49 protein-coding genes and 1 pseudogene (1 of these 50 running past the window's edge) are annotated in these 57,671 nt (G+C 44.2%); 31 read left to right on the forward strand and 19 right to left on the reverse strand.

Annotated features, from left to right (window positions below):
- The 7 genes from AC3CID_RS15860 to AC3CID_RS15890 all read left to right on the forward strand — a co-directional run bounded on the left by AC3CID_RS15860 (window position 1) and on the right by AC3CID_RS15890 (window position 9,190).
- On the forward strand, window positions 1–1,008 hold the full coding sequence (locus tag AC3CID_RS15860) for a LacI family DNA-binding transcriptional regulator (protein WP_488527656.1): 1,008 nt from the start codon (window positions 1–3) through the stop codon (window positions 1,006–1,008).
- Window positions 1,009–1,026: 18 nt separating this feature from the next.
- Window positions 1,027–2,274 (forward strand): ABC transporter substrate-binding protein, encoded by a 1,248-nt coding sequence (locus AC3CID_RS15865; RefSeq protein ID WP_488527657.1) that lies wholly within the window; start codon window positions 1,027–1,029, stop codon window positions 2,272–2,274.
- A 68-nt stretch (window positions 2,275–2,342) separates the two neighbouring features.
- On the forward strand, window positions 2,343–3,329 hold the full coding sequence (locus AC3CID_RS15870; RefSeq protein ID WP_102551672.1) for a carbohydrate ABC transporter permease: 987 nt from the start codon (window positions 2,343–2,345) through the stop codon (window positions 3,327–3,329).
- A 46-nt stretch (window positions 3,330–3,375) separates the two neighbouring features.
- Window positions 3,376–4,224 carry a carbohydrate ABC transporter permease gene (locus tag AC3CID_RS15875; RefSeq protein WP_017077012.1) on the forward strand — a complete coding sequence of 283 codons (849 nt, stop codon included), beginning with the start codon at window positions 3,376–3,378 and terminating at the stop codon, window positions 4,222–4,224.
- A 17-nt stretch (window positions 4,225–4,241) separates the two neighbouring features.
- Window positions 4,242–5,591 (forward strand): GH1 family beta-glucosidase, encoded by a 1,350-nt coding sequence (locus AC3CID_RS15880; RefSeq protein WP_171310980.1) that lies wholly within the window; start codon window positions 4,242–4,244, stop codon window positions 5,589–5,591.
- Window positions 5,591–6,682 (forward strand): ABC transporter ATP-binding protein, encoded by a 1,092-nt coding sequence (locus AC3CID_RS15885; RefSeq protein WP_171310979.1) that lies wholly within the window; start codon window positions 5,591–5,593, stop codon window positions 6,680–6,682. Before AC3CID_RS15880 ends, AC3CID_RS15885 begins: the two co-directional genes overlap by 1 nt.
- A 93-nt stretch (window positions 6,683–6,775) precedes the next feature.
- Window positions 6,776–9,190: a glycoside hydrolase family 94 protein gene (locus AC3CID_RS15890; RefSeq protein WP_488527658.1), complete on the forward strand. Its 2,415-nt coding sequence runs from the start codon at window positions 6,776–6,778 to the stop codon at window positions 9,188–9,190.
- Window positions 9,191–9,263: 73 nt separating this feature from the next.
- On the opposite strand, the gene AC3CID_RS15895 is transcribed toward AC3CID_RS15890, so the two are convergent.
- Window positions 9,264–10,211 (reverse strand): aldose 1-epimerase, encoded by a 948-nt coding sequence (locus AC3CID_RS15895; RefSeq protein WP_488527659.1) that lies wholly within the window; start codon window positions 10,209–10,211, stop codon window positions 9,264–9,266.
- Between the two features lie 64 nt (window positions 10,212–10,275).
- On the opposite strand from AC3CID_RS15895, the gene AC3CID_RS15900 reads away from it, so the two are divergent.
- Both AC3CID_RS15900 and AC3CID_RS15905 read left to right on the forward strand, forming a co-directional pair.
- Entirely contained in the window at window positions 10,276–13,350 is a 3,075-nt protein-coding gene (locus AC3CID_RS15900; RefSeq protein WP_488527660.1) for a GH116 family glycosyl hydrolase, read from the forward strand.
- 80 nt (window positions 13,351–13,430) lie between these two features.
- A complete protein-coding gene (locus AC3CID_RS15905) occupies window positions 13,431–14,444 on the forward strand; it encodes a LacI family DNA-binding transcriptional regulator (RefSeq protein WP_054541431.1) in 1,014 nt (337 codons plus the stop codon).
- A 374-nt stretch (window positions 14,445–14,818) separates the two neighbouring features.
- On the opposite strand, the gene AC3CID_RS15910 is transcribed toward AC3CID_RS15905, so the two are convergent.
- On the reverse strand, window positions 14,819–15,121 hold the full coding sequence (locus tag AC3CID_RS15910; RefSeq protein ID WP_048660731.1) for a type II toxin-antitoxin system RelE/ParE family toxin: 303 nt from the start codon (window positions 15,119–15,121) through the stop codon (window positions 14,819–14,821).
- Window positions 15,093–15,329 carry a TA system antitoxin ParD family protein gene (locus AC3CID_RS15915; RefSeq protein WP_017100443.1) on the reverse strand — a complete coding sequence of 79 codons (237 nt, stop codon included), beginning with the start codon at window positions 15,327–15,329 and terminating at the stop codon, window positions 15,093–15,095. Before AC3CID_RS15915 ends, AC3CID_RS15910 begins: the two co-directional genes overlap by 29 nt.
- Before the next feature lie 174 nt (window positions 15,330–15,503).
- Between AC3CID_RS15915 and AC3CID_RS15920 the strand changes: the two are divergent.
- A pseudogene (locus AC3CID_RS15920) lies at window positions 15,504–15,617 on the forward strand (IS6 family transposase); the annotation flags it as partial.
- 493 nt (window positions 15,618–16,110) lie between these two features.
- Here the strand turns inward: AC3CID_RS15920 and AC3CID_RS15925 are convergent.
- Window positions 16,111–17,739, reverse strand: coding sequence for an ABC transporter ATP-binding protein (locus AC3CID_RS15925; protein WP_488527661.1), 1,629 nt, complete (start codon window positions 17,737–17,739; stop codon window positions 16,111–16,113).
- 12 nt (window positions 17,740–17,751) lie between these two features.
- Window positions 17,752–18,246 carry a hypothetical protein gene (locus AC3CID_RS15930; protein WP_004732800.1) on the reverse strand — a complete coding sequence of 165 codons (495 nt, stop codon included), beginning with the start codon at window positions 18,244–18,246 and terminating at the stop codon, window positions 17,752–17,754.
- A 240-nt stretch (window positions 18,247–18,486) separates the two neighbouring features.
- Between AC3CID_RS15930 and AC3CID_RS15935 the strand changes: the two genes are divergently transcribed.
- A complete protein-coding gene (locus AC3CID_RS15935; RefSeq protein ID WP_479283847.1) occupies window positions 18,487–20,847 on the forward strand; it encodes a Lon protease family protein in 2,361 nt (786 codons plus the stop codon).
- Window positions 20,848–21,021: 174 nt separating this feature from the next.
- On the opposite strand, the gene AC3CID_RS15940 is transcribed toward AC3CID_RS15935, so the two are convergent.
- A complete protein-coding gene (locus tag AC3CID_RS15940) occupies window positions 21,022–21,768 on the reverse strand; it encodes a flagellar brake protein (RefSeq protein WP_004732802.1) in 747 nt (248 codons plus the stop codon).
- 274 nt (window positions 21,769–22,042) lie between these two features.
- On the opposite strand from AC3CID_RS15940, the gene AC3CID_RS15945 reads away from it, so the two are divergent.
- From AC3CID_RS15945 to AC3CID_RS15955, 3 genes are read left to right on the forward strand one after another with little or no spacing between them, the layout of a single operon-like run.
- The gene (locus tag AC3CID_RS15945; RefSeq protein WP_004732803.1) at window positions 22,043–22,327 is read left to right on the forward strand and encodes a GNAT family N-acetyltransferase; all 285 of its coding nucleotides are present in this window, start codon (window positions 22,043–22,045) and stop codon (window positions 22,325–22,327) included.
- An 11-nt stretch (window positions 22,328–22,338) separates the two neighbouring features.
- Window positions 22,339–23,514 carry a phosphotransferase gene (locus tag AC3CID_RS15950; RefSeq protein WP_488527662.1) on the forward strand — a complete coding sequence of 392 codons (1,176 nt, stop codon included), beginning with the start codon at window positions 22,339–22,341 and terminating at the stop codon, window positions 23,512–23,514.
- Window positions 23,504–24,685 (forward strand): MFS transporter, encoded by a 1,182-nt coding sequence (locus AC3CID_RS15955; RefSeq protein ID WP_114634335.1) that lies wholly within the window; start codon window positions 23,504–23,506, stop codon window positions 24,683–24,685. The genes AC3CID_RS15950 and AC3CID_RS15955 overlap by 11 nt, the downstream gene beginning before the upstream one ends.
- Window positions 24,686–25,637: 952 nt before the next feature.
- On the opposite strand, the gene AC3CID_RS15960 is transcribed toward AC3CID_RS15955, so the two are convergent.
- The 5 genes from AC3CID_RS15960 to AC3CID_RS15980 all read right to left on the reverse strand — a co-directional run bounded on the left by AC3CID_RS15960 (window position 25,638) and on the right by AC3CID_RS15980 (window position 32,729).
- A complete protein-coding gene (locus AC3CID_RS15960) occupies window positions 25,638–27,335 on the reverse strand; it encodes a hypothetical protein (RefSeq protein ID WP_488527663.1) in 1,698 nt (565 codons plus the stop codon).
- 722 nt (window positions 27,336–28,057) lie between these two features.
- A complete protein-coding gene (locus AC3CID_RS15965) occupies window positions 28,058–29,404 on the reverse strand; it encodes an MATE family efflux transporter (protein ID WP_488527664.1) in 1,347 nt (448 codons plus the stop codon).
- 86 nt (window positions 29,405–29,490) lie between these two features.
- On the reverse strand, window positions 29,491–30,336 hold the full coding sequence (locus AC3CID_RS15970) for a helix-turn-helix domain-containing protein (protein WP_488527665.1): 846 nt from the start codon (window positions 30,334–30,336) through the stop codon (window positions 29,491–29,493).
- Window positions 30,337–30,636: 300 nt separating this feature from the next.
- On the reverse strand, window positions 30,637–31,554 hold the full coding sequence (locus AC3CID_RS15975) for a DMT family transporter (RefSeq protein WP_114635749.1): 918 nt from the start codon (window positions 31,552–31,554) through the stop codon (window positions 30,637–30,639).
- 272 nt (window positions 31,555–31,826) lie between these two features.
- The gene (locus tag AC3CID_RS15980) at window positions 31,827–32,729 is read right to left on the reverse strand and encodes a LysR family transcriptional regulator (protein ID WP_488527666.1); all 903 of its coding nucleotides are present in this window, start codon (window positions 32,727–32,729) and stop codon (window positions 31,827–31,829) included.
- A gap of 113 nt (window positions 32,730–32,842) precedes the next feature.
- Here AC3CID_RS15980 and AC3CID_RS15985 point away from each other — a divergent pair, with 113 nt between their 5' ends.
- A complete protein-coding gene (locus tag AC3CID_RS15985; protein ID WP_488528013.1) occupies window positions 32,843–33,151 on the forward strand; it encodes an antibiotic biosynthesis monooxygenase family protein in 309 nt (102 codons plus the stop codon).
- On the forward strand, window positions 33,151–33,546 hold the full coding sequence (locus tag AC3CID_RS15990) for a RidA family protein (RefSeq protein WP_488527667.1): 396 nt from the start codon (window positions 33,151–33,153) through the stop codon (window positions 33,544–33,546). Before AC3CID_RS15985 ends, AC3CID_RS15990 begins: the two co-directional genes overlap by 1 nt.
- Before the next feature lie 109 nt (window positions 33,547–33,655).
- Here AC3CID_RS15990 and AC3CID_RS15995 read toward each other — a convergent pair whose 3' ends face one another.
- The 3 genes from AC3CID_RS15995 to AC3CID_RS16005 form a co-directional block, all read right to left on the reverse strand.
- Window positions 33,656–34,309 carry a hypothetical protein gene (locus tag AC3CID_RS15995; protein WP_488527668.1) on the reverse strand — a complete coding sequence of 218 codons (654 nt, stop codon included), beginning with the start codon at window positions 34,307–34,309 and terminating at the stop codon, window positions 33,656–33,658.
- 434 nt (window positions 34,310–34,743) lie between these two features.
- Window positions 34,744–35,667 carry a LysR family transcriptional regulator gene (locus tag AC3CID_RS16000; protein ID WP_171312254.1) on the reverse strand — a complete coding sequence of 308 codons (924 nt, stop codon included), beginning with the start codon at window positions 35,665–35,667 and terminating at the stop codon, window positions 34,744–34,746.
- 134 nt (window positions 35,668–35,801) lie between these two features.
- Entirely contained in the window at window positions 35,802–36,695 is an 894-nt protein-coding gene (locus tag AC3CID_RS16005; protein ID WP_488527669.1) for a DMT family transporter, read from the reverse strand.
- 124 nt (window positions 36,696–36,819) lie between these two features.
- Here AC3CID_RS16005 and AC3CID_RS16010 point away from each other — a divergent pair, with 124 nt between their 5' ends.
- Both AC3CID_RS16010 and AC3CID_RS16015 read left to right on the forward strand, forming a co-directional pair.
- Complete coding sequence (locus AC3CID_RS16010) at window positions 36,820–37,302, forward strand: MarR family winged helix-turn-helix transcriptional regulator (RefSeq protein ID WP_017054932.1); 483 nt, start codon at window positions 36,820–36,822, stop codon at window positions 37,300–37,302.
- A 275-nt stretch (window positions 37,303–37,577) separates the two neighbouring features.
- Window positions 37,578–37,880 (forward strand): hypothetical protein, encoded by a 303-nt coding sequence (locus tag AC3CID_RS16015; protein ID WP_061021313.1) that lies wholly within the window; start codon window positions 37,578–37,580, stop codon window positions 37,878–37,880.
- A 29-nt stretch (window positions 37,881–37,909) separates the two neighbouring features.
- Here the strand turns inward: AC3CID_RS16015 and AC3CID_RS16020 are convergent, their stop codons facing one another.
- Window positions 37,910–38,815, reverse strand: coding sequence for a LysR family transcriptional regulator (locus tag AC3CID_RS16020; RefSeq protein ID WP_488527670.1), 906 nt, complete (start codon window positions 38,813–38,815; stop codon window positions 37,910–37,912).
- A 206-nt stretch (window positions 38,816–39,021) separates the two neighbouring features.
- Here AC3CID_RS16020 and AC3CID_RS16025 point away from each other — a divergent pair, with 206 nt between their 5' ends.
- Window positions 39,022–39,459, forward strand: a complete 438-nt coding sequence (locus AC3CID_RS16025; protein WP_488527671.1) for a DoxX family protein — start codon at window positions 39,022–39,024, stop codon at window positions 39,457–39,459.
- 122 nt (window positions 39,460–39,581) lie between these two features.
- Here the strand turns inward: AC3CID_RS16025 and AC3CID_RS16030 are convergent, their stop codons facing one another.
- Both AC3CID_RS16030 and aceB read right to left on the reverse strand, forming a co-directional pair.
- Window positions 39,582–40,022: a GlcG/HbpS family heme-binding protein gene (locus AC3CID_RS16030; RefSeq protein ID WP_016795812.1), complete on the reverse strand. Its 441-nt coding sequence runs from the start codon at window positions 40,020–40,022 to the stop codon at window positions 39,582–39,584.
- Window positions 40,023–40,124: 102 nt separating this feature from the next.
- Complete coding sequence (gene aceB, locus AC3CID_RS16035; RefSeq protein WP_488527672.1) at window positions 40,125–41,750, reverse strand: malate synthase A; 1,626 nt, start codon at window positions 41,748–41,750, stop codon at window positions 40,125–40,127.
- A 313-nt stretch (window positions 41,751–42,063) separates the two neighbouring features.
- Between aceB and gcl the strand changes: the two genes are divergently transcribed.
- From gcl to AC3CID_RS16060, 5 genes are all read left to right on the forward strand, one after another.
- A complete protein-coding gene (gene gcl, locus AC3CID_RS16040; protein ID WP_488527673.1) occupies window positions 42,064–43,836 on the forward strand; it encodes a glyoxylate carboligase in 1,773 nt (590 codons plus the stop codon).
- Window positions 43,837–43,953: 117 nt separating this feature from the next.
- The gene (gene hyi, locus AC3CID_RS16045; protein WP_473578766.1) at window positions 43,954–44,730 is read left to right on the forward strand and encodes a hydroxypyruvate isomerase; all 777 of its coding nucleotides are present in this window, start codon (window positions 43,954–43,956) and stop codon (window positions 44,728–44,730) included.
- A 37-nt stretch (window positions 44,731–44,767) separates the two neighbouring features.
- The gene (locus tag AC3CID_RS16050; RefSeq protein ID WP_488527674.1) at window positions 44,768–45,664 is read left to right on the forward strand and encodes a 2-hydroxy-3-oxopropionate reductase; all 897 of its coding nucleotides are present in this window, start codon (window positions 44,768–44,770) and stop codon (window positions 45,662–45,664) included.
- A gap of 260 nt (window positions 45,665–45,924) precedes the next feature.
- Window positions 45,925–47,235, forward strand: coding sequence for a glycerate kinase type-2 family protein (locus AC3CID_RS16055; RefSeq protein ID WP_488527675.1), 1,311 nt, complete (start codon window positions 45,925–45,927; stop codon window positions 47,233–47,235).
- A gap of 192 nt (window positions 47,236–47,427) precedes the next feature.
- A complete protein-coding gene (locus AC3CID_RS16060) occupies window positions 47,428–48,042 on the forward strand; it encodes a TetR family transcriptional regulator C-terminal domain-containing protein (RefSeq protein WP_488527676.1) in 615 nt (204 codons plus the stop codon).
- Window positions 48,043–48,168: 126 nt separating this feature from the next.
- Here the strand turns inward: AC3CID_RS16060 and AC3CID_RS16065 are convergent, their stop codons facing one another.
- Window positions 48,169–49,644: a Na+/H+ antiporter NhaC family protein gene (locus AC3CID_RS16065; RefSeq protein ID WP_371715896.1), complete on the reverse strand. Its 1,476-nt coding sequence runs from the start codon at window positions 49,642–49,644 to the stop codon at window positions 48,169–48,171.
- 17 nt (window positions 49,645–49,661) lie between these two features.
- A complete protein-coding gene (locus tag AC3CID_RS16070) occupies window positions 49,662–51,005 on the reverse strand; it encodes a glutamine synthetase family protein (RefSeq protein WP_371715897.1) in 1,344 nt (447 codons plus the stop codon).
- A gap of 343 nt (window positions 51,006–51,348) precedes the next feature.
- On the opposite strand from AC3CID_RS16070, the gene AC3CID_RS16075 reads away from it, so the two are divergent.
- The 7 genes from AC3CID_RS16075 to AC3CID_RS16105 form a co-directional block, all read left to right on the forward strand.
- Entirely contained in the window at window positions 51,349–52,095 is a 747-nt protein-coding gene (locus AC3CID_RS16075; RefSeq protein ID WP_428784688.1) for a gamma-glutamyl-gamma-aminobutyrate hydrolase family protein, read from the forward strand.
- A 16-nt stretch (window positions 52,096–52,111) separates the two neighbouring features.
- Complete coding sequence (puuR, locus tag AC3CID_RS16080; protein WP_371715899.1) at window positions 52,112–52,669, forward strand: HTH-type transcriptional regulator PuuR; 558 nt, start codon at window positions 52,112–52,114, stop codon at window positions 52,667–52,669.
- A gap of 36 nt (window positions 52,670–52,705) precedes the next feature.
- Window positions 52,706–54,190 carry an aldehyde dehydrogenase gene (locus AC3CID_RS16085; RefSeq protein WP_488527677.1) on the forward strand — a complete coding sequence of 495 codons (1,485 nt, stop codon included), beginning with the start codon at window positions 52,706–52,708 and terminating at the stop codon, window positions 54,188–54,190.
- A 30-nt stretch (window positions 54,191–54,220) separates the two neighbouring features.
- Window positions 54,221–55,498, forward strand: a complete 1,278-nt coding sequence (locus tag AC3CID_RS16090) for an NAD(P)/FAD-dependent oxidoreductase (RefSeq protein ID WP_371715901.1) — start codon at window positions 54,221–54,223, stop codon at window positions 55,496–55,498.
- Window positions 55,499–55,519: 21 nt separating this feature from the next.
- Window positions 55,520–56,386 (forward strand): N-carbamoylputrescine amidase, encoded by an 867-nt coding sequence (aguB, locus tag AC3CID_RS16095; protein WP_488527678.1) that lies wholly within the window; start codon window positions 55,520–55,522, stop codon window positions 56,384–56,386.
- An 11-nt stretch (window positions 56,387–56,397) separates the two neighbouring features.
- Window positions 56,398–57,480, forward strand: a complete 1,083-nt coding sequence (gene aguA / locus AC3CID_RS16100) for an agmatine deiminase (protein WP_488527679.1) — start codon at window positions 56,398–56,400, stop codon at window positions 57,478–57,480.
- A gap of 90 nt (window positions 57,481–57,570) precedes the next feature.
- Window positions 57,571–57,671: the 5' portion of an NAD-dependent succinate-semialdehyde dehydrogenase gene (locus AC3CID_RS16105; protein WP_076675022.1), read on the forward strand. Its footprint extends 1,327 nt past the window's final position; only the first 101 of its 1,428 coding nucleotides appear in the window; the start codon lies at window positions 57,571–57,573; its stop codon lies off the right edge, out of view.

Consider the following 57,671-nt stretch of genomic DNA (forward strand, 5'->3'; position numbering starts at 1 on the left):
GTGGCAACAATTAAACACGTATCAGAACATGCAGGTGTGTCTCAGGCGACAGTGTCTAGGGTTATTAATGGCACTAGCCGAGTCAGTCATGACAAGAAGCTAAAGGTTGAAAAAGCGATCAAAGAATTGGGTTATCGCCCGAACTCTATCGCTCAAGCTTTGGCTTCAAGTCGTACTGGTAGTGTTGGCGTTGTTGTTCCAGAGCTTGGTGGCTCTTTCTATTCAGGCATCTTGCATAGCATAGAAGAAAACCTACGCCGCTTTGGTTACCACGCTGTTGTTGCGGCGGGCTCGAACACCGAACAAGGGCAGCGCGAGTCGGTGGAGTTTCTATTGGGGCGTCGTGTTGATGCTTTGATTCTTCACACTCAACTGCTCAGTGATGACTATTTAATTGAATTGGAAGAACAGGGGACCCCTGTGGTTTTAATTAACCGCTTCATCCCAGAAATGGCGATGAGTTGCATTGATATTGATAACGAAGTCGGGGGGCTACTCGCTACTCAATATCTATTGCAAAAGGGACATACAGATATCGCGTGTATTACCGGGCCTTTAGATAAAGCAGATGCTAGGGGGCGTTTGCAGGGGTATCGAAAGGCCTTGGAAGAAGCGGGTGTGCCATACGATGAAGCATTAGTCTCGGAAGCGGGCTTTACTGAAGAGACGGGCATCAGTGCGATGAAGAAGCTGATAAATCGTAAGTGTCGGTTCACGGCCGTATTTGCTTCAAACGATCACATGGCATTTGGCGCATTCGAAGTCTTACATCAGGAGGGATTGTCTGTTCCGAAGGACGTCTCACTGGTGGGCTTTGATAACACCATCTTCGCGCGTTATCTGACCCCTAGTTTGACCACCATTAACTTCCCCATTGAAGAGATGAGCATTGAAGCAGTGCAGCTCACTCTACAAAAGCTAAAAAAAATAAAACATGACGTGAACTTTAAATTGCTGCCGACGTTGGTCACTAGAAACTCGGTATCGGATTTACCAGTTACCCTATAAAAATATTAAGGATAGAACATGAAATTTAAGACCTTAGCGCTTTCATGCGCGGTTGCTTTAGGATTAGGTACAACAGCTGCGAATGCAGCAGACAAAGAAATTCGTTTCGACGGTTTCCCTGATTTCGATAGCAGCCTAAAGGTATTACTGCCTGATTTCGAAAAGGAAACGGGTATCAAAGTTGATTACCTTATGAACAACCACGGTGACCACCATACGAAACTAACCACTAACCTTGCAACGGGTTCTGGTGCCGGTGATGTGATTGTTGTCGACGTTGAGAAAATTGGTCCATTCGTGGGCTCTGGCGGCCTAGTTAACTTGTCTGAAAACTACGGTGCAGATAAGTACGAAGATCGATTCGCACCTTACGCATGGGCACAAGGCAAAGGCGCTGACGGCGATATGTACGGCATCCCTGTCGACCTTGGTCCAGGTGTTATGTACTACCGTACCGATGTATTTGAAAAAGCGGGCATTGATGTTAATGAAGCAATCAAAGATTGGGATTCATACATCGCTGCTGGTGAAAAACTGAAAGAGCAAAACGTACAACTTATCGCTTCAGCATCAGATGTTGCACAAGCCATTATCTTCACGACGGTTCCTGAGGGTGAAGGCCTTTATTTTGATAAAGATGGTAACCCAGTGGTGACATCAGAGCGTTTTGTTCACGCTTTTGAAGTAGCAAAAGAGATTCGCGACAAAGGCTTAGACGGCCGCATTCTGGCTTGGTCTAACGAATGGTACGAAGGCTTCCGTAACGGTACGTTAGCAACTCAATTATCTGGCGCATGGCTATTGGGTCACCTTCAAAACTGGATGGCTCCAGATACTGCGGGTAAATGGGCAGTCTCTAACCTTCCAGATGGTATCTACGGAAGCTGGGGTGGTTCATTCCTTTCTATTCCAACTCAATCGGACAACCCAGATGAAGCGTGGGCTCTTATTGAATACATGACGACTGATCGTGATGTTCAGCTGGGTGCCTTTGAGACTATCGCGGCCTTCCCTTCTAACGTAACCACGTATGACGATGAGCTTTTCCAAGAGGAGATGGAGTTCCTTGGCGGACAAAAAGCACGTCTTCTTTTTGCTGAAGTTGCGCAAAATATCAAACCAGTATCTCCAGCACAAGGCGATCACGTTGCACGTTCTATAATTTTGGAGAACGCGTTAATGGAAGTGCTTGATGAAGGTAAAGATATCAAGACAGCGTTGAAAGAGGCTGAACGTCTAATCAAGCGTCGCACACGCAGTTTGTAATTTATTTTTACTTTAAGTAAGTGAGGAAGCGTGGATAACGCGCTTCCTTTTTTTAAGAGGTCGTTACTATGAATCATACAGCGAGCACAACGATGGAACCTGCGGATAAAAGTCTTTTTTCTCGTCTAAATTTGAAAGCGCTTACACCGTATGGATTTCTTCTGCCGTTTCTGATCATTTTTTCTGTATTTGGGATCTTCCCGCTGTTGTTCTCCGTTTACCTGTCGTTCCACGAGTGGAACCCGGTAAGAGGCATGGATGCAATGGAGTTCGTTGGTTTTGAGAACTATCATATTGCCTTGACTGACCCGTGGTTATGGCGTTCATTGAAGAATACGTTTTGGTTAGCTATCACGTCAGGTGTGGCTCAGCATTTAGTTGCTATTCCAGTGGCTTACATGTTGGTTTCTATGGGTGATCGCATGCGTCACTGGCTAACATCAGCGTACTTTTTACCGTTTATCACTTCAACGGTCGCAGCGTCACTGATTTTCTTCAACATGTACTCTCCTAACTCAGGAATCATTAACCAAACGCTGATGGCTCTGGCCGATAGCACGCTGTTTGGTTGGGCATTTGCTTGGGTTAACGATTTCCAACCAATCCGTTGGTTAGACGATGCCACTATGGTGAAGCCGTCTATCGCAATCATGGTTTTCTGGAAATACACAGGTTTTAACATTGTTCTGTACACCACAGGTTTGATGACGATTCCGAAAGACATTTTAGAAGCCGCTCGTATGGATGGTGCTAATGCTTTCCGCCGCTTCTGGAATATATCACTGCCTATGATTCGTCCGTTTATCTTCTTCGCTATCACAATGACCATCATCGGTAACTTGCAGATGTTTGAAGAACCGTTCGTTTTAACACGTGGTACGGGTGGTACAGGTCAATCTGGTTTAACCATTTCGATGTACCTCTACAAAGTGGGTTGGGAATGGCTAGAAATGGGCACAGCATCTGCTATCTCATGGTTACTGTTTGCACTCATCGCGACTTGTACATTGGTTCAATTTTTACTCTTCGGTAAGAAAGGCTTAGGGGAACATTAAGATGTCGACATCAATTAAGACAAATACCTCACCACTAAGTGGACTGATGCCAAGCGAACGCAGCATGTATATTCTGACTAAGATCTTGATGGTCATGTTAGGCATTTTACTGGTTGTTTCAGCGCTAATTACAGTCTTTCCATTTGTATGGTCGGCACTGCTATCAACGCGTGACCGTTCTGAAATTTTCGGCACGGGCATTAGCTTTGCGATTGGCGATAGCCTGGCGATTAACTACGCCAAATTGCTTGAAATCATGCCGTTTTGGAAAGCGATGTTTAACTCGATTTACGTGGCTTTCTTAGGCACCACCATCTCGCTGCTGTTTTGTAGCATGGGTGGTTACGCGTTTGCTGTGTTTAAGTTCCGCGGTAAGAACGTGTTGTTCGGCATGCTGGTTGGCTCAATGGCGATTCCGCCTGTGCTTAGCTTGATCCCTTACTTCATGATAGTGAAATTCTTAGGCTTATTGGATAACCACATGGCGGTATGGCTACCGTTCACCACGACACCATTTGGTATCTTCTTGATGCGTCAGCACGTGATTGCATCGATTCCAAAAGAGTTACTTGAAGCGGCGAAATTGGATGGTGCTGGTGAGTTTAGAACGTACTGGAGCGTGGTACTGCCACTTATGAAGCCTGCACTCGCAACATTGGCTATCGTTCAGTTCGTTTTCTTCTGGAACATGTTTATGCAGCCTCTCGTGGTGCTTAACAACCCAGATAATTACGTGATTACACAGGCGCTACGAAGCGTTCAAGGCATTCCAAATACGCCATGGGGCGCTGTGATGCTAGGTACTACAATTTCAATTTTACCACTCGTGATTACTTACTTGTTCGCATCGAAACAGATGATCAGTGGTTTAACGTCCGGCGCAGTCAAAGGTTAGGTTTAAGGGTTATAACAATGAATAAATATCAACTTCCAAGTGATTCAAAGTTACGCAGTAAGGAATTTGTATTCGGTGTCGCGACATCTTCATACCAAATTGAAGGCGGCGTTGAAGAGGGCGGTCGTACACCGTCTATCTGGGACACTTTCTGTAAGACGCCGGGCAAGGTCGATAACGGCGACAATGGTGATGTGGCGTGTGACCACTACCACCTTTGGAAGCAAGACATCGAGATGATACAAGGTTTAGGCGTTGATGCTTACCGTCTCTCTATTGCATGGCCGCGCATCCTGCCGCAAGACGGTGTAGTGAACCAACAAGGCTTAGAGTTTTACGAGCAAATTATTGATGAGTGCCATGCTCGTGGAATGAAGGTGTATGTGACGCTTTATCACTGGGATCTTCCGCAATACCTTGAAGATAAGGGTGGCTGGCTAAACCGAGAAACGTCTTACAAATTCGCAGAATACGCAGAAGTGGTGAGTAAATACTTTGGTGACAACATCGATGTGTACACCACGCTGAATGAACCGTTTGTGTCTGCATTCCTAGGCTACCGCTGGGGCGAACACGCACCAGGTATCAAGGGTGAAAAAGAGGGCTACCTAGCGTCTCACCACCTAATGCTAGCACATGGTTTGGCTATGCCGATTCTTCGCAAGAATGCCCCTCATGCCAAGCATGGTGTGGTATTCAATGCGACGCCAGCTTACCCGTTCACACCACAAGACCAAGCGGCAGCAGACTACTGTGAAGCGGAAAACTACCACTGGTTCATCGACCCAGTATTGAAAGGCGAGTACCCACAGTTAGTGGTTGAACGCCAAGCGATGAACATGCCAATGATCCTTGAAGGTGATTTAGACATCATCAGCGCACCTGTCGATTACATCGGTATCAACTACTACACACGCAATGTCGCTCGCTTCAATGAGAACGGCGATATTGAATCGGTGAAACAAACTGAAGCTGAACACACTTACATTGGCTGGGAGATTAACCCACAAGGTTTAACCGATTTATTGGTAAGACTGGATGCTCGTTACGAAAATATGCCACCTATCTACATTACAGAGAATGGTGCTGCAGGCAACGACGAGCGCGTTAACGGACAAGTGATGGATGACCAACGAGTTCGTTATTTCCAAGGTCACATCGAAGCGGTTCACAACGCCGTTGAAGCGGGTGTGAAAGTCGATGGTTACTTCGCTTGGAGCTTGATGGATAACTTTGAGTGGGCATTCGGCTACTGCCAGCGTTTTGGCATTGTCCATGTTGACTACACCACCCAAGAAAGAACATTGAAACAGAGCGCAATTGCGTACCGAAATATGCTTCTAGAGCGCGCTGAGGAGAACAGATAATGGCTAAAGTAGAATTTAAGAACATCAAGAAATCATTCGGTGATGTTGAGGTTGTAAAAGAGTTTGATTTTACGGTTGAAGACGGCGAGTTCGTGGTTTTCCTTGGCCCATCTGGCTGTGGTAAATCAACAACGCTACGCATGCTTGCTGGCCTTGAAAGCATCAGCTCTGGTGACATCGTAGTTGGCGGTAAGTTGATGAATAAAGTCGACGCGAAAGACCGTGACTTGGCGATGGTATTCCAAAGCTACGCTCTGTACCCACATATGACGGTGTACGAGAACATCGCCTTTGCATTAAAACTGAAAGGCATGCCGAAAGCAGACATCGACGTAGAAGTGCTAAAAGCGGCGAAAATGCTAGAGCTTGACCCGCTACTGAACCGTAAGCCAAAAGAGCTTTCTGGTGGTCAGCGTCAGCGTGTTGCGATGGGCCGAGCGATGGTTCGTACGCCTAAAGTCTTCTTGTTCGATGAGCCACTATCTAACCTAGATGCGAAACTTCGTGGTGTGATGCGTGAAGAGATCAAACACCTGCACCGTGAACTAAAAACGACCACGATTTACGTAACGCACGATCAGATTGAAGCGATGACACTGGCGGATCGTATCGTGATTCTGAAAGACGGTTATGTGGCACAAGTCGGTACGCCAACTGAGGTGTTCCAACGCCCTGCTAACAAGTTTGTCGCGCAATTCATTGGTAACCCGTCAATGAATATGCTGGAAGCGAAACTGACTGAGACTGAAGGTGAGTACTTCGTTGAAATTGGCGATGTTCATATCCCACTTCCTGAGCGCTTTAAGTCTCTGGCATCTAAGAACCTAGCGCTGCATTTTGGTGTTCGTCCAACGGACATTCACCTACGTGCCGAGCAAGTTGACCACGACCGCGTGCTGCCATTCCCTGTGAAAATCAAAGACAAGGAATTACTGGGCGCAAGCATTCTTCTGAAAACAGAAATTGGCGGTCAACCGCTGATGGTTGAAACCCAAGCGGCTGAAGTGGATGTGAAAGAGCTGACACTTTATTTGGATTTGGATGCTTTCCACCTGTTCGACGCACTGAGTGAGAACTCGCTAGCGAGCTAGCGAGTCAATTTAAATCAGCCATTGAGCTGACACCAACCAACTTACGACAAATTGTTTTGGCTCCTCCTGATTTGGGAGGGGCTAGGGATAGTGATGATGAAATTCGGATATTTTGACGATAAAAACAAAGAATACGTAGCAACCACGCCATGTACACCGATTAAATGGTGTAACTATGTTGGCACATTAGATTTCGGTGGCATTGTCGATAGCAACGGTGGTGTGCTGTTGTGTAAGGGCGATCCTGCACTTAACCGTATAACCAAGTACATTGCACAACTGCCAAACTCAGACTTCAAAGGCTCGACCCTATACCTTAAGGTACGTGATGAAGCGGGCAATGTAGAGGTGTTCTCACCGTTCTACACACCCACTCTGAAGCCGCTTGATAAGTTTGAAAACCATACGGGTTTGTCATACACCACCATCATTGCAGAAGCCTTTGGTGTGCGTTGTGAAGCGACCTTCTTTGTGCCAAAAGCTGACCAAGTACTGTTGCAAGACATCAAAGTAACCAACATTTCAGACAAAGCGCTGCATGTTGATGTGGTACCTGTGTATGAATTCACACACTTCGATGCACTTAAGCAACTGTTAAACGCAGACTGGGTTCCACAAACTATGACGCTTAAAGCGCATCAGCAAGAGTCTGGTCATACCGTGCTTGAGCAGTATGCTTTCATGAAGCGTGACTACGCGGTGAACCTTATGACAGCGGATCGCCCTGCGACTTCTTTTGACGGTGATCGCCAGTCGTTTTTAGGCAATTTGGGATACGGTACATGGGCAGCGCCAGAAGCGCTAAACAATGATGAACTGGGTAATACTGAGTGCTTGCGTGGCGATAACATTGGCGCACTGAACCTGCGTCTAGGCTGGTTATCTCCAGAGCAGACCGAACGTACGATTGTACAAATCGCGCAAGAACAGAGCCTAGAAGCAGCATTGCCTCTATTGGCTAAATATCGTGACCATCAAGTGGTCGATTCTGCTTTCGCTGAACTGGCTGAACATTGGGATGGTTACCTACAAGCGGTTCAGGTTGAAACGCCAGATCCAGCGATGAACTCGATGCTTAACGTACATAACCCACGTCAGTGTCACACAACCAAAAACTGGTCTCGTTACTTGTCTCTGTATCAGCTTGGCTATGGCGCGCGTGGCATCGGTTTCCGTGATTCTTCGCAAGATACTTTAGGCGTAATTACTCACATGCCGGAAGAAGCGCGCGAGTTCATTGAGCGTCTGTTGTCTGTTCAGAACACTAACGGTTCTGCGATGCATCAGTTCTTCCCATCAACGATGGAAGCGAACGCGGGTGACTCACGTGAAGAAGAAGATCGCCCGGATTACTACGGCGATGATCATCTGTGGATCATCTACGCGGTCACTCAATATGTGAAAGAAACGGGCAATGCAGACTTCTTGAATAAAGAGATTCCGTTCTATCAAAAAGACAAGGCCGGCAACCCAGTTGAAACGGGAACGGTTTGGAACCACCTGTGCCGCGCGATTGAATTTACTTACACCAATACTGGTGAGCACGGTCTACCGTTATTAGGTTTTGCTGACTGGAATGACACGGTGAACCTGCCAACGGGTGCTGAGTCGATGATGGTGGCAAACATGTACGGCAAAGCATTGCTCGATATGTTGGATTTGTGTGAGCTGCGTGGCGAAGCGCAACTGACGGCTAAGTTTAACGATCAGTACCAACAGATGCAGAGCACGGTCAATGAGTGCGGCTGGGATGGTGAATGGTTTGTTCGTTACTTTGATGAGCAAGGTTTGCCAATCGGTTCTCATAAAAACGAGCAAGGTCAAATCTACACCAATGGTCAAAGCTGGCCTGTGATCTCTGGTTTTGCAACACAAGAGCGTGCAACTCAAGCTCTAGATTCTGTTTACAACAAGCTGAACACCACCAATGGCATCAAGCTTTCAACACCTGGCTACAACGGCTTTGATCCGCAGCTAGGTGGCGTTTCGACGTACCCACCAGGTGCGAAAGAGAATGGCGGCATCTTCCTGCACTCTAACCCTTGGGTGATGATCGCAGAAGCGAAAATGGGCAACGGTGAGCGTGCTTACGAGTACTACCGTCAAATCAACCCAGCTTCTAAGAATGATGACATTGATACCTTCGAATCTGAGCCATACTGCTACCCTCAAAACATTTTGGGCGACGAACATAAACAGTTCGGCCTAGGTCGTAATGCATGGTTGTCTGGTACCTCATCTTGGACATACGTAGCGGGTACGCAGTGGATTCTGGGTGTTCGCCCTGAAGTGGATGGTTTGCTGGTGGACCCTTGTATTCCGGCTGAGTGGCCTGAGTTCAAAGTCCGTCGTCAGTTCCGTGGCGCGACCTACAATATCCATGTTACCAACCCAAATAACGTGTGTAAGGGAGTGGTTGAAATGAAGGTCAACGGTGACCTAATTTCAGGTAATAAAGCGCCAGTGTTTACATCGGGTGAGCACACCATCAAGGTGATTTTAGGTTAACAAAGAGAAGGGCGCTTTATGCGCCCTTTATTGCTTTTTGGTTTCTCTTTAGTGTCGCTTTATTTTGGTTGCATCACTTTGGTTGATAACTAGCTTGGCATTGCCAAGTAAAGGTCTGAGATTGGTTCGGGCTAAGTGTCAATAAGCCTATCTGGTTATTGAACGCATCAGCTGGGCAAGTCATTGGTTCTATTGCAATACTTTGCTCGCTAGTTGGCGTGTACAGCTGAACGAATGGGTAGCTTGCATCTTGTTGGTAGCGAATTGCGGCAGACAAATCTGAGCGCGTAAACGCAAGTTGATTGGTTGTCTTGGAATCAAATTCAAAGCAGTGATTTAAGCTTTGATTGGTGAGTGAATCCTCCAAAGACAAACAGTCAAAAGCCAGTTTTTCACCATTGGGTAGGTCGTTTTCGTGGATGACCTCAGAGCAAGGCGACATAGCGAGTCCACATTGTTCTAGCTCAGTGCCGAGTGAGAAATAAGGGTGCCAAGCATCACCGAATGGGAATGCAGAATCACCAAGATTAGAGACGGTCGTTGAGGAAGTGAGTTTACCCGTGATATCGATAGTGAAGGTGACTTTAAGGTTGAACGCAAACGGGAAAGCAGGATGCAAAGATGACGTTTGATACTGCAACGTCACACTGGCGGATTCTTCAGTGGCTACGCTGTTTGTGATTGAAAAAGGTTGGTTGTAGAGCAGGCCATGTACGGCGTGATCAGACCAAGGAAAGTTAGCTGGGAGTTGATGGTTTTGGTTATCGAAACTGTAACGACCTAAGTTTAAACGGTTTGGAAAAGGGAATAATTTAGCACTGCGGGAAAAGAACGGATGTTGGTTGATCAGTTCATCATAATTCTGATAACCACAAATAAAAGAGAATGGACTGTTATTTACGATATATTTATTAATAATAGAACCAAATCCATTGATTATTTGAAGTTCTATACCATGTTGGTGGTTTATTAATGTGACAGAGTCAATATTTCCAAATTTTTCATTTATAATTTTAAACATGTTGATGTCTCCATTTTTAAAAGATATTAACAAGAAGAAAAAAATATTCAATGGCGGTTTTAAAATGAATAATAAAATTCCATATACGAGCTACTCAGGAAATTCGGAACACTTATGTAAAAAAGGTGATGCAGTTGAATTTATTCAACCTTGGTACACGCCAATTTCTACCACACCAGAAAATACCGGTATGGCGGTGGGCGGAATTGGTAACACATTTACACTGACGCCAAACGGCAAAACACCAAATTTCAGCTTTATTCCGGGAATATTTGTTGATTGTTCAGAGCAAGTTATTAATTTTAATGATTTTTATGCGTCAGTGATGAATGTGCCAACCATCGACACGCTGCAAGTTATTAATGAACAAGAGCTAAGCGTTCACCTGAACTTTTATCCGGCTTTGTTCGATGGAAAAAAGATTGAAAGTAGAAACATGTCGAATGCGATTAGTCTCATTCAAGCAGCATTAAAAAATGGTCGCTTCTACCAAGAAAATAAAGCTAACTTTACAAAATGGAACGTTGAATTTTCAAATAAGACTCAATTGTTAATTGAAGAAGATTCAGCTTCAACAATTTGTCAATTATATGTCTCCTTAGATTTCTTTAATGGTTTATTAACAAATGATACAACGAAGTTATTATCGCTTACCGCGGGTGATAATAATCATATAGATAGTGTTAATGGTAGGGATATAGAATATCAAGCTTTGTATCCATTAGCTGAATATAAATACAGCAGCTTCGAAGATATTAATATAAAGCGTAAGGTAGTATCTCCGATCGTTAAAGAGAACAAACGCCTTTGTTCATTACCGATGCACTGGAATCACTTCGAATTAACCAATAATTCAGCGCAAACTCGAGTTATTACGCTTGCTCAACCGCTACAAAACTTGATTGGTTCAACCTATCAAAAAGGTCGCGATGGCATTCAAGATTCGGCTTGTACCTTATCTCAAAATCCGATCGCTCAGCAGCATGAAGTGGTTAACTTAAAAGGCGAAAGTCACAGCTTTACCGGTGTTCAGCTGTCTAGCCAATCGCCTTATCAGAGCGATATTGAAGGCGAAGTGGTGTTTGGTGTTCAAGCGGATAACCATTTGACGAAATCTGGCAAGGTCTCGATTTCTGCGAAGCCAACGCTTTACACCTCTAAGAGTGCTCAGCAAACAGAGTTCGCACTGAAAACAGGCCGCACAAACACTGAGTTCCAAACCGGTATCTACACAGGGCGTGAAGCTCTGAGCGCATTGGTGGTGGTTCAGGTTGAATTGGAAGCGGGTGAGTCTATTGATCTGCGTTTTGCGCAGGTAATGGCGCACAGCAAAGTCATGCTTAATGGCTGGCATTCAGACAAGGCTTACACGCAGTTTTACCCGCAAGCGACCCCGGCTCTGCCGATGTTAGAAGAGGTATTACCAGAGCTAGAAGCGATTGAGCAACAGATCGTCGAGCAACAAACGGCTTTCCTAAAGCAAGCTCAAAGCAAGATATCGCAGCCAGAATCGGCATTGCGTTATGCGACGATGGCGATGAATTCATTGTCGTTCTTAGCGGAATCAACGGTATGGGATAAAGAAGATAAATTCTTAGTAAAAGAGTGTGTCGACTACCCATTCTTTAACTCTCTGGATGTGTATTTCTACGGCTCATTCTCACTGCTTTATTTGTTGCCTGAGCTTGATGGCTGCGTGATGAAAGAGTTTTCTAAGGCCATTTTGGCGGAAGACTTTACCGAGCGCCGCTACTGGGAATACGAAGCGACGCCCAATGCCGAATTGATTGATGACAAGTACCAAGGCGTGCGTGCAATTCGAGGTGCGGTAATCCACGACTTGGGTAGTCCGTTTGACATCCAGCCCGATGCTTACAGCTGGCACAACGTGAAAGAGTGGAAGGACTTAGCGCCGAAATACATTCTGATGGTGTACCGCCATTACCAAAACACCCAAGATCTCTCTGTGGTTAAAGAGTGCTGGCAAGCGGTAACTGAAAGCATCGATTTCTTATCGAATTTGATCGCTGAAGGTGACGATTTACCACTAACCCGAGGCACAGACGATACCTTTGATAACCTCGCGTCTCACGGCATTTCAATTTACTGTGCGAGCCTTTGGGTTGCTGGCCTACAAGCCGCGAGCGAACTTGCACAATTGATGGGTGAAAGCGAGCGAGCTAGCGGTTACTTAACGCGTTCTAAAAAGGCGTTAGCCACGGTTGAGCAAAGCTTGTGGGATGACAAAGAGGGTTACTACCACTTCTTCGTTACGCCAGTTCAAGCCAAGCATCTAACCGGTGCGGGCTATCAAGCTCTGGAAACCTTGGGCCTGACTTTGACGGGTGATGCGATTGCTGACAAGAACACGCTAAATGCCTATTTAAATGAAACGGATACCTCCATCAACATTAGTAAGGTATCTCAAAGAGTCTCTAAGAAACGCTTGCTGAGTGAGACTGCGCCTCAAGCTTTTACACAAGAATACTTAGATTTAGTGCCAGATTCTGACAACAGTTTTGGTGATGCCTTGTTGGCCGACAGTTACCTAAAGCTCATCGGCTTGGACGGTATTTTCCCGCAAGAGAATATCCAACGCGCATTGGACTATGTTTATAAGCATAACTTCGAAATTAACAGTCCTGAGTTGGGTGTTGCGAATATGACGTTAGCCGATGGCTCACCACATGAAGCATTTCAGGCACAAGATGTGTGGATTGGTGTTCAGTTTAGTGTGGCAACAGCGTTGAATTTAGCGGGTAAATCACAGCAAGCAGAAACATTGATGGATACCGTGTATACCGCACTCTATGACTATTCGAAAATTCCATTTGCAGCGCCAGAAGGATTCAATTGCTCTGTGTCTGTCAATGAGACAGATCTTATAGAAGCATTTAAAGTGTCGAAAAATGATGCGAAAAACTGGCTAAGTGTACTTAAATGTCAAAACTGTGTGCTACCTGACGGTCGTATCAATCCAACATTGACGAAAGATAATGATAATTTTGTTAAAATGTTGAGCGGTGAAATCCCGCTAGAAAAGCTGGCAGGCTTACACAAATGGTTACTGAGTACTGGCTTGAAATATACGGCTGGTCGTTACTTCAGACCGGGGATGATCTTCGCCTATTTGTACTGAAAGAACTAAAAACTAACTGGTGAAATGAAAAAGAGGGGGCGATTACGCTCCCTTTAATCGATTGAATTTAAGGTATCGAGATGCGTACTAAAACAAAAAAAACCACCGTATACGATGTAGCAAGACTGGCTGGCGTTTCTCCCAGCACCGTGTCTCGCTTCCTTAATCGAACCACTTATGTGTCTGACGATAAAAGCCAAAATATTGAGCAAGCGATTAAAGATACTGGCTACAAACCTAATTTTCAAATGCAAGAAAACACCAACCGACGTTCACTCACCATTGGTGTGTTGGTGCAACACCCTGACAGCCCTTATACCAGTCGTATTCTCAATGACATGGAGAAAACACTGATCGCTCAAGGCTATTCGTTAGTGATCGCGACAGGGCATTGGCAGAAAAAGTTGGAAATGCACGCGTTGGAGTATCTCGCAAAAAGTAACGTGGATGGCATGATCATCGTGACAGGAAGCATCACTCAGGAAGAGATTGCCAAGTATGCACAAGACATTCCTATCGTGATGGTTGGCTACGATTTTGTTGAGAATAACGTCCGCTCCATCAACATTGATAACGTGTTGGGCGGCTACATGGCAACCTTACATTTACTGCAACAAGGGCATGTGAATATTGCTCATATTAAGGGGCTTTCAAGTCAACCTGATTCGGGGAATCGCTTTGAAGGCTATAAGAAAGCACTTCAAGAGGCGGGCATAAAAGTGATGCCAAAACTCGTTAAACAGGGTGATTTCAGCAGTGAGTCAGGCTACGAGAAAACCGTTGAATTGATAGAGTCGAAGGTTCACTTCTCCGCCTTATTTGCTGCTAATGACCAAACGGCTTACGGTGCGATTAAGGCATTGCATGATCACGGTTATAAAGTGCCAGAAGATGTGTCTGTGATTGGCTTTGATGACTTGCCTACGTCTAAGTATTTCACGCCAGCCCTGACGACGCTGAGACAGCCGATTGAAGAGATTGGTGAGGTGTGTGCTCAGTCGATTTTGAACTTGTTATCTGGCGAGAGGCATGAAGCTCGATTGCCACCCATTGATTTAATCGTCAGAGAGTCGACCAAATCATTGTATCGTTAATTTCAAGATAAGCATCAAGGTATGCGTCCGTGATGATTCGGATTGACGTAAATGCAGGGCATTGGGCAGGTATCGCTGAGTAAAGCTATCGATCTCACTGCTGATATTTACGCGTTTACATTGTTCAATATGGGGTAGGTAAGCTAAAACACTTCTGCCCCATTATTGGCTAGACCTTTTACTCATTCACATCCTGTTCATGGGTTTTTACCATACTAAAACTTATCCACTCTTCTCATGCTGTTAATCCCCGTGATGTTTCACGGGGGTAGATTCCACCTTTCCTTCAGCGTTAGCTAACCTTAAGTTCTTTTTCGATCAGTTTGTAGGTGTTTGAGGGGCACAAAAAAGCCTCGCGCTTGGCGAGGCTTTGGTTATCTAAATGTTCTGGATGCATCTCGATAAAAGTTTTCATGACTGCCCAACGCCATTAGGGTCAGGACTAACGTCCCGTCTTCATCGTAGTTGTACCCAAGCAAGGTGAGCTGCTTGTTCATCTTAAACTTGTGCACCCTAAGAAAAGACAAATCGCCTTTCTTCATCACGCCAATAAAAGGGTTTTCTATAACCTCTTTTACTGCTTTATCTAGATCTTGTTTCTGGTTTTTGTGTAGCTTTTTTACGGTCTTGGCAAATGTCGTAGTTTGCTCAATCTTTGTTACTTTCGCTAAATTCATAAGAGGTCGTATTCCCGTGCTCTAATTCGGCTTTAGCGATGATTGCCTGCAGTACGAACTCGTAGGTTAAGTCAGGGTTATCCTCCATGATCTTGCCTATTTTCGCCCAATGCTCAATTTGCTTGGGGGTCGTTCGATTTAAAGCTGTTCCAATGGTTGCAGCTCTGTCTACTAGGCTCTCATCAAGTCTAACGCTTGTAGTAGCCATATGTCTTACCTTGGTCGATGGTCATTTGTTTGTTGATGTCAATTGTAGCGCATTGCATCATATGTGGCAACTTGCAGCAAAAGACCTGCTGGTGTGAGGCTTTGGGGTTCTGTCGCAAACTTTGAGTCTTTAAGTTAAGATTTGCTTAATTTCCATTCATGTTACTGACTCTTAATGTTTAAAGGCTGCCACTTTCCTTCTGAAGTTATTCTTGAAATCGTACGTTATTATCTCGCCTATAAACTCAGTTATTGTGAAATCGAAGAGATTCAGAGTGAGCGTGGTGTCGTTGTGTAACCCGCACCATCAACACTGAACGCTAAGTTAAGCGATTTTCCATACTTGGAGTTATTCATTAATTGCTAATTTCGCAGATACGCTAATAAATTTTTGTCCAAAAATGAGTTGAACCAAGCCACTCTTCGGCTGTGATCCGACTATCAGCTAACCCTGTTAAAAGTCCGTCAATTTGAGCAAACCTTCATAATCACTGAGTTGATTTTTCATATACGCCAGAAACGAAAAATGTCGCATCCATGCGACATTTCTCTTTTGGCGGCCAAACCAGTTTTGCTATATCCATTCTAGATTTCAATCCATTCTACTCTTCATATTTGTAGCCGCAGCGTTGTTAACTGCCTAAGTTCACCCTAATCACATAGAGCCCCTATGCTCATAGGGCTGAACTTATTTGTTGCCTAGCTGCAACTCCAACTATCTTGAGTAGCGATACATATTCAGAATGTACTTATAAGACGCTGTTAATGTTGATTAGTTCCCGTTACGCCGCATTTTTTTTCGATTTATTTTCTAAGTCGAATGACGCTGCGATTAACTTCTTGGTGTAGTCATTTTTCGGTGCATTGAAAATCTCTTCTGCAGACCCTTCTTCCATCACTTCACCCTTCTGCATCACCAATACGCGATCTGACAGTGCTTTCACTACCGAGAGGTCGTGGCTGATGAACAGAAAGCCGATATTGTGCTTGGCTTGAATGTCTTTGAGCAGGTCAATCACGGTCAGTTGTACTGAGCGATCGAGTGCCGAAGTCGGTTCATCCAGCAAAATGAAAGAAGGCTCTAGAATCAGTGCGCGAGCAATCGCGATACGTTGTCTTTGCCCGCCTGAGAACTCATGCGGATAACGGTTTATTGAATTCGGCTCTAAGCGAACTTCAATCAATGCTTTGCGCGCTCTTTCTAAACGTTCTTGCTTGGATAGATGAGGTTGATGCACCGTTAAGCCTTCGGTGATGATTTCCCCAACTGTCATGCGTGGTGATAAAGAACCATAAGGATCTTGGAACACCATTTGGACATCTTTCTTGAGCTTGTGACGCTCTTTATCATTTAATAAGCTAACGTCTTGGCCTTTGTAAACAATACGTCCGGTACTTGGCAGCAAGCCAATTAATGCACGTCCAAGGGTCGATTTACCTGACCCTGATTCCCCCACAATGCCTAGCGTTTCGCCTTGTTTAAGATTCAACGAAATGCCTTTTACGGCTTCGAAGTACTGACTTTTACTCTTGATGAAATGTGATTTAACCAAGAACTGAACTCGGATATCGTCAGCAGACAATAGCTCTGGGGCTGACGCCTCAACAGGAACCTTAGCGCCTTTAGGAATCGAGTTAATCAGCATGCGTGTGTAATCGTGTCTTGGATTCTCGAATAAGGCTTGAGTCATCCCTTCTTCAACTAGCTCACCTTTGCACATCACCAGAACACGGTCGGCAAAATGTTTTACTACGCCAAGGTCATGGGTGATGAACAAAATTGCCATGCCCATTTTGTTTTGGATTTCTTTGATAAGAGAAAGTACTTCCGCTTGTACGGTCACATCCAATGCGGTGGTCGGTTCGTCGGCAATCAAAATGTCGGGCTCGTTGATCAAAGCCATCGCAATCATGATGCGCTGCAACTGACCGCCTGAAAACTCGTGCGGGTATTTGTTATATGCTTGCTCTGGCATGGGTAAATACACAAGATTGAAGAGCTCTAGCACACGCTGTTTTGCTTTTGATTTCGATACATTGCGGTGACACATAATGGCTTCTGCCACTTGTGTGCCCACGCGAAGGTATGGGTTGAGAGAGGTCATCGGTTCCTGAAAGATCATGCCGATTCTATCGCCACGAATCGACTGCATTTCTCGTTCAGTCTTGCCAAGTATTGATTGCCCCTCAAATTCTATTTCAGATTGAGCATCAATGATGGCGTTATCAGGGAGCAAACGCATGAGTGCGTTAGAAGAGACTGATTTACCTGAACCTGATTCACCAACAATGGCCAAGGTTTCGCTAGAATTAAGGGTAAAGTTAACCTTTTTTACCGCATCAATGATTCCATCATTGGTTGTGAAGCTAACGGAGAGGTTATTGACTTTAAGAATGGCCCGGTCCGACATGATATATCCTTATCAATTTAAGACATTAGGTGAAGATTTCACTTCTGACGTGGTTTTAAGTTGCCCAAAATGGTGATGAGCACGTTGAATTTGTTCTAGTTCGAGCATCCAATACGAACTGCGTTGAGCACTGCAAAAAGCGATCAAATGATTGAGTAGATCTTCACTCTGTTTTTCCAGCAGTGAATAGGTGCGTTGGATCAGTTCTGTGCTTTCGAGAGAGATAAATTGCATCAGTGCGTAAGACTGATTCAAGGTGTCGAAGGCTTGTTGATGATGGCCTAAACGGTTGAAAATCTCCGATTGAGCGACACTTGCGTCTCGAAGCCCTGCAAGTAGACAGGCAAATTGGCAGGGCTTGATGTCGCTTTGGTATGCAGCATCTTGGATGTGGTGAGGAAGAGACGTTAGAACATCACCATACAGGCGCTGTGCTTCTGGCCAGTGACCTTGTTCCATTAACTGTTCAGCTTTTAGGTAGTGCATCCAGCATCGTTCAATTTCCATATCCACATCCTCAATTTATGATATCTGAAAATGTTAATGATATTTATTATCAAATGCAAATTAAAATCATTCACATGTTAAGTTGGTAAATAAAGTGGCCGGTTATTCTTAAAAATGGCTCAAATTGTGCGTTATTTGCTCAGTTGAACAGCGATGTTGCGTAAGTCACTAAATTTATAGGAAATTACATCTACACTGATTTTATCTACACCCAAGTAATGAAGGACTAAGGAGGCGGCGATGGCGATGCAAAGACTCAATACAGAACAGCTGTATAAGGTAGCGGAACTCGATAAGCTACCATGTAAGTCGACCAAAGAACTGGCTCCAATTGACGAAATCGTCGGGCAAGAACGTGCACAAAAGGCCGTTGAGTTCGCGATGTCAATCAAGGAAAAGGGTTACAACATTTATGCGATAGGGCGAAATGGTTTGGGTAAGCGCACCATGATTTTGCGCTATCTAAACCGACACACTCAAGAGGTCCAAGAGCTTTTTGATTGGTGTTATATCGCGAACTTTGAAGATATTCGTACACCGAAGGTACTCAAGTTGCCACGTGGAGTGGGCAGCAACTTAAAGCAAGACATTGAAAAGCTGATGCGTAAATTGCTTAAAGCCATGCCGCTCGCATTCGACAATGAGATGTACTTTAGCCGTGCAGATAGGCTTAAAAACCAATTGGCCACGAAGCAACAAGCTGCACTCGAAACAATTAGCCAAGAAGCGAAAGACAAGGGCATCAACCTGACGATTACTACTCAGGGTGATTACCAGTTTGTCGCAATGAATGGGGATGATCTTCATACCGAAGAGAGCTTCGATCTGCTTTCGCCGGAAGAGCAAGACCAGTTCGATAAAACCATTGATGGATTGGAAGTGGGTCTACGAACCATTTCTCGCGAACTGACCGAGCTTGAAGAGACGTATACAGAGAAAATTCAAAAGCTTAATGATGATACGGCGCGAGATGTGATCACGCACTTCATCAAGCAGTTGAAGCAAGATTACAGCCAATATGCAGATATCAAAAAGTACCTGACGGCACTGCGTAAAGACATTGTCGACAACGCAGATATTTTCTTGGAAGAGAGCACAGAGCAAGCAGAAGTTGCGACCGCCTCTTTGGATAAGAAAATGCCACGTCGTTACAAGGTTAACGTGATTGTGAGCCAGAAGGAGGAGACGCTGCCGATCGTGGTTGAAGAGAATCCGAATTATCACTCTCTGTTTGGCTATGTCGAGACGGCAACTTTTAAAGGTACCGTATTTACGGACTTCTCATTGATTCGCGCTGGTAGTTTACATAGAGCCAATGGCGGTGTGTTGTTGATGGATGCGGTTAAAGTCCTCGAACAGCCTTATGTTTGGGAAGGCCTGAAGCGCGCGCTACGTTCGCGTCAATTGAGCTTCACTTCATTAGAAAAAGAGGTCACGTTAACGGGAGCGGTATCGCTTGATCCAGAACCCATTCCATTAGACGTTAAGATCATTTTGTTTGGTGATTACCGCACTTATCAGCTATTGCAACATTACGATGCGGAGTTCGGTGAACTGTTCCGTGTCACGGCCGATTTTGAAGATGAGATGAAGCGTACTGCAGATTCTGAAATGCATTATGCACGCTTCATTTCGAGCATCGTACATGACAACAACATGCTGCATTGTGACCGCAAAGCAATTGCTCGCATCATTGAGCACAGTTCTCGTCAGGCGGGTGACCAAGGTAAGTTGTCGCTGCATTCAGCACACATTGCGAATCTGCTTCGTGAGTCAAACTACGTAGCGAGAGGCTCAAAATCGAACTTGATTCGTGCAACGCACGTCGACCAAGCGTTATCTAACCAACAGATGCGTGTTGGACGACTGCAAGACAGTGTGATGGAAACCTTCACTAACGGAACAACGCTAATCCATGTTGATGGTCAGGCGGTTGGGCAAGTGAATGCTCTGTCAGTACTCAGCACAACCGATCATATGTTTGGAGCGCCGAACCGAATCACGGCTACCACAGCTTACGGTGATGGTGAAGTGATTGATATTGAAAGAAACGTAGACCTAGGTGGCAGTATTCACTCGAAAGGGGTGATGATCTTATCGGCTTATCTTTCTTCGGTATTTGGTAAGACAGCTAAAGTCCCGCTCACTACTAACATCACCTTCGAACAATCGTATGGTGGCGTCGATGGTGACAGTGCGAGTATGGCCGAGTTTTGTGCGGTGGTGTCTGCGTTTTCTAAGCAGCCAAACCGCCAAGATATTGCGATTACCGGCTCAATGAACCAGTTCGGTGAGTCTCAACCTATTGGTGGTGTGAACGAGAAAATTGAAGGTTTCTTTGATGTGTGTGAAATCAAAGGACGTTCAAACGAACAAGGGGTGATAATCCCACGCTCGAATGTTCATAACTTAATGCTGCGCGGTGACATCGTGAAAGCGGTTGAAAAAGGCGAGTTCAATATCTGGGCGATTGACCATGTCACAGAGGCGATTGAACTGTTCACGGGCAAAGCCGCAGGTGAGGCAAGTGATGAGGGTAGCTATCCAATTGATACTATCTTTGGTATCGCTCAAGCTAAACTGAACGCACTGCGTAAATAGTTGTATAGCTAGTTTATGCCTAGATAAACAGATAAACAGATAAAAACAGCCAAAACGCAAAAGCCATCGATTCTAGAGTCGATGGCTTTTTTATTGGTTGCGACTTTGCTCGCGAGTGAGTGGTTTGTATTTGGTCAATTCACGAATTAGATGAGCGCAGTGTGTTAAATGATCTTAGCCGTTTCGTAAGCAGAGCTTGGTGCCATCGAACTTTAATTTTGCCAACAAGTGTTTAGCGTTAGCTCGGCCAATATCATCAAATTCCACACCGTATCGAGCGTAGTGCGTCGATTTTTGCAGATTACAGATGATGCCTCTCAATGGAGGAATAAGAGGGCCATTGTAGTTCTCCGGCGTAATCTCGATAGACACTCGATCGGCAATCTGAATTGCACGAGAGGTCGGAGAGGTCACAAAACGACAACCACTTTTCGACAAGTCTCTTATCTCACAGTTTGCTCGTTGGTCGTTGAAGATAATTCTTGAAGCCAAGTTCACTTCATAGCGTGTTTCTTTACGCAGCTGAGTGACTTGCATCGTGCTTGGTGTCGAAAGTACAAGAATAGGGAAGGGTTCACCAATCTTATGGTGAATTTGGCTTCTAAAGTGAATAAGTGCGCCCTCACCTCGCAGAGAGTAGGCTCGAGCGGTCATCCAAAAACCTTCTTGAAAGAAAAAATTCAGATCTTCATTGGATACCTCGGGAACCTCAACCACAATACAGTTATCACTGTGTGTACCGATAAACTTGGTGGTGGCGAGAAACTTCGTGCCAACTGGAGTCGAGACATTTAATGTCAGCTCACTGCCGTGCTCAATCATGGCCAGTGCATCGGTGCTGTTTATCGTAGAAACGGTGCGGTTACGAGGATCTTGAAGTGCCTGATTATGCTCCAAAGGCTTCTTCAGTGGTGCGTTCATTATATATTCTCCATGCGCCAACATGCGTCTGTTAGTTATATTGGTAACTTGCTAACAAGGGGTTATTACGTGCTAGATTGAGTAGGCGTACTCACATAGATTTATAGAGTGCCTTTTATCATTGCTGTTTTTATATTAAGCCGATGGCACTGAATTAACTACTTTGTTTGTAAGTACTTAGTTTTATTTATATGCACTTGCGTTAGTCTATTACAAGGAACTCATACTTCAAACTTTTATTGTTTGTCGTATCAATTATTTGCAGGAGTTGAGAATGCAGGCAGTAAAATGGGATCAAGAAGTGAACCAGATCACAGTTGAGCTAGAACCCAACCAGTTCGCGGTCGTTAAGTATCAAAAGGACGGAGATGTACTACATATCACTTCGACACGAATCCCTGATGAACTACAAGGCAAGGGCTTTGGCAAGGTGATGATGGAGTCGGTCTTGCCTGAAATTGAACAAGCAGGCTTTAAAATTGTGCCAGTTTGTAGCTATGTCGTTCACTACATGAATAGGCAGCCACAGTGGTCACATCTTCTATCTGATAAAGCATAGCAACGAGTAATATGTCTCAATCAATATCGTCAAATAATCGGGCTCAACCTGAAGCGAGTTCAAGTCAAAATCAGCCTGATCTTTATCAACAAGAGTTTTATCAAAATGAGCTTTATCAAAAAATAGCGACCTCGTTGGGTTGTCATGAAGGGTTTGATGTCCAAGTGATTCAACGCCTGTGGGGCGGATATGGCGAGTTAGTTCGCTTGGTCTTTTCTCAAGAAGGCCATGCTGAACTGAAAAGTGTGATTGTTAAACATGTCGCGTTACCAGATAAAGCAGAACACCCAAAGGGTTGGAATACCAAACTCTCTCACCAACGAAAGGTGCACTCTTACCAAGTGGAAACGGCTTGGTATCAATCGTTCACTCAACAGTGGGATGAGCGTTGCCCTGTACCTGTAGGGTTGCAATGTGAGTTACAAGAGAACGAGTGGCTGATTGTGATGCAAGACTTAGCGGAGATCGGCTTTCCGTTAACTTCTCAGTTTGATGTGCTTGCTGTTTCTGACGATCTGGCAACCAAAGATACTCAACCTGAACTGGCGTGTGGTTACACTCTAGAAGAGCAAAAACAACGTGATGCCTGCCTAAAGTGGCTTGCTAATTTTCATGCGAAGCATATCCATATCGCCCAAGAAAAGTCTGCATCATTATGGAAAATAGGTACTTACTGGCATTTAGAAACACGCCCTGATGAGTTTAATGCCTTGGCTGATTTACCATTGAAGAATCAAGCCAAGCACATCGACCGTTTACTTAAAGAGTGCCCATATCAAACCTTAGTCCATGGCGATGCCAAGCTCGCCAATTTTTGTTGTGATTCGGAAAGCGAACGCGCGGCTGCGGTCGATTTCCAATATGTGGGTCATGGTTGTGCGATGAAAGATGTCGCCTTGTTCATGAGTAGTGCGGTGAGGCCGCAAGATTGTGCAGAGCTTGAATCACAGATGTTAGAGACTTACTTCCGATACTTGGAAGAGGCATTGACGTACTATCAGCCACAGCTTTCGTTCGATGATGTTGAAGCCTCATGGAGACCAATGTTCTATGTGGCGTGGACTGATTTTCAACGTTTCGTAAAAGGTTGGAGTCCAGAACACTGGAAGATCAATCCGTATACTGAGCAATTGACCTTACGAGTGCTCACTCAATTAGACGAACAGGAGTCCGTCAATGTTCGATAGAACCGCGAGCTGGAAAACGCCGCAAAACTTTTTATTACTGATTTCGATCGTTGTCCCTATCGCGTTTTCGAGCTGGATGGCTCTGTTGAATAACTTCGTGATTGAGAAAGCGAACTTTGATGGTGCTGATATTGGCTTGTTGCAAAGCGTTCGTGAGATTCCTGGTTTCTTAGCGTTTACCGTGGTGTTTGTTTTGGCATTCATTCGTGAGCAACGCTTTATGTTGATATCGCTGGCGATGCTGACCGTAGGCACGGCGATTACCGGTTTATTTCCTACACTCACAGGCTTGTTACTAACTACGATTTTGATGTCGACGGGCTTTCACTATTTTGAAACGCTCAAGCAATCTTTATCTTTGCAGTGGCTGAATAAAGAAGAAGCACCAGAGATGCTGGGTAAAATGATCTCTGTGGGCGCGCTCGCGTCATTGATCACGTACGGATCTATCTGGGTGATGTTGGAACAGCTTAAGCTGGATTTCGCTTGGGTGTACGGCATTACTGGAGGCATTGGTTTTATTCTGGTTTTAGTGATGACCTTTGGCTTCCCTGAGTTTCAAACCAAGACTCAGCAAAATAAAAAGTTGGTATTGAGAAAGCGTTACTGGCTCTACTACGCGCTAACGTTTATGAGCGGCGCAAGAAGACAAATCTTCACGGTATTCGCAGGCTTCTTGATGGTAGAGAAGTTCGGTTACTCGGCTGCTGATATAACGCTACTGTTCTTAATCAACTATCTGTTTAATTTCTTGTTTGCCAAACGTATTGGTCGATTTATTGGTGTAGTCGGTGAGCGTAAAGCGCTGATCTTCGAGTATGTCGGTTTGATTGGTGTGTTCGTTGGGTATGCTTTAGTACAAACTGCGGAGTGGGCAGCCGCGCTGTATGTTGTCGATCATCTGTTCTTTGCGTTGGCATTGGCGATTAAAACCTACTTCCAGAAAATTGCAGATCCTGCTGATATGGCATCAACCGCTGGTGTCTCTTTCACCATCAACCATATCGCCGCGGTTGTTATTCCAGTCGCGTTTGGTGTGATTTGGTTGTCTTCCCCTGCGACAGTTTTTTACATTGGTGCAGCAATGGCAGTGGTTTCTCTGGCGTTGTCTTTAAACATCCCTAAGAAGCCTGAAGAGGGCAATGAAGTTCGAATGTTTAGCTGGCGCTAATGTTCATTTCGATCTGGTGAGATAAATAAAAAGCTCCAATAGTGATATTGGAGTTTTTTGTATGTGCTATCAAGAAGCGTCACGCTCTAAACGTATGAGTTTGAATACTCGGATTTACGAACAGTAGGGTAAGGTGTTTTATATCTCATCAACGCGAGATAAAATAAGCGTTTACGCTTTAAGCGCTCATGCTTAAAGGAATGTGTATAGCAGCCTAATGGACAAGTCTCGTATGTTGGGTTCGAATCACGATGATTTATAATTGAATATAATGTGATAGGTCGAGCGTAGGCTCGACCTTGCGACTAAGTTAATACACGTAAACGGTTTATTTAATAACCGAGAAAAAGAGTGCAGCTATTGATAGTACTGTGGGAATTATCATCCCGAAGATCAGAAATTTCATTTTCATCCAATATAGGCTTCTCTCATATTGGTGAGTTCTTTCCATCAGAAATAATATACGATCCATCTTTATATCTTCACCACCAAAAACAAGTGATAGTTCACTTTCATAACCTGATCTCATTTCAATGTTCCTACTTTTTAGTGACTAATATTATTTTAAATAAAACTTTATAATAACTTACATTGGCTCTGACTAGTTATAGAGTGGTTGATGCCATCAATAATTGATATGGGTATAAGTAAAGTCATCGAGTTTATTACCAGTGAAATAAGCCCCTAATGTAAACTAATCAATAAATAAAAACATAATACAAAGTTAAATATCATTGTCCTACTCACAGGGTTAAGTTCAAGACTGATTCGATATGAATTTCAATGTTTACATTAAAGTCATGCTCATTAGGTGATTGCCACTAGATAATGAAATCATAAAATCCTAGATGTGAATATCTACGTTATTGATCCCATTAATTACTTTTCTCAAGTGCGGGTTGTAATTTGGTTCCCCATACCCTTTCAGCTGATGTACAGTTACTCTACTAATTTAGAAAATGTACACGGCTCCAGCATTTTTCCAGGAATTATCACTCCAATCGAGAAGAGGATCCGAAGGATGTCCAGGTGCTCCAATAGCAAGCTCATCAGCGCCGGGTTTAAACATCATTGACTTCCCGAACTCCTCGTTTACACCACTGACACTATCACCAGTAAAAACGCCTTCCCATGCGTAGTCTCGATCACCATAGTTAGTTAAGTGGTAAACATAAACCGCACCGTCTGTATCACCACCAATTTCTAAGGTATCAGGGCTGTGATGAAAACCAAACCCTCGCCATGGGGCCTGTGGGGCGGATACCGCTAGATAACCGTTGTCACTAAGCGCGATATCAGAACCAAAATTTTGACCTTTAAATGCCTTTACTGGATCTATTGAATCGACGTTTGACCAAAAACCTTTCTGTGAGTCGTATTTATAACTAAAGACTTTATCAACCCCGGGAGCTCCAACGAGAATAAGGTTTGCGTCTTTATTTATAGTGACTGATGACCCGAAACCACTGTTTTCAATTGGGATGGGCATTTTCAATACGGTTTCTAAACACCATATATCGGTGTAATGGTTTGGATAGGGGTTAAGACGGTATACATAGACAGTACCACCGTGCTTGACTTCGCTACCTGTATCTTTTCGTAATGAATCCATAGGAGAACCAACGACTATAACGTTGTCTTTTGCAATAGCGACACTAGCCCCGAATTTTGCATCGATAGCTAGATCATCTGGATGCTTTAGTTTTAGTTCACTAGGGTGACGTACTGTTTTAATGCCCGATTCAGGAGCCGATGGAAAGTTGAGATCTTTATTGAGGAAGAGTGAGACTTCTCCTGCCATATTTTTATTTTTGTGCCCCATGACGATGATACCACCATTATCACCTGAGCTAGCTAAAGCTTGGCCATAAGAATCAGTAATAGAACCACTTGAATCGCTGTAATTTTCGAACCAATGTTCTAGGTATCCATTATTATAGTGACTATTTGTTTTGCCAAAAATAACGAGCGCTTTGTTTTCGTCCGAAGCAGAATACGTCGATGTTGCAAGCATCATGTCTTCGAAAGTGTTCCCTATGGCCACTAAGCTATTCGTTGATTTTCGTGCTTTAGTGTTATAGCTCGTTCTATTCGCTATTTCTTCATCATAATTATAATTGCCATTTTCCTGCGCAGTATAAATACCAACTATATGATTTGATTCTTCACCTGAATTGACGATTAAATGATCATTTTTCCAGGTTAGTGCATCGCCAAAGCGAACGTTGCTCGAATCGGAATGCTTAAGGTTAGTTTTAACCCGAATGACAGTTTGTTCTAGATTTTTTAATTGAAATTGTGGAGATTGAACAAGACAATAATCATTATTTTTGCAGGCTAGCAGTTCATAATCAGAAGCTGCGGCATCAAAATCGACGAGGTCGATCTTTAGCTTATATGAAGTACCAGTGATTGATGGTTCAATTACTTCGCTAATTAAGCCATGAGCCGAGGGTCTATAACGTATCAACTTATAATGTTTAATTCCTTCAATTTTATTCCATTCTAAAAGTATGCTTTTAGCTTGAATTGACTGAGATACGGTCAGAGAAGAGTTGTCTTGGTGAGTGTCTGATGATGGAGATGAATCACTTCCACATGCAGATAAGTTTAATGCGGTGAATATAAGAAAAATGTACTTTTTGGTCATTGTGACCCTCCATAGGTAGAAAATTAATCCGAAGTGCTGATGAGTACCTGAAACTCTGTCTATTGATTAGTTGAGCCATAGAATAATTACTAATTCTCTTTAAATCTAAATTTAAATTATCAACATTACTTTTCAATAAACGTGATATCTAGCACTTTACAAAGACCTTAATTTTCTAATTCGTCAACCTACGAGACAATTAGCGACACTATCTTTAATACACGTAACTTAGGAAAATGGAGTGAACAGAGTTTGTATGTGGGGTTTTCTAAAATGATAATCATAATTTTTTAAGCACTTTATCAGAATATTTATATTTAAATATGTGTCATATTAAGTATGAAATCTAATAAGCCTTTCTGTATGTTGATTACTTAATGTCTAAATTAATGTTCAGTTGTTGATGTGTTATGGGTGAATGTATACAAAATATCATTGAATCTCCCCTGGCTAAGTGGTTATTTGTCTTGGGTTTCTAAAATATACGTTGGGATGTATAAAATAAGTAAAGCCCTCATGGAAGATTGTTTTGAGGGTTTTACCGTTCATTTTTATTTGACTATTAAAGTCTTCATTTTCCATGGTGTAAATTTTTGAGCAGCTCATTTGTTGGTTCTAATGAAACAAGAGCTTGATGATAGAATAATGATGAGGAAGCTCTACTCATGAGTAAACCTGCTACGGATGGTCAAAGAAGTGTCACGCTCTAAACGGATTACTTCCTATGCCACCTGTTTTTCTAATGAGCCTGAAAAACGCTTCTTATAGCTGCGTAACATGCTTAAGCTGAATATGGCTGTTAAGGTTTCAGCAAACAGGATACTCGCCCAAATACCTTGTTCTGGGAATAGCTTTGGCAAAATCATGATACCCAATGCGACGAACACAAAACCTCGCCCTAGAGATATCAGTGTTGCTTGCTTAGGTTTGGCCGTTGCCTGAAACAGGTTGGCGATCACTAAGTTTATGCCCATCAGTGGCACAGCAAAGAAGAAGAACGTCAATGCGGTTGATGACAGTCCAATCAAATCGCTTGAATCACCCAAATAGAGGGCTGCGATTTGTGGAGCAAACAGGTACACCAGAACCATAAACACCAAGCCGCTACCAATTGCACTTTTTAAACCTAAGCGAAAAATCGCTTCGATTCGGTTTGGTTGGTTGGCTCCATGATTAAAGCTGATGATTGGCTGGCAGGCTTGAGCGATTCCGACCATCACAAACAGGGCGAATACCCCGATGTTTGCCGTTAAGCCATAGGCGATAATATGATTCTCACCAAACTGATGCAGCAACACGTAGTTGAACAATAAGATGGTCATCGCTGCGGTTACTTCAATGAAGAATGTCGGCGTACCTATTTTTAGGATGCTTGGCAGTTTGCCCAAACCAATCCCTTTTAAGCTCATTTCCAAGGTGCCTTGTTTACGCACGAAATGGCTTAATAAAATACAAGCGATAACACCTTGAGCAATTGCTGTACCGTAGGCCGCGCCTTTCATGCCCCAGCCAAATTCTAAGACGAAGAAGTAGTCCAAAACTAGGTTAACCACAGCACCTATCGACATCGCATAAGTCGCCAGTTTTGGGTTGGTATCGTTACGAACAAAGCACGACATGACCCAAGCTAACGAGTACAACACAAAGAATGGCAGCATCACAGACAGGTAATCGTGAGTCAGTTCAGCCATGTAACCAGAAGCACCCATTAACGCAATCATGTCGTCTAGAAAGTACAGAGCAATGCTGACTGAAATGGTGCTAAGCACAGCGGTACTGAGCATTGATTGGCTAAAGAGGGTTTGACCCGACGTTGTATTTCCTTTGCCGACTTCGATAGACATAAGTGCTGCGCCACCAATGCCCACCATCATGGCAATGGCGGTGAATATTGAAAAAGCAGGGATGGTCAAAGCGATAGCACCAAGCCCATCAGGGCCAACACCGCGTCCGACGAACCAAGCATCTCCCATGATAAAAAGAGACTTGATCACCATGCCCGTTAGTGCGGGCCAAAGGTATTGATAAAAGGATTTTGAGATCGGATCGGTTTTGAGATTAATGCCCATTCCAGAAAGCTCCCAACAAATTGGATGAAATAAAGAGGGAGCATTATCCGAACTTAATTGAATTCTAAAAAGGGATTATCTGCGTATTATGTTGCACTATCTGCACATCGAGTTCGAAACTCTGCGGGTGACTCGTTCATTTGGCCGCGATAAAAACGACTGAAATAGGCAGGGTCTTCGAAGCCGAGTTCAAAAGCGATGGTTTTAATTGTCTTGGTTGAAAAGATCAATTCTCGGTTCGCTTCTAAGATGGTTCGGTCGTGGATTTGTTGCGTGACCGTTTTACCTCGTTCTGCTTTGACGATTTCGTTGATGCGCTTGTTAGTGATCGACAGCGCTTGCGCATAAAACTCGCAATGTTTGTGCGTGGCGTAATGTTGCTCAATCAAATCAGCAACCTTGTTTACTCGGCTGTCGCGCACTTCACCTTTCAATGAGGATTGGGTGGCAAAGCGTAATATGTAGCGCAAAAAGCTATTCATGAGTGATTCTACCAAATCCCAGTCGCTATCCACTCGCTCACATTCTTCTTTGATCATGGTGAAAATAGGCAGTAGGTAGCGGTTGCCTTCCTCACTGCAATCCAAATAGGGAGGGCGACTTTGATGCATGGCAAAAACAGTGTCGACCAATTGTGTGTTGCGATGATTGGTTTTGACAAAACCTGGGGTAAATACCAGTAAACGAGCATTTTCTCCCACCAACTCTGAGCGGTGCACCTGACCGGGAGCAATGGTAAAAATACGGCCGACTTTGTTGTCATAGTCAATGAAATCAATACTCTGACTGCCTAGGTTATCCACGCACCATACCAACTCCCAATATTCATGTCTGTGTGGTTCAAGAAATGCGTCGTCATCGTTTTTAGACAGCTCGGTGGCACGGCAAGGCTGACCTTTGATGAGTCGAACGTGTTTAATGGGTGCTCTCATGACGTTCCTTTTCTGAATACTGATGTTGTGTAGGCTAAGACAATGGTCGACGATTCTAGTTGTTTCTAATGTAGTTGATAGTAACTTTTAAGTCATTCGTTTGGCATGCTATTAACTATTAACTATTAACTATTAACTATTAACTATTAACTATTAATTATGAGTCGTTACACAGTGATTGCGGTGAGACCAGTTGGAGTGTATGCGGAGGGGGGGGGGGGAGGTAGGAGCTTCGATTCGAGTAACTCAATAAAACCCTAGAAGCTCATTGCGAGCTTCTAGGGTGAATTAACATGGAGCTTAGTTGCTGCTTGCCGTTTTTAGCGTAGAGCGAAGCTTGAAAATTCCCTTTGGCGCCTTGGTGAGCAAGATGCCGCAAAGCAAGGGAATCATCATAAACAATGATTGTTCAGACAGTACTTCACCATTGACGTAGCAAGAGATCAGTAGAGCGACTACAGGGAAAATCAGGAAGCAGATAGAAGCTTGGAAAGGTGACGAAACCTGTCCCAGCTTGAAGTAAGCAACAATGCCGCCAACACTCGCTACAAAGCCTAGGTAAATCACGGCTGAAATCGAATCCCAAGTGAACGATTCAACATTGACGTTTTCACCGATAGCCGAGACAGCGAATAAGAATAGAGAAGCAATAAAGCTCGGTAATGCGTTGTAAGTCAGCACTTCAATGCCCTTGCAGTGTTTCTGAACCAACACATACATAACAGCGTGAATGGCGACAGCAAGTCCTAGGCAAATGGTACCCATTAGGTAATCATCGCCACCCATCTGCATTTCGTTGCCAAGGATTAAACATAGGCTCACAACAGCCGTGATCAAACCGAATATTTGGTGCTTTGCCAGTCGTAGGCCTAGGAATAAGCCAGACATTAGCATGACAGCAACCGGCATGTTCGCGAAGATGATCGACGCTAAACCAGAAGAGATATATTGCTCGCCGTAGATCATCAAAGTAAACGGAATCGCGAAGTACATCAGTGCCACAATAAGTAACCACTGACGCTTACCTTTTGGGAACAGGAGTGGTTGATTAAAGACTTTCGCTAAAACGACTAGCAGAGGTGCTGCAAGGAAAAAGCGCAGTGCAGTGGCAAAAATAGGTGGGATAGAATGCAATGCCACTTCCATAGCGAACCAAGTGGTTCCCCAAATTAAGCAAACAGAGACAAAAAGCAAGATAGTTAGAGACTTCGAATTCATGGTGACTACTCATTAATAATTATTTTAAATCATAGGCTTGTGGCGCCTTAATGACGTGGCACAGTATAGATAAGTAGTCGGAGAAATTTTTTGTCTTTTTGTCTCTGATTTTGCTTTTTTATAGAAATAAAATCTCCAATATTACAATTAAAAGTAAATTATTTCTTCAATGTTTATATTTTACAAAGTCATCATTCTTTGTGGGGTCAAATTAAATATTAGAAAATGGGCCTTCTAATATTTAATTCTCTTCGTTTGATTGTGTGAGTCACTTATGAATAAGATTCAGCGTGTCGTTTTAGGTCGTCAATAAAAGCCCGAATCCTGGCTGGCATTTGCAATCCATAGTTATGCACGATATAGAAAGGGGCTTTAAGCATCTGCCCTTCCGGCAAAAGGCTCACTAATGTACCTTTGAGTAGTTCTTCTTCAATAGCTTGTTTTGGTAAGCAAGCAATGCCTAATCCAGATAAAGCCATCATTTTTATGGTAGGAACACTGTCACCTGTACGATTGGCCTTGAATTGGTAGGTGTTCACTTTCCCTTTGCTCACTTCAAAACTTCTTTGGCTGTTAATACCTTCCCACTGATTGGCAATATAATCATATTCGGAAAGATCATTTGAGGTGACGGGTAACTGTAATTGTGTGTTCGCAAGATAGTCTGGGTGGCAGCACAGTACCTGTTGAAGGTCACCAAGCTTTATTGCTCGAGATGTTGAATCTGGTAGGTCGCCTACTGTGACCGATAGATCTATGTATTTATCGATGAGATTGAGGCGCATATCGCTGGCTAATAATTGAGGTTCGATACGGGGATGGGCTTTCATGAACTCACACATCGCCGGTCCAATAAGATTTGTCATCAATGTGTGTGGCGAGGTGATGGTGATGGTGCCTGCAAAATCAGAACAGGACTCGCGTGCTTCTTCCTCAACAAGTGTCATTAATTTTCGCATTTCCAAACATCGTTGATACAAGCGCTGACCAGCATCAGTTAGAGATTGTCGACGTGTTGTTCGAGTGAGTAGTTTTACATCAAGGTATTGCTCAAGTCCTTGTAAATGGTGACTAACGACAGATTTTGATAGTTCTAGCTTATCAGCCGCTTTGGTTATAGAGCCAGACTCTACGATTTGGGCGAATACTTGCATACGATGTAATTCGTTTTTCATTGTTATTATTGTCTCACTAAATCGAACGATATTTGAAATCCTACTGTATTTATCTATTTTTACAAACAAGTAAGCTTCTCCTCGTACCTTAACAAAATAAGAAAACGGAGAGAATAATGACTATTTTAGTGCAATTTACCTTGAGCCATACTGAAGATAAAACGGCAGAGATCGTTGAATTTTTTAACGAAGTATTGCCAGATACTCGAACTTTCAACGGTAACCTTTCTGCGGAACTTTACCAAAAAGATCTGTCTGAAAACGCCTTGGTTCTATGCGAAGAATGGGAAAGTAACGCTCACTTCAATGAATACATTGCTTGGCGCAAAGATATTGGCGATTTTGACCGTTTAGGCGCGATGCTTACGGATATGCCAATTATCACCGTCATGTCAAAAATCGTCACGACCTCTAAGGCGTAATGATGAATAAGATATGGAGCCCTTCTTCAGTACCCGCTCCGGCCGCTAATTATCACCAGTGTGCGTTGATTCCTGCTGGCTCGACGCGGTTACATATAGCCGGGCAACTAGGGATTGATAGCCAAGGTATGGTTGCTGAGAGTGCGGAAGAACAAATTGTATTAGCTTGGAAAAATTTGAGAGGCGTGCTTCAGGCCAATCAAATGGATGTGGAAGATCTTATCAGTGTAAGGCTGTACTTAGTTGATCGAAATGATATGCCTGAGTATCAAGCTGCAAAGCAACGCTTGCCTTTCGATGTTGGTGGTCTCCCAACGACATTACTGTTTGTACAAGGACTCTTTGACGAGCGATGGAAAGTCGAAATTGAAGCTGAGGCCGCGAAAGTGATTTAAGGCCATTGCTGTATTCCCAATCTCATTGAGATGGAATCTTAATGGCGTAAAAAACCCCTTTATTGAATCAGACTATAAAGGGGTGAGAGCTACCACACGAAACGGTAAATTAAAAACGAAGGTTGAAACCGATCTCGACGCTGCCATCTGAACGAAATACATCTCCGGGGCTAACGCGTTTTTGGCCGAATGTGTATTTCACATAAGGTTCCACCCATTTGGGTTTGAGGGTAAAAGTAACATCTTGGCTGTTGTAATAGCCTTTTGATCCTGTTAATTGGCGGTCATGACTAAATGAATAGGAAAAGTTCATAAATTCTGTGGGAGAGTAACTTGTCCCAATAGTGTTTTTCCATTCTCTATCTGTCATATCTATGAGGGATAAAGAAACATCGCGCCATTCATGCGATGTGTTCGCAAACACCATAATATTGTTCGTTATGGCGGTGCCACCAAATAAGCCTATATCGTAGATATCGATAAGGTCTGCTCGGCCATAACTTACGAAGGCTTCAGTGTAAAAGTTACCCAACATTAAGCCGTAACCAGTGCCAATTTCCAAGTAGCCCTCAGAATCTATTTCTGCGCTAATATTGAGCTCTTCAGTCGCTTGAATTACCCCAGATACTGTCCCTATCCAATTATCACCAGCCTTAGCTGTTTGAAAGCTCAAGCTTGGCTCATGATAACTTAATGTTTGTAATTGATGGTCGTTTGCATATACGGCAAGGGGCATCAATAAAGTGATCAATAGTCGTTTCATCGTGTTCTCTACTCTCAAATAAAAAGGAGCCGCTAATAAGCGGCTCCTTTGCTTTTATATTTATTATTTTGACTAGCGCGGTCTTTGACGGCTTGTTTTATTTTCTGACGTTGTTTTTGTTAAAGAGATTTTGTTTTTACGACTTTGATCCGACCCTAAACCTGAGATAAATTAACTACGCTCTGCGTCCCTTTTTCATCTTACCTGGCATATTTATATCAATGGTGTTAGCTGATTCTATGTCAGTAATTAGTCGTTCATTTAATTTTCGGCTAGATAGCCTTCTGAATATTAAGATGCTTCAATCGCTAGTTATGTGGCGCTCCTAGCCAATGAGAGGAGTTTATGGACTAAACAGAAACGCCTCTAATCTCTTAATAGAATAGAGGCCTTAACGATGAGTTATTAATGAAACAGAGTAAAGAGGGTGATAACTACTGGTTATTATTGAGTTGTGATTCAAGTATTTTCCTCAACCACAGCGTCATTGGGCTATTTCGGTTTTTATGATGATAGTACGCACAAACCGTTGGTTCGTAATAGCTACTATCAAATAGCAACTTAATGGCTCTTAATGAGGTTTCTTGTTCAATATCTAGGAATTTAGATGCTGGGAATAACATGTCTGAGTTTTTGACGACATCAATAACTGCAGATGGTAATTCTGAACGGAAACCAATGTTTGCTTTCAATCCTTTTACTTTGAGTATTTTCTCCGCTTGTGACTGGTGTGAATTCCAATCAACCGCAATGACTGAAGCTAATTCAAAATTTACCCCGTCTTTAATTTCTAAAAATTCTTTTTCGTATGGGTGATCTTTCCTGACATACCCTTTGAAAGTATCTTGTGCAATAGGCTTTTGCAGTAGTTCTTTAGGGGCATGGTTAATCTCGTAGTTCAACCCTATGTAAACTTCATCATTAATAATGTCGGTCATGGTTGTGCCTGACCAATTCAATAGCTGAATTTGTACTAGTGGTGCTTCAGAACGAATGGCTTTAAAGAGCTTACTTGAAAGAGACGACAGCAAATATGGGGATAACGCGACTTTGACCACTCCTTGTAGTTCAGCGGGATTAAAATCATTGCTGTTATTAATAGCGAAAGAAAGTTCATCAAGTATTGGTGAAATACTCTCTGCGAGGATATTGGCATGCTCAGTTGCACGTAATCCGTGGTGCGTTTTTACAAATAGCTCATCGTCGAAATGATCGCGCAATCTTTGTAGAGCTTTACTGATCGCCGGTTGAGATACGAACAAACGTTCGGATGCTTTGCGCATATTCCGCTCTTGATGCAGGATCATAAAAGTTCGCAGTAGATTTAAATCTAAGCTAGAAAACAAGTCTTTTGCCATATTGAGCACCTTATTATTAGTTATTTAACTATAAGGTTGGGTCGGTATGAGAACAAATACATATTTTATATAGGTGTGATGCCTGTAAAGAAAAACCCGCACTTGGCGGGTTTATAAGTAACAATCTAAATCTTTTACTGCGTAACGGGTTTGACCGTTTTGGTTTGCCTTACTGCCAGAATAAGCTGTGGTAGTAGTGACATCACGATCATGCCTGTCATCAGTGAATACTGTACTGGAGTGAAGGATTCACCCATCAACACCATCCCCGTAACGATGCCAGCCACTGGGTTAGCGATGCCACCGAAGGTGAAATCAACCACAGACATACGTTGCAGCAGCCACACATACATGCCGTAACCAAGTGCTGTGTTCAGACCAATCACCCACAATAGACCCATTGCATTACGAGTATCAAAATGAGTGACAGCATTAACATAAGGTTGCGGGTCGATGAACGCATGAATGCCAGACGCGACAGACAAAATCGCACCGCCTAGAATCAGCTGCCACGTTAATATCTTCCACCAGTGCATGCGATTACCCAGTGATTTTGTAATGCTGCTGCCGATGACAATACACATGATTGCGGCGAACATGGCTCCTAAACCGATTGGGTTCAAAGCGATTTGACTTGGGTTAAACAATATCCACGCTAAGGTGATCAAGCCAATACCAGACAGGGCTTGAATCAAATGTGGGCGTTGCTTTTTCACTACCCAGTGAAAGATCATCGCGAACACCGGTACAGAGATCATACCCACGCCAGAAATCGCTGAAGGCAGCGTTAGCGCCATTACAAAGATCAGGCCAAAGAAGGTCGCAATATTGATAAGGCCCAATGTGAAAATGATCTGCCACTCGCCTTTTTTAGGCAATGTCGGCTTTACTGCTAGCAATAACAAACCAGCAGGTAACGCACGCAAAGCACCGAGTAATAATGGTGGCCACTCCTGTAGCGTAAATTGCGTCACTGCATAGGTTGTTCCCCAAAAGAACGCGGGGATCATTGCTAATAATATGTTCATTTAAAATATCTTTACGTTAAGATAACTATTGTGTGAACTGTATACTGAGAACTAGTGGTTGTAAAGTATCTTTATGTTAAACTAGTTTGAAGTAATCAAGACTAATAACGGAGCGAGATTGCAAATGGATGCTATCGACCGCGTAGTAGAGCAATGGGCAAAGGAAAAGCCTGAGCTAGAAACTGAGCCTATGGCAATGATGGGCCGAATTATGCGTATTGCCAAGTATATGGAGACTCAAGTTGCCGAGCTTCATAAAAAATACGACATGAAACTCGGTGAGTTTGATGTGCTAGCCACCTTGCGACGTTCTGGAAAGCCTTACCGACTGACTCCCTCAGAGCTGATAGGTTCGATGATGCTGACATCAGGTGCGATGACCAATCGCCTTGATAAACTGGAAGCCAAAGGGCTGATCAGCCGTGAGCATAGTAAAGAAGACAGACGCAGTGTGAGTGTTCAGCTAACCAAAGATGGTCTGATTCTGATTGACCAAATGATGACTGAGCATGTTGAAATGCAGAAAAAGCTGGTTAAATCTCTGTCCGCGAGCCAGAAGAAGAACACCAACCAATTGCTAAAAACATGGTTGAGTGCCTACGAGTAATCGACTGGTTGAATCGGGTTGCTGAGCGTAGTGAATTGAACGAGCTTAATTTGATATGAAAACCGAAGTGATGAGCTTCGGTTTTTTTGTGTCTGTAATGTGGTGTCGTGCTATTTAGTCTCAGTTAATTTGGGAACGGCACTGAGCCAGAAAACCGAACAAGTTCCATCGATGTAATTCAATATTTTAGGACATCCTATTTAAGACTTCCCGTTATCAATAGATGCCACCCATCAGTATATTTCTCGTATTCCCACAATACAGAGATTACTGAAATGAAACTTAAAATAGCCCTTAGCGCAGCACTACTAGTGACGTCATTTGCATCTCATGCAGAATTGAAAATGTCGATCAACGAACAAACCAATGGCGTCGTCGTCACGGTTTATCAAGATGGAGAACGCGTTCCTAACGCTCAGGTCACCACCAATATTCGCGGACAACAAGTGACAGAAACATCAGACAGAGGGCAAGCATTTTTCTACAAGGGAAATATCCCGAGGGTGTACCGATTTGAAGCAACCACACTTCAAGGAGAGAGTGTCCAACAAAGTCGATTCATCGGACGAGATAAATAGACTTTTCGGAGTGTCTAGCTAGGAGCAAGCTAGTGAGTTTGAGCCGACGCTCTCCAGCACTTTTCTAACTTTTTCAAAGCGAGTGTTTTGGCTTTTCCCATGTTGCCTATTTGCCACGCGAGCACGATATCAACGGTTCTTGCGTGGCCTATTTCCACTAAACTTCCAGCTTCTAACTCGGCGGTTATAAGCTGTTTAGGCAGAGTACCGATACCAAGGTTACGTTGAATTGCCGTTAACTTACTGCTCATTGAACTGACCGTACTGGTTTTTTGGTTCAGTAAGATGTTTTTGGTGATTTTAGGCGCAGACTTAGCGGTATCGGCCACTGCGATGATCGTGTGTTCACGTCGTGTGGATTCACTGAGCGGATTTGGTTCGTTTAAAATGGGTGCATTTCTCGCGGCTACCCAGATCATTTCTACACGGCCGATAGTTTTACTGTTCACGGTATTCGGTAGTTCGATATTGGGCATCGATGAGATAAGAATATCCGCTTTTCCTGAGATTAATGCTTCCCAGCCCCCCGACAAAATATCCTCTTGGACATACAGTTGCGTGCTGCATTCTGTTGCCATGTCGGCGATTAACGACAACGCAATGTCTTGTCCGATAATGCCGTCATAGGAAACAAACAGTTCGCTTTCCCAACCACTTGAGAAACGTTGTATTTGGTTTATGAGTTCATCTGACCCAGTTAACAACTGTCGGCCATTTTCCACTAACATTTGTCCAACCTGGGTAAACACGGCTCTGTGTCCTGAACGATCTAAGATCAAGATGCCGAGTTCGTCTTCCAATTTTTGAATCTGATAACTCAATGCAGAAACGGATCGATTGAGATGCGCAGAGGCTGACGAGTAAGTCCCTTCACGTTGTAGAACATCCAATATTTGTAAGGTGTCGAGCGGCAGTGTTTTCTTCAGAGTCTTCATAAAATCAATAAAAATGGGGCAAGTGTTTCAATAAGTTTAAGGCAATGGTAACAGTATTGAGGCTTTTGAATCTTCGGATTTAGTCAGTAATTTGTATGCGAGTATGTCTACTAAAATTTCAAACAAGTTGTTCTATTTTTCTCGTTATCATCTTAATGCTAAGTCGAATAACCTATAGGTAATGAAACTTATTAAGGCTTAGAACTATGAACACCAGATTGCACGACACACTGACTTTTTTCGCTCGTATTTTATTGGCTTACTTGTTTATTCAAGCGGGTTGGGGAAAGCTATTTAGCTATGAAGGAACGGTGGGATACATGGCATCTCAAGGAGTTAGTGCTCACTTGTTGCCTTTGGTTATCTTGCTTGAACTCGGTGGCGGGCTTGCAATTTTAGCTGGATTTATGACTCGCTTTACAGCGTTCTCGATTGCATTTTTCTCTTTAGTCTCTGGTGTTATGTTTCACTTCGACCCAAGTTCATCGGGGCAAATGATTCACTTCTACAAAAACGTCTCTGTTGCTGGTGGGTATTTTGCGTTAGCGGTACTTGGCGCGGGATCGTTTAGTGTTGATTACTGGTTGTCTAATAAGTTTAAGCAAGACGCCAAATGGACGCGCTTAATGGTTCTTGTTCGTTAGTGGTTTTTGTCTAATCGCAGTTTATTCGTTAGTGTTGTTGGCGCAACTTATGAATAAAAACCGAAGCTCAGGCTTCGGTTTTTTGTTTCTGTTTAAGAACTTCAGTAAAGTGAATTGGCTAGTTAAGCTTGCAGCATCTCGTCGCTAAACAGTTCAGCACAGCCAATGCCATTGATGGCGCAGCTTTCGTCGATATCTGATATATCGCCGCTCACCCCGATAGCGCCCAGTACCGTTTTATCTTTGTCTCGAATCAGTAGCCCCCCTGGTACTGGCACCATGTTTCCGTGTGCCAGCACGTTTACGGCGGAGATGAATGCTGGTCGGTTGTCAGCATCTTGGGCGAGTTTTCTAGAGGAACAGCCCAGTGCGAGAGCTCCCCACGCTTTAGCAATCGCGATGTCTGGTCGCATCATGCTAGAACCGTCTTGACGTTGCAGGGAAATCAGCTTGCCACCACTGTCTAAGACGGCGACCGTCAAAGGTTCTGTGTGGATCTTACTTCCTGCTTTTAAGGTTCCATCGATGATGGTTAACGCTTGTTGTAGAGTCAAACTTCCCATGTTATCTCCTAGTTTTTCAAGGGGCCGTGTACCAAGCTCAGCCAGCCAATCATTACTCTAGTTTGTGAATATCATTGACTGATTCAGCTCGGTACAAGAGTCCTAACTGGACTCTTGTAACAGCCCATAGCTGGGTAAAGTTAGGAAGGCAGCGAACTCATCGGCTGTAGAAAGTTGATAGAAAAGATCAGCTGTCTCTTCAAATCGACCTGCTGCATAGCGCGAGTCTCCGACTTCATGTTTTATGGTGTCTAGCTCTTGGTAAAGCCAAGAGTGGAATAGTGATTTGGTAAAGGTTTGGCCATCATCGAGTGTTACCCCGTGGTGGATCCATTGCCAGATATTGGCTCTCGAGATCTCAGCGGTCGCGGCATCTTCCATAAGGCCGTAGATAGGTACACAGCCATAGCCTTGAATCCAAGCTTCGATGTAATACAGTGCGATGCGTATATTCTTACGAACGCCCGCTTCGTCACGACTGCCTTCACAAGGTTTTAGTAACGAGTCTGCATTGATCACATGCTCTGGGCTTTGGAAATCCATTTGGTTTACTTTGCCATCTAAGTGCTTATCAAAGATCGACATTGCCAAATCAACCAGTGCAGGGTGCGCGACCCATGTGCCGTCGTGTCCGTTCTGAGATTCTCTTTGCTTATCTTCGATAACCTTGGCGGTTACACGCGCCATTTCTTGCGGATTTTTCGCTGGAATAAAGGCCGACATACCACCCATCGCCAGTGCACCGCGAGCATGACAAGTACGCACTAACAGTTGGCTGTAGGCATTTAGGAACTCTTGATCCATACCGATCCCGTGACGGTCTGGCAGGATGCGGTCTTTATGGTTTTTCAGTGTTTTGATGTAGCTAAAGATGTAATCCCAACGGCCACAGTTCATTGCCACGATATGATCACGCATGGCGTACAAGATCTCTTCCATTTGGAATACGGCTGGAAGTGTCTCAATCAAAACCGTCGCACGAATGGTGCCTTTGGGTACGTGGAAATAGTTTTCGGTGAAGCTGAAAATATCGTCCCACCACTGTGCTTCTTCCATGCTTTCTAGCTTTGGAATGTAGTAGTAAACGCCTAAGCCTTGTTGTGCACGTGATTGATAGTTGTGGAAAAAGTACAAGGCGAAGTCCATCAAGCAACCGCCGATAGGCTGATTGTTGAATTGGATGGATTGCTCAGGAAGGTGGATCCCTCGTGGGCGTGCGATCAGCAGTGCAGGATCGTCGTTTAATTGGTAACGCTTCTGCTTCTTCTCATCGAAATAACTAATGGTGCCAAGGTTGGCATCTCTTAGGTTGATTTGCCCTTCGACCATATTGGCCCAAGTTGGGGAAGACGCATCTTCAAAGCAACACATGAAGACTTTAGCGCCTGAGTTTAGCGCGTTGATCACCATCTTTCTTTCGATAGGCCCTGTGATCTCTACGCGGCGATCGAGTAGCTCTGGTGGCGGTGTCGCCACTTTCCACTCTTTATTCTGGCGAATGGAAATGGTGTCTTTTCTGAAATTGGGTAACTCACCGTTGTCATATTGAGCTTGTTTTATGTCACGGTCATTTAGCAGGGTATGACGGCGATCTCCAAACTTATTAACAAGGGCTTCTAAGAACTTTAATGCATCTTTAGACAAGATCTCTTTGTACTCGGAGTTGTCCATCTTCCCAAGTACCTGCATACACTGTACTTCTTCTCTCTCTTTTACGTCATTCATCACTGTTGTCTCCTTTGAACAATACGATGTCACTTTGTATACAAAATGCTCTTTTTAAGGATATTTATATTGCATAAATTGTAAACAAGCAAAGGGTATTTAACATTTATTTATCATTTGATTTTTTTGTCATTTATTTTTACGTAAAGATATTTTATGTAAAGCAATGAATTGTAAGCTTTTCAAGGTTGGTGCTTACTCAAAGTGGCCGTGTGATGTAACAAGATTGTTTCATTTTGGGGTTGATAAATAGCGAGGATGGTTCATAGTACACAAAAGTTAGTTTAATTGTATACAATCTGAACTGGAGGTTCGAATGGCAGTTATGAAAGCGATTGAAGCAGCGGTTGAAGTGCTTAAACGTGAAGGTGTAGACATCGCATTTGGTGTTCCCGGCGCAGCAATAAACCCTATGTATGCGGCTATGAAAAAGCTCGGAGGAATCGACCACGTCTTAGCTCGACATGTAGAGGGTGCATCGCATATGGCCGAAGGGTACACGCGTACCAATCAAGACAATATAGGTGTGTGTATTGGTACTTCTGGTCCTGCGGGAACGGACATGATCACGGGCCTTTATTCTGCGACTGCAGATTCGATTCCAATTCTATGCATCACAGGTCAGGCGCCGCGTGCTCGCCTTCATAAAGAAGACTTCCAAGCGGTCGATATTGAATCCATTGCTAAGCCAGTGACTAAGTGGGCGACTACGGTGCTGGAACCTGCACAAGTGCCACGCGCATTCCAAAAAGCCTTTCATTTAATGCGTTCGGGTCGTCCGGGGCCAATCCTGATTGATCTACCGATTGATGTTCAGCTGGCTGAGATTGAGTTTGATATCGATACTTATGAGCCACTAGAACCTTATAAGCCAAAAGCGACGCGCGCGCAGGTTGAGAAAGCATTAACCATGATGTCTCAATCGGAAAAACCGCTGATTGTATCGGGTGGTGGCGTGATTAACGCTGGCGCATCTGAATTGTTGCAACAGTTTGCCGAGATCACTGGTGTTCCTGTTATCCCAACTTTGATGGGCTGGGGCTCTATTCCAGATGATCATGACTTAATGGCAGGCATGGTGGGCCTACAAACCTCTCACCGTTACGGTAACGAAACCATGCTCAACTCTGACTTTGTGTTTGGTGTCGGTAACCGCTGGGCTAACCGTCATACCGGTTCTGTGGATGTTTACACCGAAGGCCGCAAGTTCGTACACGTCGACATTGAACCGACGCAAATTGGCCGCGTGTTCTGCCCAGATTTAGGCATAGTCTCTGATGCCAAGGCAGCGCTAGAGCTAATGGTTGAAGTGGCACAAGAGTGGCGTGACGCTGGCAAGCTGCCGAACCGAAATGCTTGGGCAAGTGAGTGTCAGGAACGCAAATCGACCATGCTGCGTAAAACCAATTTCGATGAAGCGCCAATGAAACCGATGCGTGTTTATGAAGAGATGAATAAGGCATTTGGTCGTGACACTTGTTATGTGAGCACCATTGGTTTGTCGCAAATTGCTGCCGCTCAGTTCCTGCATGTTTATAAGCCGCGTAACTGGATCAACTGTGGTCAGGCTGGCCCATTGGGGTGGACAACACCAGCCGCATTGGGTGTACGAGCAGCTGATCCTGATCGCGATATTGTCGCTATCTCTGGAGACTATGATTTCCAATTCATGATCGAAGAGCTGGCCGTTGGCGCGCAATTTAACTTGCCATACATTCATGTGTTGGTGAACAACTCGTACTTAGGTTTGATTCGCCAAGCACAGCGCCAATTTGATATCGATTATTGTGTACAACTGGCGTTTGATAACCAGAATGCGCCGGAGCTTGAAGGCTACGGTGTTGACCATGTAGCCGTTGTTGAAGGCTTAGGTTGTAAGGCGATTCGAGTTCGTGAGCCAGACCAAATTGCGGCGGCGTTTGAGCAAGCCAAAGAGCTGATGAACAAGCATAAAGTACCGGTTGTTGTTGAGCTGATTCTTGAACGAGTGACCAACATTGCGATGGGCGTAGAGATCAACGCCATCAATGAATTTGAACCGCTTGCCGAAAGCCGTGGCGATGCCCCAACAGCGCTAGCGTACAAGTAATCATTAAGTCATGTGTATCCGTAGAGCTGAGGTTTAGCTCTACGGAAAGTCTCCAATAGAGCGAGGCTTTACTACAAATAACCCAGATTTTTACATATAAAGAATAAGGACAGAGTCATGGCAAAATTTGCAGCAAACTTGTCGATGTTATTCACGGAAGTTGATTTTATGGATCGCTTTGAAGCTGCCGCAGAAGCGGGCTTTCAAGGTGTGGAGTATCTTTTCCCTTACGCCTTTGATGCTCAGGCAATCAAAGCAAAGCTCGACGCTAATGACCTAGAGCAAGTGCTGTTTAACTTGCCAGCGGGTGATTGGGACGCTGGCGACCGTGGTATTGCGGTAGATCCAGCGCGAGTTGAAGAGTTTCAAGCGGGTGTGCCTAAAGCGATTGCTTACGCGAAGGCTCTTGGCTGTACACAAGTGAATTGTTTAGCCGGGATTGTTCCGCAAGGTGTGACCCAACAAGACGCGCAATCGGCGTTTGTGATTAACCTGCATTACGCGGCAAACGCGCTAGCAGCAGAAGGTATCAGCTTAGTGATAGAAGCGATCAACACCCGCGATATTCCGGGCTTCTTCTTGAACACCACAGAGCAAGCTAAAGCGATCATCAAAGAGGTAGGGAGCGATAACCTTTCTATCCAATACGATATTTATCACATGCAAATTATGGAAGGCGATCTTACGCCGACCATGCAACAAAACATTGGCCAAATCGCACACGTGCAACTGGCAGATAACCCAGGCCGACACGAACCGGGTACTGGCGAAATCAATTACCCATTCGTGCTCAATTATCTTGATGAGCTTGGCTATCAAGGCTGGGTTGGCTGCGAATACAAGCCAAAAACAACAACGAGAGAAGGCCTTGGTTGGCTGCACCAGTACCGTTAATTGCGTCTGGTAACCCTCAAACGTTAAGGAGAACAACATGTCTAAAATTGCATTTATCGGAACTGGCATCATGGGTAAACCTATGGCGAGTAACCTTCAAAAAGCAGGTCACGATTTGATTCTGTCGGATCACTTTAATGCAGTACCTGCCGATCTTGTGGCAGCGGGCGCAACGGTCTGTCATTCACCAGCGGAAGCGGCTGAAGCTGCGGATATCATTATCTTGATGGTGCCGAATACACCTCAAGTAGAAGACGTCCTGTTTGGTGACAACGGCGTCGAGAAAGGTCTAACAGCGGGCGGAGCAACTGGGAAACTGGTTATCGATATGAGCTCCATCTCGCCTATCGCCACCAAAGCAATTGCAGCGCGAATTAATGAAGGCGGCGCGTCATACCTTGATGCTCCGGTATCCGGCGGCGAAGTAGGCGCTATCAATGCTGCGCTGACTATCATGGTTGGCGGTGAGCAAGACGCCTTTGATAAAGCACGACCTCTGTTCGAAATCATGGGTAAGAACATCACGCTGGTGGGTGATAACGGTGCAGGCCAAACGTGTAAAGTGGCTAACCAGATCATTGTGGCGTTGAATATTGAAGCGGTGTCTGAGGCGTTAGTGTTTGCTTCGAAAGCCGGTGCCGATCCTGCGCGCGTACGTCAGGCTCTATTGGGTGGATTTGCTAACTCTAAGATCTTGGAAGTACACGGCGAACGCATGGTTGAAGGCACATTCGACCCTGGTTTTAGAATCTCACTTCACCAGAAAGACCTCAACTTAGCGCTAACTGGCGCACAAGAGCTAGGGGTTGCACTGCCGAACACGGCCAACGCACAAGAGTTGTTTGGTGAGTGTGCCGAAATGGGTGGCGAAGGTTGGGACCACTCTGCGCTTATCCAAGCGATTGAGAAACGTTCTGACCACTCGATTCGCTAACCTCTTTTAAATGATGAATACGGGCTAGCATCGCATGTAATGTCGAATCGTGAATCTACTTTGCGCCTCGACAGCACCTCAATGAGTTAGCCCACCAGTTTCAAACAGTTTGTTTATAAATCGCGTAGTTTCGTCTCCTTTTATACGCGTTCCTGATACGAGGCAGAGGTTGAAGTTGTTCCTTTCCAACTTGATCTTAGCAGGCACCCTTTGGCCTTGTATCGGGGTTCTTTTTTTCTCCGTCAACTAAGGAGTGGCTGATGGACATTGATGCTAAGCAGTTTCTGCAAACCCTTTTCTCAAGTGCTGTTAATCAGGCGCTACCTAAAAATCACATCGAACCTTTTCTTCCTCAAGACATTTTTTATCGCTCTGCTAACCAAGCTGGGCGAACTGTCGTTATAGGAGCAGGAAAAGCAGCCGCGTCGATGGCTGCTGAGCTTGAAGCGGTTTGGCAAGCAAAGCAACAGCAAGATCTCGCACTGCGTGACCTTGAAGGTCTCGTCGTGACCCGCTACGAACACACCGCACCTTGCGAACACATTGAGGTGATCGAAGCGGCGCACCCCGTCCCGGATGCGATGGGCTTAGAAGTGAGCCAACGTATGCTGGAATTAGTGAGTGGCCTGAGTGCTGACGACACCGTTATTTGTCTACTGTCTGGCGGCGGTTCTGCTTTGCTAAGCCTGCCCGGTGGCGACATTAGCTTGGCTGAGAAGCAACAAATCAATAAGGCGCTGCTCAAGTCGGGCGCAGCCATTGATGAGATGAACTGTGTGCGTAAACACTTATCGTCTATCAAAGGTGGGCGACTAGCGAAAGCTGCGTATCCAGCAAGAGTAGTCTCTTTAGCGATTTCAGATGTGCCGAGTGATGACATTAGTGTGATTGCCTCTGGCCCAACCGTACCCGACACCACTACGCGTTTTGATGCGATGGCAATTTTAGAGCGTTACCAAATAGAAACACCACGCTCGGCATTTGAATGGTTAAATAATCCAGAGTCAGAAACCGTTAAGCCAGATGACGTCTGTTGGAAAAACGCAGAGCACCATATTATTGCCACGCCGATGTCGGCATTGGAAGCAGCCGCGGCAGAGGCCGAAGGTTTAGGTATTCCTGCTTATGTGCTGAGTGACTGCATTGAGGGGGAAGCTCGAGATGTAGCGAAGGTTCATGCTGCGTTGGCCAAGCAAGTGGCCAATCACAAGCACCCATTCGAGACGCCTTGCGTGATACTTTCCGGTGGCGAAACTACGGTAACCGTTAAAGGCAATGGTCGTGGTGGGCGTAATTGTGAGTTCCTTTTAAGCTTGTATAACGAGTTAAAAGGGCAGGAAAACATATTCGCTCTGGCGGCTGATACTGATGGCATTGATGGTGTTGAAGATAATGCAGGTGCGTGGATCACGCCTCAAACATGGCAACAAGGTTCGAGCCTGTCGCTTAAAGCGCAAGACTATCTCGATGCCAACAACAGCTACGACTTCTTTAAGCAAGTCGGTGTGCTGTTGACCACAGGGCCGACGCTAACCAACGTGAATGACTTCCGCGCAATATTGATTCTTTAACCTGAACAGTTCGAATAGACTGAAAAACCTTAAAGTTCGAAAACGCATACTATTGAATGGTCGCTTTTCTCCACATAAGAGCGACCATTTTATTGCTATCAATGTTGTGACCTCGAGTTCTGAGATTATCTTCTGGACTAATGAAGCACGTTGATTACTATGGCTTTAGTAATGAGCTGTAAAGGATGCAATATGTCTAGGATCAGACAAAAGAATCAAGATTTAATCATCGAAGTCGCGTGTGAACAATTCGCTACTCATGGATATGCCGCAACAAAAATGGCTGATATCGCGAAAGCGGCCGACATCCCTAAACCTAATGTATTCTATTATTTCAGCTCCAAAGATAAGCTCTACAACGCTGTGCTTGAAACCGTCACTCAGCCCTTGCTAGAAGCATCTCGTCCGATTGAAGAGCTCAGCGACCCTGTTGAAGCATTGTCTCAATATATTCAAACCAAGCTGATCATTTCTCGCGATCATCCGCACGCCTCTAAGGTATTTGCTAACGAAGTGATGTCTGGCGCTAAAGTATTGCCGAAAGATATTGGTGACGAACTGTATAAGCAATCCCAGATGATCCTTGATAAGTTCTCAACTTGGTCAGCACAAGGCTTAATGGATGACGTTCCTGTACACCACCTGATGTTTACCATTTGGGCGGCCACTCAAACTTACGCCGATTTTGGCTGGCAGATTTGTAGCGTGATGCAGAAAGAGCAGCTCGATGATAAAGACTATGAAGATGCCGCTGAATTCATCACCCAGCTAGTGATTAAAGGGTGTGGGGTTAAAGGAAGCAATTGAAAAACGGCGAATAGATTAGGTAATTAGTGACTCTACATAATCTTAATGCGTTCAGTAAAGTAAATGCCTTATCTAATGATAAGGCATTTTTTATGCTTAATGACTTTGATTTCTATTAACCGGAATTTATCCTACGACTAAGAAAAAGAGAGCGGTGGCGATAATACCAATCAGTGCATAAGGAAACTGTGTAGTGGCGTGCTGCATCGAAGTACAACCAGAACCTTGAGCTGACAATACCGTAGAATCACTGAAGAAACATGAGTGACTGCCTGCAGCTGATGCAGAAAGCAGAGCCGCTATAGTTAAATGTAGAGGCACGCCTAGTTGTTCACCCAGAGGTAACACGATTGGCATAGCAACTGCAAAAGTTCCCCAAGAGGATGCTGTTGCGAACACCAATGCACCCGTGATGATAAAGATAATTGCAGGGAAGTATGACGCCGATAAATAAGGGCTTACTGTTTCGATAACATACTGTGTGACCCCTAGAGAATCATTAACTGACTTAAGCATAAAACCACCAATCACAGTCGCCAGTGGTAGTAGCATTACCTTTATTCCGTCGTATACAGCTTCGAACATATCGTTCATCGAGATTAGGCGTTGGATACCATAAAAACAGATAGTGAAGATAATCGCGACAAATACACCAGCCAACAGGTCAATCCCAAAGTACCAGCTCGCACCAACCAGTACCACCATCGGCAATAAGAAGTTGATTAATCCCATCGTTGGGTTAGTGTGCGCTGTAATATCTGCGCCGAAGTCTATGTCAGTTGCACCGTCAGGACGTACTTGACCTTTCTTCGCTCGTTCTTCTGCTTGCTTCATTGCGCCTAAGTCTGGCAGCTTTTCTAAAGCAACAAGAAGAACGATTATCAATGTCACCCAGCCATAAGCCATATAGGGAATCGCTTCAATATAGGCTTTTATACCCTCGCCAGCTTCAGCAACACCATTAGCTTCAAGCAATGAGCTAAAGAAAATAGCCCATGTTGAGATCGGCACCAGAATACATATCGGTGCAGCGGTAGAGTCAACTAGATAAGAGAGCTTTTCGCGAGAGATATTGTATCCATCAGTGATCTTCTTCATTGATGAAGAGATCGCTATCGCATTCAGATAGTCATCAATAAAGATCATGATTCCGAGGAAAAAGGTCATTAACATAGATTGTTTACGGCTCTTAACCTTTGTCACCAGCATATCTGAAAAACTTAAGATGCTTCCGCCTTTTTCGAGAATCGCAATTAACCCTCCCATCAGGCCACAAACTAGAACGATCCATGCAATGGTTTCGTTCATCATTACATCCATCGATATGCCAACAATCTGTTCAACGGCTTCTGCCGGGTTCAGGAGTAGAACGCCTGCGATAGTCCCACTAAAGAGGGCTTCAACTGTGCGGTGAGTAGTTAAAGCGAACACCAGAACAAGTGCGGTAGGAAGGAGGCTCATCCATCCGTAGGCCTCGCCTTGTTGGTGGCTTAATCCAATAGCTGTGAAGAAAATGAAGGTCGCCACCACTAATAGAGAGACCATTATGTGTTGAGTGTTGATTTTCAGCGGCGCGTCCAACGCCTTGGTTTGCGTAGTCATACTTATATTTCCTTTATTTATGCTGAGTGCAACATCCAGTCGATTTCTAATGGGGTGATTTCGCGTTCAAACTCTGCAAGTTCACTCCGTTTACAAGCTAAATATAAATCGACAAACTCTTTAGATATGTACGGGGCCAGCTCACTACGTTCTAGCTGGTCAAGTGCTTCTGACATACGCAGTGGTAGGTCAATTGCATCATTACTGAGAGAGTTTGGACATTGGTCTTTGGTATAGTTTTCACTCGCTAATACTGCGGAAAGTACTACGGCAGCGAGAATATAAGGGTTTACGTCGGCTCCAGCGATACGGTGTTCAATTCGACGATTCTTACTGTCGCTAATAGGAACTCGTAGAGCGACACCACGGTGATTTTCGCCCCAGTCAGCTTTCGTTGGTACGTAAGCGCCTGGAACAAAGCGGCGGTAGGAATTAACATTAGGACAAATCAACGCCATGGAGTCAGATGTTTGAGCGAGCATAGCTGCCATGGTTTGATAAAAGAGATCGCTTGGCTGGTCGTTTTGTGCACTAAAGTGGTTATTGTCTTTGGAGTCCACCAAGCTGAGGTGAATATGCATACCGTTACCAGCTTGCTCGCTAAATGGTTTAGCCATGAAGGTAGCATCGAAATCATGCTGATTAGCGATTTGGCGAATAAGGCGTTTGACGATTATGATTTCATCGCAAACTCGTAATACATCTTTAGAGTGGTTGAAGTTTATTTCAAATTGCCCTGGTGCGGATTCTGACAGTGCACCTGAAGTATTTAATCCTTGTTCTTGAGCTATCTTGTTAAGATCGGCTAGAAAGTCGGCGTAATCATCCAATCCATCTAAGTCATAGACCTCGGTATCTTTTTCTCGTGATTTCTTGTTTGGATTAATAGCCGTCTGTAGAGCTCCCATCTCACCCCGCTTCCTATCTATTAAGTAAAACTCTAGTTCTAAGGCAACGCAGGGGTATTGGTCTTTTGCGTGTAATTTTTCGAGTATTTCACTGACAATATTGCGAATAAATAAAGGGTTTGGGTTATGGGCTGAGTCATCCATCATGCTCAACATTATCTGACCCACTTGTTCTTTGGCGGTTGGCATTAATGTGTCCGCAATAGGGAAACACATGTTGTCTGGTTCCCCCAACTCTTCACCTAGCCCTGCAGTTTCAACCACGTTGCCTTTGGTATCTAAGGTAATTGTCGAGAGAGGAAGAGCCACTCCTTTATGCAGTTTGTGTAACGCACTTACGGGGATACGCTTTCCTCTAGGTGTGGCATTGATGTCGGTGAAAATCAGATCAACAAACTCGATATTGGGCCATTTTTGTCGAAAATTTTTAACTTCCTGTAGATACGATTCCATTGTGTTCTCCAACTAGCCTCTATTAGGCAAATTAAAAACAACAAAAAAGAAACAAAACAATTGTAGCAATTAGACTAAAGTCTAGAGTTTAAAGGTTATTTCCTTTTAATACATATGCTTATATTGATAGTTTTTAAGTTTGTCATTTTATTGAAAGATATTTTTGTTAACTATTTTGTAACAGTTGATTGTGTTTTGCTCAATATAATGCCCATAAATAGTCTTTTTTTTGACCGAAAAAGCGAGTTTGGTCACGATTTGGTCATAATATCGAACATCTGTGTTGATAATTTTGTACATGGTTTGTAGTGTGGGTGTTAAATAAATCGAACACGGAAGTAACATGTCTAGAACAAGCAAACCCATTATTGGAATTGTTAGTTGCGCTAAAGAATTGGGTGGCTATCAAATTCAGGCAGTGAATAACTTTTACCTCACGGCTGTGAAAGACTTTGGTGGATTGCCATTGATATTGGCTCCGGATATGGCAAGTGAAGATGTTGAGCGCTTTCTTAACATTTGTGACGGTTTTTTATTTCCGGGGAGCCATTCAAATGTGGCACCACACCATTACAACGGCACTCACGAAGAGTCGAAGAAAGATGAAGCTCGAGATGAGCTTTCCTTTACTTTGATTCGTCAAGCGATAGACAAAGACATTCCGTGTTTTGGTGTGTGCCGTGGATTTCAAGAAATGAATGTTGCTCTAGGTGGTTCACTGAACCCGGCGGTTCATGATTCAGGCTTCAACGACCATCGAGAGAATGAGGTAGAAGACTTTGAAGAAAAGTACGCTCCATCACACGCGGTATTGGTGCAAAAACAAAGTTTGTTTGAAAAATGGCTGACTGAAAATCATTGGGAAAACACCATCTTTTTTGAAGTTAATACCCTTCATAACCAAGGGGTTGACCAATTAGCTCCTCAATTGACTGTGGAAGCTAAAGCACCGGATGGTTTAGTGGAGGCGTTTAGTCTTCCAGGGCAAAAATTCTTTGTTGGCGTGCAGTGGCACCCAGAATGGAAAGCAAAAACGAATCATTTCTCTCAAATTTTGTTCAAAGAATTTATGATGGCGGCTTCTCTATAAGTTAGGAGCCACCTACATGGACAACCAAGAGATTGGTAAGAATATTGTTCGCTTAAGAAAAGAACATGGATTGTCACAACGAGAATTAGCCGAACGAGCAGGTATTACACATAGTGCGATCTCTTCGATTGAGAATGCGAAGGTAAGCCCTTCTGTGAGTTCATTGCAGAAAATAGTGAACGTTTTTTCTTTATCTCTATCGGAGTTTTTCACATTTGAACAACCCAAAAGCGATGAAGTAAAGGTTGTCGTTGCACCTGAAGAGTTGATTGAAATGGGCAGCGAGTCGGTTTCAATGAAATTGGTAACCAACGGTAACAAAGAACAGGTCATTGGATTTTTGATTGAAGAGTATGCCCCCCACGGCACAACGGGTACGGCAGAAATTAAACATGAAGGCGAAGAGATTGGCACTATTCTAGAAGGCGAAATCACTCTGGAATACAAAGAGCAATCCTTTGTCCTTAAACAAGGTGAATCGTACATTATTGATACGACGCAGCCACACAAGTTTACAAATCACACAGACAAGGCTTGTCGAATGATAAGCGCGCATACGCCAACCACATTCTAAGTGGGCCTTGCCTTGTTGTGATAACAAGGAGAGCGTATGAAAACCCAAGAACAATGGATTGAACTTAAAAACAATCTAAACATCGAAAATCGTGCCTTTATTAATGGCGAATATAGCGCAGCTATTAGTGGAAAAACCCTAGATGTTGTTAACCCGGCTACCGACGAGATATTGACCCAAATAGCTCGTTGCCAAGAAGAAGATGTTGAGCTTGCGGTAACATGTGCTCGTCAAGTTTTCCTTTCTGGTGAATGGAGCAATAGTGCTCCGTCATATCGCAAAGCGGTACTCAGCCAATTTGCAGCGTTGATTGACCAACATCGTGAAGAACTTGCGTTGCTGGAAACTTTAGATACGGGTAAACCAATCAGCCACAGCGTTTCAACCGATATCCCTGGTGCTGCAAGCGCACTGCGTTGGTATGCAGAAGCTATCGATAAAGTGTATGGGGAAGTCGCGCCAACGGAACAAGATGTACACGCCTTTGTTTCTCATCAAGCTATCGGTGTTGTTGCAGCGGTAGTTCCATGGAACTTTCCATTATGGTTAGCTTGCTGGAAACTTGGCCCTGCATTAGCAACAGGTAATAGCGTTATTCTTAAACCCTCTGAAAAATCTTCTCTCACTGCTATTTATATTGGTCAACTCGCCAATCAAGCCGGCTTACCACGTGGCGTTTTTCAAGTTGTTACAGGCTTTGGCCATGAAGCCGGCGATGCTTTAGCGAAACACCATGAGGTCGACTGTATTGCATTTACGGGTTCTACTCGTATTGCTGGTCAATTAATGGTTCGTTCTGGTGAAACCAATCTTAAGCGTGTGTTTGCTGAGGCTGGTGGTAAGAATGCCAATATCGTATTTGAAGACTGCGAAGACCTCGATCGTGCAGCCGCGGAAACCGCTGGTGGTTGCTTCTATAACCAAGGTGAAGTCTGTGTCGCTGCAACCCGTTTATTGGTGCACGAGAGCATCAAAGATCGCTTTGTTGATAAAGTCATTTCTGCGGCTCAATCCTTTATGCCGAAAGATCCAATGGACACCTCATCTTCGATGGGAGCGCTCATCGATCAAGGTCACAAATCAAAAGTGCTTGAATATATAGAGCTTGGCCAAGCGGAAGGTGCAGTTCTTCGTTGTGGTGGTGATGTTGAAGGCAAAGGTGCATTTGTTGAGCCGACCATTCTTGACAACGTTGACAATAAAATGCGTGTCGCCCAGGAAGAGATCTTTGGTCCTGTACTTTGTGTTATTTCATTTAAAGATGAAGCGGAAGCAGTAGCAATCGCCAATGACTCAAAATACGGTTTAGGTGCGGCGCTTTGGAGCGATAACATTAACCGCGTACACCGTGTAGCGAAACAGCTTCAAGCAGGTTCTGTTTGGGTGAACAACTACAACGAAGGGGATATGACCGTCCCTTTTGGTGGGTTCAAAATGAGTGGTAATGGCCGTGATAAGTCACTGCACGCCATCGAAAAATTTACCGAAACCAAAACCACTTGGATTCGCCTTCAACCTTAGCCTGCTGATGAATAATAAAGGAATAGCAATATGAATAAGCATACGGACTCGTTTTATGCGAACTCTATACCGAACATGCCAGAGTTCCCACAACTGCAAGGAAACATTGAGTGTGATGTGTGTGTGGTAGGGGCTGGATTTTCAGGATTGTCAACAGCTCTTCATCTCGCAGAAAAAGGCTTTAAGGTTGTAGTGCTTGAGAGTGCCAAAGTTGGTTTTGGCGCAACAGGCCGTAATGGTGGACAGATCGTCAATAGCTACAGCCGAGATGTTGATGTGATAGAAAGCCGTTACAGCCAACCTCAAGCTAAAGCTTTGTGTGACATGATTTTCGAAGGCGGAGATGTCATTCGTGGTCTTATCGACAAATACGATATTGAGTGTGACCACAAACGCGGTGGACTATTTACTGCACTGAACAAAAAGCAGTTAAATGGTTTAGAGCACCATAAGAAAAACTGGGAGCGATATGGCAACGACCAGCTCACTATGTTGGATGCTGGTCAAGTTGAAGAGGCGGTCGGTACTCAAGCGTACACTGGTGGCCTACTTGATATGCGTGGCGGCCATATCCACCCGCTGAAATTAGCTTTGGGTGAAGCGGCAGCATTCGTTTCTCTTGGTGGTCAAATCTTCGAGCAATCAGCAGTAACTTCTATTGAAAAAGGTATTAGCCCTGTAGCAAGAACGGCGAATGGCAGTGTAAAGAGTAAATACTTGGTGCTAGCTGGTAACGCCTACCTAGGTGGATTGGCTCCGAATATTAGTAACAAAGCGATCCCATGTGGGACTCAAGTCGTGGCGACAGAGCCGCTTACCGATGAGCAATTGAAACAGGTTCTACCGAGCGACTATTGCGTCGAAGATTGCAATTACTTACTCGACTATTTCCGACTGAGTGCAGATAAACGATTGTTGTTTGGTGGCGGAGTAGTTTATGGAGCTCGTGACCCTCAAGATATTGAATCTCTAATTCGTCCTAAGCTAGAAGGTATTTTCCCTCAGCTTAAAGGTATCAAGATTGATTACACATGGACTGGTAACTTCTTACTTACCTATTCACGTATGCCACAGTTTGGCGCATTTGACGACAATATTTATTATTTGCAAGGCTACAGTGGTCATGGAGTTACCTGTACTCACTTGGCTGGCAAACTATTGGCAGAAGCCTTAACAGGGCATGCCGAACGATTTGATGCCTTCGCACAACTCAAGCACTACGCCTTCCCTGGTGGACGTCACTTCCAAATACCATTCACGGCAGTTGGCGCAGCGTATTACAACCTAAGAGACAAACTAGCTATCTAACCGGACGATAAGGAACATCCAATGAGTAGAGTAGTAAAATTTGCGGCCCTGCAACTGACCAAAAGCTGGGATCTGGAAGATAACCTAAATAAAGCTAAGCGAGCGATTCGTGAAGCTGCGAGTAACGGTGCCAATGTGGTTTTACCGCAGGAATTGTTCGCTGCCCCTTATTTTTGTAAGAAGCAAGAAGCTAAGTATTTTGAGTTGGCTGAGGAAGTAGACAACTGTCTGTTGATAACAGAGATGAGTGCATTGGCAAAAGAACTCGGGGTTGTGATTCCAGTTAGTTATTTTGAAAAAGCGGGCAATACCTTCTTTAACTCATTAGTGATGATTGATGCCGATGGCACTGTGCTAGATAACTATCGCAAATCACACATCCCGGATGGTACGGGTTACAGCGAAAAATACTATTTTAGCCCTGGAGATACTGGCTTCAAAGTATGGCAAACCCAGCTTGGTAAGTTCGGTGCTGGTATTTGCTGGGATCAATGGTTTCCGGAGCTTGCTCGTAGCTTAGCGTTACACGGTGCAGAAGCCATTTTTTACCCAACCGCTATTGGCAGCGAACCACAAGATCCAACTTTAGATTCTCGTGATCACTGGCAACGCACTATGCAAGGCCATTCAGCCGCAAATTTGGTTCCTGTGATTGCGTCTAATCGCGTAGGCACAGAATGTGATGATGGCATTGAAACCACATTCTACGGTTCTTCTTTTATTACTGATCATACTGGTGGCAAGTTGTCAGAAGCGCCACGTGATGAGGAAGCTATCATTTATGCGGAGATTGATTTAGCCGCAGCGGCTCTAGCGCGTCACTCGTGGGGGCTGTTCCGTGACCGCCGCCCAGATCTATATGGCTCTGTGGGCAAACTAGCGGTTTAAAGGGGCAGACTATGCAGTTACCGACAACACCACTGCAAGATGGGTTCTACTTTCCTGCTGAGTTTCATCCTATTGAAGAAGTTTGGTTAGCTTGGCCAGAAAGACGAGACAATTGGCGTGATAATGCCCTTCCTGCCCAGCAAGCATTCGCTAGCATTGCGAATGCGATAGCAGAAGTGGCTAAGGTTTGTGTCGCCGTGAGTGCGAAGCAATTTGATAAGGCGCGAACATTGCTTCATTCAGACATTCGGCTTGTTGAAATCCCATTCAATGATGCGTGGATGCGTGATATTGGGCCCACAGTGTTGGTGAATCAAGACGGCGAGCGTCGTGGAATCAACTGGCAGTTTAACGCTTGGGGTGGTGACTATAATGGCCTCTATGAAAACTGGCAGCAGGACGACCTAGTGGCTAGCTCAGTATGTGACATTATCGGAATTGATCACTACAACGCCCCATTCGTTTTAGAGGGGGGCTCAATTCATACCGATGGTGAAGGTACGCTCTATACAACAGAAGAGTGTTTACTTAGTCCGGGACGCAACCCTGAGTTGAATCAACAACAGATAGAAACACATCTCAAAGAATATCTGGGTATTGAAAAGGTCATTTGGCTGCCTAAAGGATTATTCGATGATGAAACTGACGGACATGTTGATAATTTGATGCATGTGATTGCCCCGGGGAAAGTGGTATTGAGTTGGACAGATGATCCTTTAGACCCACAATTCGCATTATCTCGTCAGGCGGAACAAGTGTTAAAAGATCAATCTGATGCTAAAGGTCGAGAGGTTGAAATCATCCGCTTACCGTTGCCAGGGCCTTTGCACTATAGCGAAGCAGAAGCTAGCGGAATTGATAAAAGTGACGGAATGACACGTGATGCAGGGGAAAGGTTAAGTGCTTCTTATGCCAACTTTCTTATCGCGAATGGCTATGTGTTTTTGCCATTGCTCGATGATAGAACTGACGAGCAGGCAATAAAAATCTTGCAGCAAGCGATGCCTGAACATCAAGTCGTTGGTATACCAACGCGTGAGGTTTTGCTTGGTGGAGGCAATATCCATTGCATTACTCAGCAGATCCCTGCTTAAGAAAATTATTAAAACAATGAGTTATTGGTTTTCTACTTGGTAGGGTAACTATCAGTAGACGACAAAGTAAAGCTGTCAAAAGGAATCACCATGCAACAAATTACAAATCAATCATTGCTGTCGTTTATGGTGCCAAATCAAGACCAAGGTATTGCTGTAAGTAACCCCGCGACGGGTGAAATACTTGGTTA

The sequence above is a fragment of the Vibrio sp. QJM3NY_21 genome (assembly GCF_057785975.1).

What these genes read in the sequence shown, in the direction of transcription:
- AC3CID_RS15865 (WP_488527657.1), top strand. Translation starts at nt 1,027, where the DNA reads ATGAAATTTAAGACCTTAGCGCTTTCATGCGCGGTTGCTTTAGGATTA.
- AC3CID_RS15870 (WP_102551672.1), top strand. Translation starts at nt 2,343, where the DNA reads ATGAATCATACAGCGAGCACAACGATGGAACCTGCGGATAAAAGTCTT.
- AC3CID_RS15875 (WP_017077012.1), top strand. Translation starts at nt 3,376, where the DNA reads ATGCCAAGCGAACGCAGCATGTATATTCTGACTAAGATCTTGATGGTC.
- AC3CID_RS15880 (WP_171310980.1), top strand. Translation starts at nt 4,242, where the DNA reads ATGAATAAATATCAACTTCCAAGTGATTCAAAGTTACGCAGTAAGGAA.
- AC3CID_RS15885 (WP_171310979.1), top strand. Translation starts at nt 5,591, where the DNA reads ATGGCTAAAGTAGAATTTAAGAACATCAAGAAATCATTCGGTGATGTT.
- AC3CID_RS15890 (WP_488527658.1), top strand. Translation starts at nt 6,776, where the DNA reads ATGATGAAATTCGGATATTTTGACGATAAAAACAAAGAATACGTAGCA.
- AC3CID_RS15895 (WP_488527659.1), bottom strand. Translation starts at nt 10,211, where the DNA reads ATGTTTAAAATTATAAATGAAAAATTTGGAAATATTGACTCTGTCACA.
- AC3CID_RS15900 (WP_488527660.1), top strand. Translation starts at nt 10,276, where the DNA reads ATGAATAATAAAATTCCATATACGAGCTACTCAGGAAATTCGGAACAC.
- AC3CID_RS15905 (WP_054541431.1), top strand. Translation starts at nt 13,431, where the DNA reads ATGCGTACTAAAACAAAAAAAACCACCGTATACGATGTAGCAAGACTG.
- AC3CID_RS15910 (WP_048660731.1), bottom strand. Translation starts at nt 15,121, where the DNA reads ATGAATTTAGCGAAAGTAACAAAGATTGAGCAAACTACGACATTTGCC.
- AC3CID_RS15915 (WP_017100443.1), bottom strand. Translation starts at nt 15,329, where the DNA reads ATGGCTACTACAAGCGTTAGACTTGATGAGAGCCTAGTAGACAGAGCT.
- AC3CID_RS15925 (WP_488527661.1), bottom strand. Translation starts at nt 17,739, where the DNA reads ATGTCGGACCGGGCCATTCTTAAAGTCAATAACCTCTCCGTTAGCTTC.
- AC3CID_RS15930 (WP_004732800.1), bottom strand. Translation starts at nt 18,246, where the DNA reads ATGGAAATTGAACGATGCTGGATGCACTACCTAAAAGCTGAACAGTTA.
- AC3CID_RS15935 (WP_479283847.1), top strand. Translation starts at nt 18,487, where the DNA reads ATGGCGATGCAAAGACTCAATACAGAACAGCTGTATAAGGTAGCGGAA.
- AC3CID_RS15940 (WP_004732802.1), bottom strand. Translation starts at nt 21,768, where the DNA reads ATGAACGCACCACTGAAGAAGCCTTTGGAGCATAATCAGGCACTTCAA.
- AC3CID_RS15945 (WP_004732803.1), top strand. Translation starts at nt 22,043, where the DNA reads ATGCAGGCAGTAAAATGGGATCAAGAAGTGAACCAGATCACAGTTGAG.
- AC3CID_RS15950 (WP_488527662.1), top strand. Translation starts at nt 22,339, where the DNA reads ATGTCTCAATCAATATCGTCAAATAATCGGGCTCAACCTGAAGCGAGT.
- AC3CID_RS15955 (WP_114634335.1), top strand. Translation starts at nt 23,504, where the DNA reads ATGTTCGATAGAACCGCGAGCTGGAAAACGCCGCAAAACTTTTTATTA.
- AC3CID_RS15960 (WP_488527663.1), bottom strand. Translation starts at nt 27,335, where the DNA reads ATGACCAAAAAGTACATTTTTCTTATATTCACCGCATTAAACTTATCT.
- AC3CID_RS15965 (WP_488527664.1), bottom strand. Translation starts at nt 29,404, where the DNA reads ATGGGCATTAATCTCAAAACCGATCCGATCTCAAAATCCTTTTATCAA.
- AC3CID_RS15970 (WP_488527665.1), bottom strand. Translation starts at nt 30,336, where the DNA reads ATGAGAGCACCCATTAAACACGTTCGACTCATCAAAGGTCAGCCTTGC.
- AC3CID_RS15975 (WP_114635749.1), bottom strand. Translation starts at nt 31,554, where the DNA reads ATGAATTCGAAGTCTCTAACTATCTTGCTTTTTGTCTCTGTTTGCTTA.
- AC3CID_RS15980 (WP_488527666.1), bottom strand. Translation starts at nt 32,729, where the DNA reads ATGAAAAACGAATTACATCGTATGCAAGTATTCGCCCAAATCGTAGAG.
- AC3CID_RS15990 (WP_488527667.1), top strand. Translation starts at nt 33,151, where the DNA reads ATGATGAATAAGATATGGAGCCCTTCTTCAGTACCCGCTCCGGCCGCT.
- AC3CID_RS15995 (WP_488527668.1), bottom strand. Translation starts at nt 34,309, where the DNA reads ATGAAACGACTATTGATCACTTTATTGATGCCCCTTGCCGTATATGCA.
- AC3CID_RS16000 (WP_171312254.1), bottom strand. Translation starts at nt 35,667, where the DNA reads ATGGCAAAAGACTTGTTTTCTAGCTTAGATTTAAATCTACTGCGAACT.
- AC3CID_RS16005 (WP_488527669.1), bottom strand. Translation starts at nt 36,695, where the DNA reads ATGAACATATTATTAGCAATGATCCCCGCGTTCTTTTGGGGAACAACC.
- AC3CID_RS16010 (WP_017054932.1), top strand. Translation starts at nt 36,820, where the DNA reads ATGGATGCTATCGACCGCGTAGTAGAGCAATGGGCAAAGGAAAAGCCT.
- AC3CID_RS16015 (WP_061021313.1), top strand. Translation starts at nt 37,578, where the DNA reads ATGAAACTTAAAATAGCCCTTAGCGCAGCACTACTAGTGACGTCATTT.
- AC3CID_RS16020 (WP_488527670.1), bottom strand. Translation starts at nt 38,815, where the DNA reads ATGAAGACTCTGAAGAAAACACTGCCGCTCGACACCTTACAAATATTG.
- AC3CID_RS16025 (WP_488527671.1), top strand. Translation starts at nt 39,022, where the DNA reads ATGAACACCAGATTGCACGACACACTGACTTTTTTCGCTCGTATTTTA.
- AC3CID_RS16030 (WP_016795812.1), bottom strand. Translation starts at nt 40,022, where the DNA reads ATGGGAAGTTTGACTCTACAACAAGCGTTAACCATCATCGATGGAACC.
- gcl (WP_488527673.1), top strand. Translation starts at nt 42,064, where the DNA reads ATGGCAGTTATGAAAGCGATTGAAGCAGCGGTTGAAGTGCTTAAACGT.
- hyi (WP_473578766.1), top strand. Translation starts at nt 43,954, where the DNA reads ATGGCAAAATTTGCAGCAAACTTGTCGATGTTATTCACGGAAGTTGAT.
- AC3CID_RS16050 (WP_488527674.1), top strand. Translation starts at nt 44,768, where the DNA reads ATGTCTAAAATTGCATTTATCGGAACTGGCATCATGGGTAAACCTATG.
- AC3CID_RS16055 (WP_488527675.1), top strand. Translation starts at nt 45,925, where the DNA reads ATGGACATTGATGCTAAGCAGTTTCTGCAAACCCTTTTCTCAAGTGCT.
- AC3CID_RS16060 (WP_488527676.1), top strand. Translation starts at nt 47,428, where the DNA reads ATGTCTAGGATCAGACAAAAGAATCAAGATTTAATCATCGAAGTCGCG.
- AC3CID_RS16065 (WP_371715896.1), bottom strand. Translation starts at nt 49,644, where the DNA reads ATGACTACGCAAACCAAGGCGTTGGACGCGCCGCTGAAAATCAACACT.
- AC3CID_RS16070 (WP_371715897.1), bottom strand. Translation starts at nt 51,005, where the DNA reads ATGGAATCGTATCTACAGGAAGTTAAAAATTTTCGACAAAAATGGCCC.
- AC3CID_RS16075 (WP_428784688.1), top strand. Translation starts at nt 51,349, where the DNA reads ATGTCTAGAACAAGCAAACCCATTATTGGAATTGTTAGTTGCGCTAAA.
- puuR (WP_371715899.1), top strand. Translation starts at nt 52,112, where the DNA reads ATGGACAACCAAGAGATTGGTAAGAATATTGTTCGCTTAAGAAAAGAA.
- AC3CID_RS16085 (WP_488527677.1), top strand. Translation starts at nt 52,706, where the DNA reads ATGAAAACCCAAGAACAATGGATTGAACTTAAAAACAATCTAAACATC.
- AC3CID_RS16090 (WP_371715901.1), top strand. Translation starts at nt 54,221, where the DNA reads ATGAATAAGCATACGGACTCGTTTTATGCGAACTCTATACCGAACATG.
- aguB (WP_488527678.1), top strand. Translation starts at nt 55,520, where the DNA reads ATGAGTAGAGTAGTAAAATTTGCGGCCCTGCAACTGACCAAAAGCTGG.
- aguA (WP_488527679.1), top strand. Translation starts at nt 56,398, where the DNA reads ATGCAGTTACCGACAACACCACTGCAAGATGGGTTCTACTTTCCTGCT.